The following is a 57,671-nucleotide window of genomic DNA, read 5'->3' as shown; positions in this document are numbered from 1 at the left end:
CGTCGCGCTCTTTACCTTCGACCACGCGCGCCACGATATGAGCGTTACGGTTGAGGTGCTGACGAATCTTTTCCAGCAAATCTGCATCTTCGGCGATACGTTCCATGATGATAGCGCGTGCGCCATCCAGAGCCGCTTTGCTGTCTTCGATGCCGTGTTGCGCAGCAAGATATTTGCCTGCTTCCAGCTCCGGATCGGTGTGCGGATGATGCCACAAGGTATCCGCCAGAGGCTCCAGACCGGCTTCAATCGCGATCTGGCCTTTGGTGCGGCGCTTCGGTTTATACGGCAGATACAAGTCTTCGAGACGGGTTTTGCTGTCGGCATCAATAATCGCCTGCTCCAGTTCCGCAGTGAGTTTACCCTGGTCCTGAATCGATTTGAGGATGGTTTGACGGCGGTCGTCCATTTCACGCAGGTAGGACAAGCGGCTGTCCAGGGTGCGCAGTTGAGTGTCATCCAGCCCGCCGGTGGCTTCTTTACGGTAGCGGGCGATGAATGGCACTGTGTTGCCGTCGTCAATCAGTTTGACGGCGGCGATGACTTGCTCTGAGCGAACGTTCAGCTCTTGGGCAATCGAATGACAGATAGCTAAGCTCATGGTTGGTATCACTTGTTACAACAGACTTCTTGATGTGGGGACAAGATAGTCTATTTTAAACGTTTACCGGCGTTGTCAGAGCAGATTCAGCGACAGAAGTGCTACGTTGTGCACAAATGCAGTGGCGATAGGCCCCATAGGTCATCCAGGAGTAGCCCAGTAATTCCAGACCTTCCTGCAGCGCGCTTTTCAGCACATAGTCATAGTCATCGCCCATGATGTGTTCCCACAACAGGTGACCACTGCCAAATACACGGCTGAACACCAGCAGCAGCAGAACGCCACCGACCATAAAGACATACTCACGTGAACGGGTATAGTCTGCCATCGGTGCCAGTACGGAATCTTTATAACGGGTCATCGCCATGCCGATACAGGTCGCGGCGGTGATCGCGGCCGGGATCTGCCAGAAGCCGTGCCAGATGTAGTCCAGGAACTGATCGAGTTCGCGGATCAGAATGCAGGCAAAAAAACCGCTGACCAGCAGGTAAAAACCGCGTGACGACGGGGTGGTTTTCGCGGCGCGGGCAAACATCAGCATGGAGAGTAATACGAAACCCTCTTGAGCTAGTTCGGTCACTGAGATTTCGCCGACATCGTTTTTAAGCACGGCCAGATCGAGATAGAGTGCCAGAGGAGCGACAAGCAACAGAGCGATGATGGCGATAAGCTCTTTGCTGGCGTTGAAAATTTGCTGTTTTGCATCAGGTGCGGACATAATGGTTTTGACTCCGAAAAGGTAACTCAGAATCGCGTAATTCTATTAAAACAGTGTTTTTTAATCTAATAAAACAACCTAAAATGTTCTGTTTTTATCTTTTTATAAATTTGTAAGATTTTGATTATTAATTATTTTGTGGATTAAATGAAAACGAAACTTATTACTCGTGAAGGGTTTAATAAACTCAAAAAAGAGCATGATTTTCTCTGGAATGAACGGCGTCCTGAGGTCACCAAAATTGTGACATGGGCCGCAAGCTTGGGTGATCGCTCTGAAAACGCTGATTACACTTTCAACAAACGACTGCTGCGCCAGATCGATCGCCGCGTGCGCTTCCTGCGTAAATTGCTGCCGGAACTGACCATAGTTGACTACTCGCCGCAGCAGGATGGCAAGGTGTTTTTTGGTGCCTGGGTGGAGATTGAAAACGAAGCCGGTGAGATGAAAAAGTTTCGAATCGTCGGTCCGGAAGAAATTTATGGTGATGAGGTCAAAAATTACATATCAATTGACTCGCCAATGGCGCGTGCGCTGCTGAAAAAAGAGGTGGATGATGAATTTGTCGTCAGGACGCCAAGTGGCGATAAAGTCTGGTTCATCAATAGCATTGAGTATAAAATAGATGCATAGAAACTAGTTTATTATCATTTTTGCTCTGTTTTGTGAAAAGCTGGCATAGTTTCAGTTATCCGTATGTTTTATGATAAAAGTCTGACGCGAGGTCAACCCGGGCGGAAACCTGTCGACACTGATTAGGAAAAGTATGCAGCGAAAAACCAGACCCACCTTACAAGACATTGCTGACCAGGTGGGGATTACCAAAATGACGGTGTCGCGTTATTTGCGTGACCCGGGCTCGGTAGCCCAGAAAACCCAGCAAAAAATCGCCGCTGTAATTGAAGAGCTGGGTTATATTCAGAATCGGGTACCGGCGATTTTGTCTAAATCCTCCAGCCGTGCTATCGGTATTATTCTGCCCTCGTTGTCGAATCAGGTGTTCGCTCATTTAGTGCAGGGGATTGAGTCTGTGACCAAGCCGGCCGGCTATGACACCCTGATAGCCCACACCGGTTACAGCTCGAAGGAAGAAGAAGAAAAAATTGCGGCGTTACTGTCGTATCGCGTCGATGGCCTGATCCTGACCGAAACCAACCATACGGAACGCACCCTGCAGATGCTGAGATCAGCCGCGGTGCCTGTGGTGGAAACCATGGAGATCCCGGCCTGCCCGATTGATATGGCCGTGGGGCTGGATCATGAGCAGACATCGTATGAGGTGGTGCAGGAGATGCTGGCGCGCGGGCGGAAAAATATTGTCTATCTCGGCGCCCGGCTGGATACCCGGACCCGGTTGCGGATGCAGGGCTACGAGCGTGCGATGCGTGATGCCGGTCTGGAGCCACAACAGATTTCAACCGGTGAACACTCCAGTTTCACCATAGGTGGAGTGTTGCTGGAAAAAGCGCTGGCGCAATGTCCGCAGCTCGATGCGATTTTCTGTACTAACGATGACGTGGCGATTGGGGCCATGATGTACTGCGCCCATAAAGGCATTGAAGTACCGAAACAGATTGCGGTGGTCGGCTACAATGCGTTGGATATCGGCCAGGCGATTATTCCTAAGCTGACCAGTGTGGAGACGCCGCGTTTTGCGATTGGCAAGAAAAGTGCAGAATTACTCTTAGCGGCGCTGGCCGGAGAGGAAGCGGAGCAGAAAGTCTACGATCTGGGCTACCGCCTGACGATCGGAGACAGTCTGTAATAGTACGGGCTGACCAGGTCAGCCCGTACAGGCCGGTTTTAACGCTGTTTACAGCGCTGGAAACAGAAAGGTTGCGCCCTGATCGGCAGCGGTGACCTGCTGGCGCGCCAGAGCAAACAGTTCGCGCCCCCAGTCGTGCTGATCGGCTTCACTGGCTGGAACTGTGGCGCTGCGCTGGCTGAGGTCAGCCAGACAGGTCAGTTCGCCATTTTGGGCATCCAGCCGCAAAATATCCCCGTCTTCTACCAGGCCAATCATGCCGCCCCGCAGAGCTTCCGGCGACATATGAATCGCGGCCGGGATCTTACCCGAGGCGCCGGACAGGCGGCCGTCGGTCACCAGGGCGACTTTGAAACCGGCTTTTTGCACGTTGCCGAGGATCGGCATCAGTTTGTGCAGCTCCGGCATCCCATTGGCTGCCGGGCCACTGTAGCGTACCACGACCACACAATCCTGATTCAGCTCACCGCGTTGATAGGCGGCTTCTACCGCATGCTGAGAGTTGAAGACTTTCGCTGGTGCTTCAATCAGATGATGCTCAGCTTTGACCGCGGAAATTTTAATGACACTCTGACCCAGATTGCCTTTCAGCACCTTAATACCACCGCTGGTCTGATAGCAGGTCTGCTTGGCGGCAATGACGGCCGGGTTGAGGGTGTCACCACATGGCTGCCATACCAGTTCACCGTCAGCGAGCTGCGGGCGTTGGAGCTGCAGGGAAAAATCACCGATAGCCGGGGTGACACTGCGGTGTAACAGAGCGCGTTCATCCAGGCGGGACAACAGCATAGGGACGCCGCCGGCCGCTTCGAACTCGTTGATATCGGCCGTGCCGTTCGGATAAACGTTGGTCAGCAGAGGTACCACGTCAGACAGGTCACTGATATCCTGCCAGGTCAGGATCAGACCGGCAGCCCGCGCCAGCGCGACCAGATGAATGGTGTGGTTACTGCTGCCGCCGGAGGCGAGCAGGGCAACCAGTCCGTTAACCAGGCTTTCTGCCGTGACCACTTCGCTCAGCGGCCGGTAAGCCGGAGTGCCCGGCGCCATGGCAGCGATCGCTTTGGCGGCATACTCAGTCAGCGCAGTGCGCAGCGGGCTGTCCGGATGCACAAAAGCCGAGCCCGGCAGCATCAGTCCCATCGCCTCAAACACCAGTTGGTTGGTGTTGGCGGTACCGTAGAAGGTACAGGTACCCGGTGAGTGGTAAGAATTACACTCCATTTGCAGCAGCGCATCGCGGCCGACTTCACCGGCGGCGTATTTCTGGCGCACATCGACTTTTTCTTCGTTGCTTATCCCGGTCGCCATTGGCCCGGCCGGGATAAATGCGGTCGGAAGGTGCGCATAAGCCAGCGCGCCCATCAGCTGGCCCGGGGCAATCTTGTCACAGATACCGAGCAGCAGGGTGCCGTCAAACATGTTATGGCTGAGCGACATCGCGGTCGCCTGAGCGATCAAGTCACGGGAAAACAGTGACATGTCCATACCCGGTTGCCCCTGAGTCACGCCGTCGCACATCGCAGGGACACCACCGGCAATCTGGGCAGTATGGCCAACCGGGGCCAGGGCGGCTTTGATTTGATCCGGATAATCTTTGTAGACCTGATGCGCACTGAGCATGTCATTGTAGGCGGTGATGATGGCCAGGTTGGCACGGGTCAGATCGAGAATGTTTGATTTCTCACTCTGACAGGAAGCCGCAATCGCATGAGCCAGATTGCCACATGACAGGCTGGCTTTGCCTTTGCCGCTGGCGTGCTGCTGGGCTGTTTTGGCCAGAAAGCGTGCCCGCAGCTCGGCACTGCGTGAGCGAATGTTGTCGGTCACCTGCTGAATATGCGGATGGGTCATGCCGTTGCCTCCTGCTGGTACAGCGCATGCACGGCGTGCTCAACCACGACATCGATATCGTCAGCAATCGAGATGTTCAGTACGTCGGTTTCACTGTTATCTGGGCGCTGCAGCGCCGCAAACTGGCTGTCAATCATATGAGTTTTCATAAAGTGACCTTGACGAGCCTGCATACGCTTGATGATCAGAGATTTATCACCATCAAGAAAAACAAAAGTGACGCTTTGATTGCCGTCACGAATCTGATCACGGTAACTTTTTTTCAGCGCAGAGCAGACGATGACACCGCGTTCGCTCTTGTTTTCCAGGCTGAATGCTGCATCGCGGATACGCTCAAGCCAAGGCGCGCGATCGTTATCATCCAGTGGTTCACCGCGGCGCATTTTTTCAATGTTGGCGCGGGGATGAAGGTCATCGCCATCAATGAATTTGGCGTTGAGACGTTGGGCAATCTTGGCACCGATGGTGCTTTTTCCGCAACCACTCACGCCCATAACGATAATACTGCTACCCGTCATACTGACTCCTTAATCGCGAGATCTGAGCGAGATCTCAATTTTAAAATCTGCCGTAAGAATTGACTTTATCTTAGTGGTGTTATCGGTAACATGTTACCCGTAACTTTTGAAATTGTGAACTAATACACAAACATCCAATCCTTGATAAAGGTGAACAAAATGGAACAATTAGCACAGAGCCCAGACCCTACCCAGCTGTTGCTTATCGCTGCCGCCGCTATTGCTGCACTGCTGGTTTTGATCATGAAATTGAAGGTGCACGCTTTTGCCTCGCTGACGTTGGTGAGTTTCGGTACTGCGCTGGCAACGGGTATGCCGAGCGATAAAGTCGTGCCGACTATGCTGTCTGGACTGGGCGGCACGTTAGCCTCAGTGGCCCTGTTAGTTGGCCTGGGTGCCATGATAGGTAAAATTCTTGAGGTGACCGGTGGCGCGAAAGTGCTGGCGGACACCCTGATTAGCCGCTTCGGCGAGCACCGTGCGCCAATGGCGCTTGGTGTGGCATCGCTGATGTTTGGTTTTCCAATCTTTTTCGATGCCGGTCTTATCGTGATGATGCCGATTTTGTTCAGCGTGGCTAAGCGTCTGGGCGGTTCGCCGATCAAATACGCGTTCCCGGTCGCGGGGGCGTTTGCTGTGATGCATGCGTTTGTACCGCCGCATCCGGGCCCGGTGGCCGCTTCCGATCTGCTGGGCGCAGATTTAGGTCTGCTGCTGCTGGTCGGTTTGCTGATTGCGATTCCGACCTGGTATTTCGGTGCTTATCTGTTCAGTATCTATGCCGGTAACAAGTATGTGATTTCCCTGCCGAAAGCGTTTATGAACACCGAAGTGATGTTCAAAGACAAGCAGGATCTGCCGAAGTTTTCTACCGTGCTGCTGATTCTGCTGCTGCCGGTGATTCTGATTTTCCTCGATACTGGTCTCAATACTCTGTCTGTTGCCGGTGTGGTCGATGGCCAGCAGCCAGTGGTGGAATTTCTGCGTATGCTGGGTAAAACCCCGATTGCACTGCTGATCACTCTGCTGGTGTGTCTGGCGGTATTTACCGGTAAGTACGGTAAGCATAAACTGGAAAAACTGTGTACTGATTCTCTGGCGCCGATCTGTGCGGTGATCCTGGTCACGGGTGCCGGCGGTATGTTTGGTGGTGTACTGCGCTCAAGCGGTATCGGCCAGGCACTGGCGGATGTGCTGGCGCATACCGGTATGCCGGTGATTGTGGCCGCGTTCGTGATTTCGACCTGTCTGCGCGTGGCGCAAGGCTCTGCAACCGTCGCACTGACCACTACCGCAGCACTGATGGCACCGATTGTCGCCCAGACCACCGGACTGACTGCCCTGGATCACTGTTTTATCGTGATTGCGATTGCCGGTGGTGCCACGGTATTGTCTCACTTTAATGACTCCGGTTTCTGGCTGGTTTCTCGTCTGCTTGAGATGGATGAGAAAACGACCCTGAAAACCTGGACTGTAATGGAAACGCTGCTGGGGACGATCGCTTTTGTTATCGCCGCGGGTCTGAGCGTAATTTTATAAGGCTGACTGATAATGACTCTTGAACAACAACTGCAACAAATCAAAATTGTTCCGGTAATTGCGATTAACCACGCCGACCAGGCTGTGCCTCTGGCTAAAGTGCTGGTTGAAAATGGCCTGCCGTGTGCTGAAGTCACCTTCCGTACTGACGCGGCACAGGAATCGATTCGTCTGATGCGAGAAGCTTATCCTGATCTGCTGATCGGGGCCGGTACCGTGCTGACTACTGAGCAGGTGGATCAGGCAATTGCAGCGGGCGCAGACTTTATTGTCAGCCCGGGCCTTAACCCGACCACAGTCAAATACTGTCAGCAACGCGGCATTGCGATTGTACCTGGCGTGAATAACCCGAGCCTGGTTGAGCAGGCGATGGAGCTGGGCCTGAAAACCGTGAAGTTCTTCCCGGCTGAACCGTCAGGCGGCACGGCGATGCTGAAAGCACTGAGCGCCGTGTATCCGGTGCAATTTATGCCAACCGGCGGCGTCAATCCTGGTAATGTGCAGGAATACCTGGCGATTAAAGCGGTAGTGGCGTGCGGCGGCACCTGGATGGTACCGAGCGATCTGATGGATAAGGGTGACTGGGACGCGATTGCTAAACTGGTGCGCGAACTGTAAGTTCTCGCCTGAGCCGGTCACTGTCATCCACATAAGCCAACCCTGCGGTTGGCTTTTTTTGTCTCTGCGTCAGGTCGCAGCTTAGAGATGAGGAGTGGGCTATGATAAAAGCAACATCACACAGCGCTGCCTGGTTGGTATGATGGCTTAGCCACCTTGGCTGACAGGGCTTAAGTTAGTAATAAACGTTAACAATTCTTTGAGCCCTATCATGCGCAACAGTGTTACATTTTACTCGCTTCTTTCGCTTTAAGAAGCAGACACTTATTCGTGGGACAGGACAGATGCAAGAAAATCATAAAATATTAGTCGTGGATGATGATGCCCGCTTGAGAGCCCTGCTCGAACGCTATCTCTCGGAGCAAGGGTTCCAGGTACGCAGCGTGGCCAATAGTGAGCAGATGGATCGCCTGCTGACCCGTGAAACCTTCCATTTAATGGTATTGGATCTGATGTTGCCGGGTGAAGATGGTTTGTCGATTTGCCGCCGTCTGCGTAATGCCAACAACATGATCCCTATCCTGATGCTGACCGCCAAAGGTGACGAGATCGACCGAATCGTCGGTCTGGAAGTCGGGGCCGATGATTATCTGCCTAAACCGTTTAATCCGCGTGAGCTGCTGGCCCGTATCAAAGCGGTGCTGCGCCGCCAGGTAACCGAAGCGCCCGGAGCGCCGAGTGCCGATGACAAGATTGTGGAGTTCGGTGAGTTTCGCCTTAACCTCGGCACGCGCGAAATGTTCCGCGGTCAGGAAGCGATGCCGTTGACCTCAGGTGAATTTGCCGTGCTGAAAGCGCTGGTGACTAATGCCCGTGAACCGCTGTCGCGCGACAAACTGATGAATATGGCCCGCGGTCGCGAGTATTCGGCCATGGAACGCTCCATCGATGTGCAGATTTCCCGTCTGCGTCGTATGCTGGAAGTCGATCCGAGCAAACCGCGCTACATTCAGACCGTATGGGGGCTGGGTTATGTGTTTGTGCCGGACGGTAAGGAAGCCAGTTAATCCGATCTCCGTTTCAGTGCCAGCCTGTCTGGCACTGATTGTCCTGCATTGAAAGGTATCCCATGCGCATTCGCAGTTCATTTAGCCAGACCATTGTGCTGTTTTTTACCCTGCTGGTCGCAAGCCAGGTCTACTCCTATTACGCCCTGTTTAACTATGCGCTGATGCCTAGTCTGCAGCAGTTCAATAAAATTCTCAGTCATGAAATCAGTCTGATGCTCGATGATTCGATGCACATGGATGAAAACGGTCTGGTCATGGACGCACCGTTGCGCCGCCGTGTGCTGGAACAGCTCGGGGTCAGTATCTATGCTGAAAACAGTCCGCAGGCCGAGCCGTATCATCACTCCGTCGCGATTGATTTGATGAGTGAAGAGATGAGTGAGCAGCTCGGTTCGCCGACCGAAGTGCGTATGGGCGCGGGAGAAGACAGTTATGTGCTGTGGATGAAGATCGATATGCTGCCTGGTCAGGTGCTGCGGATCCCGCTCTCAGAACTGCAGGAAGAAGATTTTGCGCCGCTGTTTCGTAACAGCATCATTATGGCGGTGCTGATTGTGCTGGGTGGCTGGCTGTTTATCCGTTTGCAGAACCGACCGCTGATTGCGCTCGAAAAAGCGGCCAAATCGGTCGGACGCGGGGCGATTCCACCGCCGCTGCAGGAAAAAGGGGCCAGTGAAATTCGTTCGGTAACCCGGGCCTTTAATCAGATGTCGAAAGGCATTCAGGCACTGGAGGAGGACCGGGCACTGCTGATGGCCGGTATCAGTCATGACCTGCGTACGCCGCTGACCCGGATTCGTCTTGCGACTGAAATGATGTCGCCGGAAGAGAGTTATCTGGCGGAAAGCATCATCAGTGACACCGAAGAGTGTAACGAGATCATCAGTCAGTTTATGGATTACCTGAAACCGGTCAATCGCGACAGTTTTGAAGCGGTCGATCTCAATGCGATTGCCAATGATGTCGCGACCTCGGAAGGCGGTTATGAGGTGCATATTGAAACTGACCTGCACCAGAGCATGGAAGATGCGGTCGGTAATCCGATTGCGATCAAGCGTGCGGTGAGTAATCTGGTGGTGAATGCGCTGCGTTACGGTAATGGCTGGGTTAAGGTCAGTACCGGTCTGACGGCCGATAAAAAAATGGCCTGGGTGTGTGTCGAAGACAACGGTCCGGGTATAGATTCATCCCAGGTCAATAAGCTATTTGAACCCTTTACCCGCGGCGATACGGCGCGCGGCAGTGAAGGTACCGGGCTGGGGCTGGCTATCGTGAAAAGGATTGTCAGCCAGCACGCCGGAGCGGTGGCGGTCAATAACCGCAGCGAGGGTGGCCTCAAGGCCCAGATCAGTTTCCCGACGCGCTGAGCGCCAGCTTAACTGCAAAGCCATAAAAGAGGCTCGCCATATGGCGAGCCTCTTTTATGAGTAACCCGTTACCGCAAGGGCGGTGAAGCGTATCCGCCAGGTTGTGCTGGCAGACTGGCGCGGATCAGTCGCTAACCTGCGCTGCGCTTTGTTCCGCTTGTTTATGGTCTGGCAGCAGCAGGTTGAGCAGGATGGCCGTGATACCGCCGGCGGCAACGCCTGATGAGAAAATACTCTTAATGAATTCCGGCATAAACTGCAGGATCTCCGGCTTTTGTGCGATGCCAAGGCCCATAGAAAAAGAGAGCGCCATAATGAGAATTGCGCGGCGGTCGAGATCAACGCGCGAGATGATACGTACGCCTGCCGCGGCAATAGTACCGAACATTACGATGGTCGCACCGCCCAGCACCGGCTCCGGGATCAGCTGGACAAAGCTGGCAACACCGGGGAACAGGCCCAGCAACACCAGCATCGCGGAAATAAAGTAACCCACGTAGCGGCTGGCGACACCAGTCAGCATGATAATACCGTTATTCTGGCTGAAGGTGGAGTTCGGGAAGCTGTTAAATACCGCCGCCAGTGCCGAGTTGATGCCGTCGGCCAGCACGCCGCCTTTAATCCGTTTCATGTAGACAGGACCTTTGACCGGTTCACCGGACACTTCCGAGGTGGCGGTAATATCACCAATCGCTTCGAGCGCAGTGATGAGGAAAATCAGTACCAGCGGGATAAACAGGGACCAGTCAAAGCTCAGGCCGTACTGCATCGGGATAGGCAGGGCAACCAACTGGGTAGCGCTCAGTTTGCTGGTATCCACCATGCCCATCAGGTAGGCCATGATGTAGCCGACCAGCATGGCAATTACGATTGATGCTACGCGCAAATACGGGTTACGCGCGCGGTTAAGCAGGACAATAATCGCCAGGACCGTGCCCGCCAGAGCGAGTTTGTCGAGGCTGCCGAAGGTGCCGTCGCCCAGCGCCGCATAGCCGCCACCCATCGAAACCAGGCCAACCTGAACCAGGGTCAGGCCAATCAGGGTGACCACAATGCCGGATACCAGCGGAGTAATAATACGCTGCGCGTATTCCAGCACCCGCGACAGCAGAATTTCGGCAAACGATGCCAGCAAAATGGTGCCGAAAATCGCCGCCATCATGGTCGGTACATCAGCACCGCCGGCTTTAAGTGCCAGACCGGCCCCGATAATTGGACCTAAAAAGTTAAAACTGGTGCCCTGAATGGACAGCAAGCCGGAACCAATCGGACCAAAGGTACGAATTTGGATAAAAGAGGATAAGCCGGACGCAAACAGCGACATGCTGATGATGGTGTTGGTCTGATCGGCAGGTACGCCGAGAGACTGGCAGATGATCAGTGATGGCGTGATCACGGCAACGAACATGGCCAGCAGGTGTTGCAGGGCGGCAAAAATCGTATGCGGTAAAGGTGGGCGATCATTGAGCTGATAAACCAGCTCGGATGGACGCGCAGCGTGTTGGGTTGTCATGGCAGTTTCCTAAATTGTAAATGCACTTTGTGTATGCGCTGAATGGGCACGTAAAGCGGAACACGGAACATCTCTGTGATTGCTGTTAATCAGGTCCGGTTCTGGAGTTCTACCCGCTACGCCAATGGCGGCCGAGCCGCTTGGCGCACCGGGTATAAAGGTAAACGTTTGCGTTTACTCGTTTTGGGCGGCGATTATAAAACGTTTGACCATGAAAGCAAACGATTGCTGTAGGAGTGGGAAGAGCCGTTGTTCTCGCTCAAACGGCGCCTGTTCGGCGCTGTTTATGCTTTGACTTATGCTTTGGCGTAGACGTCGCGCTCGCCGAGCCAGCGCTCAATAATCGCACTGGCGTGCTCGGGGTATTGGTCGTGAATGTGGCGCGCAATGCGCTGAACTTCAGGAATAAGGCTCTGATCGCGAACCAGATCGGCAATTTTGAAATCGGCCATGCCGGTCTGCTTGGTACCGAGCAGTTCACCCGGACCACGAATTTCCAGATCGCGCTGGGCAATGATAAAACCGTCATTACTTTCACGCAGCACGGCGAGGCGCTTTTGCGCGGTCTTGGAGAGCGGAGCGTGATAGAGCAGCACACAGTGGCTGGCGACAGAGCCGCGTCCAACCCGGCCGCGTAATTGGTGCAACTGAGCCAGGCCCAGCCGCTCCGGATTTTCAATGATCATCAGGCTGGAGTTCGGTACATCCACCCCGACTTCAATCACAGTGGTCGCAACCAGCAAATGGAGCTGGTTGTCTTTGAATGCCTGCATCACCGCCTGTTTCTCGGCCGGTTTCATCCGCCCGTGTACCAGGCCGATTTTGACGTCTGGCAGCTTGCGCTGCAGATCTTCGGCGGTATCCGCTGCAGCCTGGGCTTCCAGCACTTCCGACTCGTCAATCAGGGTACATACCCAGTAGGCCTGCTTGCCTTCGGTCAGGCAGGCATGGCGCACCCGTTCGATGATGTCATCGCGCTTGGTATCGGGAATGGCGACGGTCTGAATCGGCGTGCGGCCGGGTGGCAGCTCGTCGATAATCGAGGTTTCCAGGTCGGCGTAGGCGGTCATGGCCAGGGTACGCGGAATCGGGGTAGCCGTCATGATCAGCTGATGTGGATAGCTGCCCTGACGGGCACCTTTTTCGCGCAGTTCGAGACGCTGGTGGACGCCAAAACGGTGCTGCTCATCGATGATCACCAGAGCCAGATTATCGAACACCACGTGTTCCTGAAACAGGGCGTGAGTACCTACTACCATTTTGACTTCACCGCTGGCTATGCGCTCCAGCTCGGCCTGTTTGGTTTTACCTTTCAGTTTGCCCGCCAGCCAGCCGACTTTGATGCCCATACTTTCAAACCAGTTGGCAAAGTTGAGCGCGTGCTGCTCGGCCAGCAGCTCAGTCGGGGCCATCAGAGCGACCTGACAGCCGTGCTCAATCGCCCGCACCGCAGCCAGAGCCGCAACCAGGGTTTTGCCTGAGCCGACATCGCCCTGCACCAGGCGCATCATCGGGTGGGGTTTAGCCAGATCGGCTTCGATCTCGCTCACCACCCGGGCCTGGGCATTGGTCGGAGTAAACGGTAGCTGGGCGAGCAGCTGCTGTTTGAGCGTATCCGCTACTGGCAGCGGCAGGGCGCTATCTTGCTGGCCTTTACTGCGCACCGCCAGCATCGACAGGTTCTGCGCCAGCAGCTCTTCCATTACCAGGCGGATCTGGGCCGGATGGCGGCCTTCATCAAACAGGCTGAGGTCAATATCGGCCGGCGGACGGTGAATCGTATGCAGCGCTTCGGCTAACGTGGTTTGATGATCATACAGTCCGGCAGGCAGTAATTCCTGCACGGCGGCTTTGTCGAGCAGGGCCAGAGCCTGGTCGGTCAGATTACGCAACGTGAGCTGGCGCAGGCCGTCAGTCGCCGGGTAGACCGGGGTCAGATTGGGTTCGCTATCTGGGTTTTGTGCCGGGGCAAAGAATTTGTAATCGGGGTGGATAATTTCTAACCCGCCATTGCCACGCTTAATTTCCCCGTAAGCATGCACTAACTTACCTTCGGCGAAATTGTTTTTCATCCCGGCAGTGAAGTTGAAAAAACGCAGCGTCAGTGAGCCGTTGCCGTCGCTGATTTTGACCGTCAGCATTTTACGCCGCCCGAACAGGGTATCGACCGCCATCACTTTGCCCTGTACCGCAGCCCACAAGCCAGGGTGCAGTTTAACGATGGGATAGACCCGGGTACGGTCTTCATAGCGCAGCGGCAGATGGAACAGCAGATCCTGGACACTGCTCAGCCCGATTTTTTCCAGTTTTTCGGCCACTTTAGCGCCCACTCCGGAGAGTGAGTTTAACGGAATTGCGGAAAGAAGCTGCGACATAAATTCAACCAGATACTCATTGACGAGTTAACTATTCAACCATTGGACTGTCTATTTGTACAGGGGCAATTAGTGAACAGCGCGCAATTACGCGCTCTGCATCGCCTTCCACCAGTCTTGGTCTGCAACGATTTGCCCTTCATCATCCAGTTGCGGGTAGGCCAGACCTTTACGCTTGGCCACTTTAGCCAGCACTGGGTGACCACGTTCGAACAGGATGCGCTGAATCGTTTCATCCGGTAATGGGCTGGCATCGCGCTGATACATGCCGGCGTCCTGACGCTGGCGCTGTGCTTCATACAGGATCAGCGCACCGGCCACCGATACATTGAGTGACTGCACCATGCCGACCATAGGGATGACGATATCCTGATCCGCTAATGCCAGGGCCTGCTTGGAAATACCGACTTTTTCACTGCCGAGGATGATAGCGGTTGGCTTGGTGTAATCGATACTGCGAAAATCGACCGCCTGATCCGACAGATGAGTGACCAGCACTTGCATGCCCTGTGCTTTAAGATGTTGAATGGCTTCCAGCGTAGTGTCGTGAGTTTCCACTTCGACCCAGTTACGTGCACCGGCCGAGGTGTGGCCGAGAGTACGCATCTGCTCATTGGGCCACACCGCATGGATTTTATGCAGGCCGACCGCGTCTGCGGTGCGGATCACGGCGGAGACATTGTTCGGTTTGTGGACTTCTTCCAGGCAGACCGTCAAATCGGTCTGGCGTGCTTTCAGTACTTGCTGAATGCGGGAGTAACGCTCTGAGTTCATGTTCGGATTCTTCAGTTAATAGTATGGCCGTTTCCTCCGGGCGGGCCATATGAATAAAAATGCCCCTGATAGGTTGGCCTATCAAGGGCATGATTTCCCTTGCTGCAAGCACTGCGCAGACGCGCGGCATTATCAGGCAGCGGGAGTTAGTGTTTTCTGCGGCGTACCTTGAGGGTGTACGGCATAGTGCGGATCTTACGCATGATGCCAGCCAGATGAACACGGTCTTTGGTGGTCAGCAACACAGTCACTGTATAGAGGCGGCCATCGCGTTCTTCGGTCGACAGACCATGAATGTTCGAGCCGGTCTTCGAGATCACATTGGTCAGTTCTGCCAGAGCGCCCTGACGGTTCTGCATGTCGACTTTCAGTTCGGCAATGAACTCCTGATCGTAGTCTCGGGTCCATTCCACCGCCATGTACTTGTCCGGTTCACGCTGGTAACCACGCACGTTCGGACAGGTTTCACGGTGCACAACCAGACCACGACCCGGGGAGACATGGGCAATGATTGAATCGTCCGGGATCGGATGACAACAGTTGGCAAAGGTCAGCAGAATGCCATCCGCACCGCGGATTGGCAGTTTCTTCTTCGGCTTACCGTCATTGCTGCTGGTCGCGGTCAGAGCTTCTGCATCGCCAAGTAAACGACGTGCAATGACTATGCTCATCAGCTCACCCAGACCAATTGCAGCCAGCAGATCGTTCTCGCTGGCGATCTTGAGATCGCTCAGCACCTGAGTGAGGCTTTCCTGGCCGATGTCGCTCAGTGACGGGCCACCCAGCGCATGGTTGAGCAGACGACGACCGAGTGAAATCGACTCTTCACGGCGCATGGTTTTCAGTACCTGACGAATCTTGGTGCGTGCACGTGAGGTCACGACATAGTTGAGCCAGGCTGCATTCGGACGCGCGCCCGGTGCACTGATGATCTCAACCGTCTGGCCGTTCTTGAGAGATTTACTCAGCGGGTAAGGCGTGCGATCGACGCGGGCGCCGACACAGGTGTTACCCACATCGGTATGGACGGCATAGGCAAAATCGACCGCGGTCGCGCCGACGGGTAATTCGACAATGCGGCCTTTCGGTGTGAAGACGTAAATCTCGTCTGGGAACAGATCCGATTTCACGTTTTCAATGAATTCAAAGGAGTTACCGGCACTTTGCTGCAGCTCAAGCAGGCTTTGCATCCAGCGCTGCGCTTTAATTTGTGCCGTGGTTCCGCCACGTTCGCCGTTGGCTTTGTAAGACCAGTGTGCCGCCACACCTTTGTCCGCCATCTGGTCCATGTCTTCGGTACGGATCTGCACCTCGACCGGCACGCCGTGCGGGCCGACCATAGAGGTGTGGATCGACTGATAGCCGTTGGCTTTAGGTACTGCGATGTAATCTTTCATCCGCCCCGGACGTGGCTTGTACAGGCCGTGTACCTGACCGAGCACGCGATAACAGGTATCGGCGCTATCGACAATCACGCGGAAGGCGTAAATATCCATGATGGTATGAAAACGCTGTTCTTTGGTTTTCATCTTGTTGTAGATGGAGAACAGGTTTTTCTCGCGCCCGAGCACACGTGCCGGCAGTCCGACTTCCTGCAGACGATCTTCGATTTCGTTGTGGATGCGCTGAATCATCTCTTTACGGTTACCGCGCGCCGCTTTAACCACCTCTTTTAACACGCGGTAGCGGTTAGGATATAAGGCTTCAAAGCCGAGTTCTTCGAGCTCGGTTTTGATGTTGTGAATACCGAGACGGTGGGCGAGCGGGGCGTAAATTTCCAGCGTTTCGCGCGCGATACGACGTTTCTTATCCGGACGCAGGGCACCTAAGGTGCGCATGTTGTGGGTACGGTCAGAGAGCTTGATCAGAATAACGCGGATGTCCTGCACCATGGCGAGAACCATTTTGCGGAAGTTTTCGGCCTGAGCCTCTTTGCGATCGCGGAATTTGAGTTTATCCAGTTTGGATACGCCATCAACCAGTTCTGCGACTGCCTGACCAAACTGCTGCTCCAAATCTTCTTTGGTGACATCACAGTCTTCGATGACATCATGCAGGAGAGCGGCTTGCAGAGTTTCCAGATCCAGGCGCATTTCGGCCAGGATGCGGGCTACGGCAACGGGATGGATAATGTAAGGTTCACCGCTGGAGCGGGTTTGCCCTTCATGGGCATCTCTTGCCACGACATAAGATTGGCGCAGAGCCTCAATTTGAGGCTCTGAGAGATATTCCTGGGCAACATCTTTGAGGCTATCGAATAGATACAAATTTCAGGCCCGAGTGTTGATTAATTCCTGAGGCAGAATTAACGGTTGTGCACGATGCTGCTTACCGCTGCCAATTCTGCCGCTTCTTGCTCTTGCTGCTCTTGGCGTTCACGCGCGTCTAGCACATCTTTAGTGATAAGACCTTCTTCGATTTCGCGCAGAGCGATAACCGTTGGCTTATCGTTCTCTTCCGGCACCAGAGAGTCTTTACCGCCAGTTTGCATTTGACGAGCGCGGCGAGCCGCAATCAGAACCAAGTCGAAACGGTTACCAACTTTTTCAACAGCGTCTTGAACAGTTACGCGTGCCATGAGAACTCCAAATAGTTAACTAAAATGTTGAATGACGAGAAAGTATACAACCTAACGCTGTGAGATACTAGCGACAGGCTGGCAAATTCATTAATCCTTATCTGCGGCGCAACCACCGCAGATTAAGGCGAGGCGGGATTACTCCGCCAGAAGCTCAGACAGCATAGCGCTATATTTAGCAGCTTGTTTATCCTGCTTCAATCTTTCCGCACGGATGATGGCTTTAAAGTCAATCAGCGCGACATCGAAATCATCGTTGATGATGACATAGTCGTACTCGCCGTAGTGGGAGATTTCCGACCGGGCTTCGCTCATGCGCTTGGCAATCACCGCTTCGCTGTCCTGGCCGCGAGCGTTGAGACGGCGCTCCAGCTCTTCTTTGGACGGCGGCAGAATAAAGATACTTTTGCTGTGGGGCATCTGGGTACGGATCTGACGTGCACCCTGCCAGTCGATGTCAAGGAACACATCGATACCTTTATTCAGGGTCTCTTCAATCCATACCCGTGAGGTACCGTAATAGTTACCGAACACTTCGGCATACTCTAGAAATTCGCCTTTGCCGATCAGCTCTTCAAAGTGCTCTTTCTGTACGAAGTGGTAATGTACGCCATCTTGTTCACCCGGGCGCATGCCGCGTGTGGTGTGCGAGACCGAGACTTTCATCGCATAGGTCGGGTTACGTTCCAACAATGCTGAGATCAAGCTCGATTTTCCTGCGCCACTCGGTGCAGAAACAATATAGAGAGTACCTTTGCCCATTAGTTCGGTTCCACTTTGGTTGGGATCGTGTGCTCAACCTGGCGGTTGGGCAGCCTGAAAGCAGTTCTGACCGCGTTCATCTCATTGAGAGGCTGAATTTAGGTCAGAAAAATGGAGGCGAAGATTAGCACGATCTTCAGGATCTTCTCAAGCAAAAGGTCATCTGCGCTGATCCATGCCGAGTTGGTTGCGGACGCTGCCGACTCGGCGCGCGGCGGCGATATTGATCATCCGCCAGCCTCTTGCGGCACAAGCGGATTGCGGTATAATCGCCGCCCCGTCGCGATTGGCTGATTTTTCGCCGTCCGATACGATAATTTATCAGGAAACAGCGTTTTCCATTTGGGTTCCCTCGCCCCCAAACCAAACCAAAAAGGTACAATATGAGTCCGTTTTCGTCGGCGCAACAGCGCAAAGCCCTGACCGTTCTGGTCCTGTTTCATTTGATCATTATTGCGTCCAGTAACTATCTGGTCCAGATCCCGTTTACCCTGTTTGGTTTTCATACCACCTGGGGCGCGTTTACCTTTCCGTTTATTTTTCTCGCCACAGACCTGACCGTGCGGATTTATGGTCCGGCGCTGGCAAGGCGTATCATCTTTCTGGTCATGGTGCCATCGCTGGCGGTGTCCTACCTGTTATCGGTGATTTTTTATCAGGGTCAGTTTCAGGGCCTGGCGCCACTGGGTGAATTTAACCTGTTTGTGGCCCGGATTGCGATGGCCAGCTTTATGGCCTATCTGTTCGGCCAGATGCTGGATGTGCAGGTGTTTAACCGCCTGCGTCAGATGAAGCAGTGGTGGGTCGCGCCGACAGCCTCTACCTTGTTCGGTAATGCGCTCGATACGCTGGCATTTTTCGCGATTGCGTTTTATCACAGTCCGGATCCGTTTATGGCCGAACACTGGAGTGAAATTGCCCTGGTTGATTACAGCTTTAAGCTGATCATCAGTCTGGGCCTGTTTGTGCCGATGTACGGTGTGCTGCTCAACTACCTGGTCGCGAAGCTGACCAGGTTGAATGAGCCGCAAACGTCGGCGCTGCAGCAGTGCTCGTAATCGAAGCGGTTGGCAAGTAAACAGGTTGCAAATAAAGCGGCGAGTCATAATTCGTCCTCAATGTGTAAACACATTTCAGGACGAGACAATACAAATGAAAAAGCCCGGGTCAGTTCAGACCCGGGCTTTTTGTTCACGGCTATTTTTTTGCTTTGCTTTGCTTTGCTTTGCTTTGCTGAGCTTAGCTCAGCTTAGTGCGAGTGTGCCTCGCCAGCACCTTTAGGGAAGCGGATCGATTCCACCATGTCCTGTACTTCGGTCGGTACTTCTGCGGTGAATTTATTCACCACAATCGAGACCACAAAGTTCAGACACATACCCAGAGTACCGATACCTTCAGGACTGATACCGAAGAACCAGTTGTCCGGAGTGCTGGCTGCCGGGTTAATGAACTTGAAGTAGATGATGTACGCCGCCGTAAAGGCAATACCCGCTACCATACCCGCAATCGCGCCCTCTTTGTTCATCTTCTTATAGAAGATGCCGAGGATAATGGCCGGGAAGAAGGAAGCCGCTGCCAGACCGAAGGCGAAGGCCACCACCTGAGCCACAAAGCCCGGAGGGTTGATGCCGAGATAACCGGCGGCAACAATCGCCACGACCGCCGCGCCACGCGCGGCCAGCAGTTCCTGTTTGTCGGTCATATTCGGTTTGAAGCCTTTTTTCAGCAAGTCATGGGAAATTGAGGTTGAGATCACCAGCAGCAGACCCGCTGCGGTTGACAGTGCAGCCGCCAGGCCACCCGCTGCCAGCAGACCCACAACCCAGTTTGGCAGTTTCGCCAGCTCAGGAGAGGCCAGTACGATAATATCTTGGTTGATGTTCATCTCGTTGCGCTCGTCACCGGAGTAGAACATTTTGCCATCGCCGTTTTTATCTTCCCAACTGACCAGGCCTGTGCTTTCCCAGTTCTTATACCAGCTTGGAGCCTGCGCAGCGGCAACCCCCTGCATATCCGGACCGTTAATGGTGTCGATCATGTTGACGCGGGCAAACGCCGCGACCGCAGGTGCTGTGGTGTACAGCAGCGAGATAAACAGCAGTGCCCAACCGGCAGAGATACGCGCGTCACGTACTTTTGGTACGGTAAAGAAGCGGATGATAACGTGTGGCAGACCTGCAGTACCGACCATCAGTGCCGCACAGATAAAGAACACGTCGACCATACTCTTATTGCCTTCGGTATACGCGGTAAAGCCGAGTTCCTGGGTCAGGCCGTCCAGTTTATCGAGCAGATAAACGTCTGAGTCGACGGAGGTTGAACCCATACCAATTTGTGGCAGCGGGTTACCTGTCATCATGATAGAGGTAAAGATAGCCGGAACCAGGAAGGCGAAAATGAGGACACAGAACTGTGCCACCTGGGTGTAAGTGATACCTTTCATGCCGCCAAGTACAGCGTAAAAGAACACGATGGCCATACCAATCACGATACCGATGTTGATGTCGACTTCCAAAAAGCGCGAGAACACCACGCCCACACCACGCATCTGACCCGCCACGTAAGTGAATGAGACGAAGATGGCACAGAACACCGCAACCATACGCGCGGTTTTGGAGTAGTAACGTTCGCCGATGAAATCCGGTACCGTAAACTGGCCGAATTTACGCAGATAAGGAGCCAGGCAGAGTGCCAGCAGCACGTAACCACCGGTCCACCCCATCAGATAAACCGCACCATCGTAACCGATGAACGAGATGATACCCGCCATAGAAATAAACGATGCTGCCGACATCCAGTCCGCCGCGGTCGCCATACCGTTCGCTACCGGGTGAACACCGCCGCCCGCCACATAAAACTCGCTGGTTGATCCGGCGCGGGCCCAAATCGCGATACCGATATACAGGGCGAATGACAGGCCAACCAATAAAAACGTCCAAGTTTGAATATCCATGTGCGAAACCTCTTAGTCTTCCTGTACGTTATACTTCTTGTCTAACGCGTTCATGCGTGCGACATAGATGAAAATCAGTGCGACAAAGGTGTAGATCGAACCTTGTTGAGCAAACCAGAATCCCAGTTTGAAGCCGCCAAGATGGATTGTGTTGAGTGCATCGACGAATAAAACGCCGGCACCGTAAGAAACAATGAACCAGATCGCCAGCAGCGATCCCATTATTCTCAAGTTTTCCTTCCAGTAGGCTTGAGCGTGTTCTGTGGATTCGAACGACATAGCCTTCTCCTTCCGTAGCTGTCTGAGTAGATGTGATGTTAATGTAATGTTACGGTTTTTAATGTAGCAGCGAAAAGGCAAGGGATCTGTGCAACTTTAGTCGTGACTCATACCACGGCTTATGGTGTTAAATGAGGGGATTAGCTCAGTAGCACTGGGATGGTGCATTGTTAATGTTGTGTTAAATTAGCCAAAGGTCTAATTCGGCATAAAATGAGATTAGTGGTTAGACCAGTTTGTATGAGGTGCCGGTGTGGCAGCGTGCTTGCCGCCGATCAGGCCGCGAGGTATTTGTTTACACAAACTTTTCGTCACAAGCGGCGGTTTTCGTGCACAATAGATAAGCCGTGACCGAGCGGTGCGTTGTTAGGTTTCAGTAAGCAGAGGGAGTGACAGTGGACGCAATTACCATCAACAGTTTTTTTTTGGTCGGTGCACTGCTGATCGCGCTCAGTGTGTTGCTGAGTCCGGTCTCATCCAAACTGGGCATTCCCATTCTGCTGGTGTTTCTCGCCGTGGGCATGCTGGCCGGTGAAGACGGTGTCGGTGGTATTCTGTTTGATAATTATCCGGTCGCGTATCTGGTCAGTAACCTGGCCCTGGCGGTGATCCTGCTCGATGGCGGGATGCGTACCCGGGTGGCCAGTTTCCGGGTCGCTTTCTGGCCCTCGGTCTCCCTGGCGACCATCGGGGTGGCCATCACTACCGCACTGACCGGGTTGATGGCAACCTGGTTGTTTGACCTTGATTTAATGCAGGGCATTCTGGTCGGCGCGATTGTTGGCTCGACGGATGCAGCGGCGGTATTTTCTCTGCTTAAAGGGCGCAGCCTCAATGAACGGGTCGGCTCGACACTGGAAATTGAGTCCGGTACTAACGACCCGATGGCGGTCTTTCTGACGGTTACCATGATTGCGGTGCTCTCCAGCAGCGGCAGTGAACTCAGTATCGGCTTCCTCGCGCTGAGTTTTATTCAGCAATTTGGTATCGGTGCGGCGCTGGGGTTGATTGGCGGCTGGTTGCTGTGGAAGCTGATTAACCGCAATCAGCTGCCGGAAGGCCTGTACTCGATTTTAACCGTCAGCGGCGGTCTGATCATTTTTGCGTTGTCGAATGCGCTCGGCGGCAGCGGTATTTTGTCGATTTATCTGGTCGGTCTGCTGATAGGTAACCGTCCGACCCGTAGTCGCCATTCGATTCTTAACGTGCTCGATGGCATGACCTGGCTGGCCCAAATCAGCATGTTCCTAGTGCTTGGCCTGCTGGTGACGCCGTCCAATCTGGTCACGATTGCCTTGCCGGGGCTGGCACTGGCATTTGGTATGATTCTGTTTGCGCGTCCGATTTCGGTCTGGATTGGTTTACTGCCGTTTCGCAGTTTTACCGCCCGGGAAAAATGGTTCATTTCCTGGGTCGGCCTGCGCGGCGCGGTGCCTATCATTCTGGCGGTCTTCCCGATGATGGCGGGCCTGCCCGGAGCTCAGCTCTATTTTAACCTGGCATTCTTCGTGGTGATGGTCTCGCTGATAGTGCAGGGCGGCACGCTGACCAAAGCGATGGCACTGGCCAAAGTGGAGTTGCCACCCAAACCTGAGCCGATTTCGCGCACTGGCGTTGAAGTGTTCCCGACCAGTGAATGGGAGCTTCTGATCTATACCCTGAAAGAGGACAAATGGTGTATCGGCGAACCGCTGCGTAATCTGTTTATGCCTGAAGGGACGCGGATTGCCGCCGTATTTCGCGATAAACAGCTGTTCCATCCGTCCGGGAGTACCCAGTTGCAGGAAGGGGACACCCTGTGTGTGCTGGCGCAGGATAAAGATCTGGAAGCGCTCAGCCGTCTGTTCAGTGAAGCGCCGCACAAAGAGTCGCTGGCGCGTTTCTTCGGTGACTTCTTCCTGGACATCGAGGCAAGACTGTCGGATGTCGCCATGCTGTACGGTCTGGATCTGGGTGAGGGGATTGAAGGCAAAACATTGCGCGATCTCGTTGGTGAGCACCTTGGTGCCACCCCGGTACTCGGTGACCATTTTGAATGGCAGGGGCTGTACTGGGTCGTGGCCGATGTGGTGGACTGGAAAGTAACGAAAGTGGGCTTACGTCTGCCGCCGGATGATGAGGAAACGAAGCCGGGGGAGTAAGATTACGCGTTCAACTCGTTGAGCAAAATCACCGCCTGAGTGCGGTTTTTCACTCCGAGTTTACGGAAGATGGCCGTCATATGCGCTTTGATGGTCGCTTCCGAGACATTGAGTTCATAGGCGATCTGCTTATTGAGCAGGCCATCGGACAGCATGCCCAGTACCTTGTACTGCTGCGGTGTCAGAGTGGCAATCTTTTCTGCTAAGTCATTGTAGCTGCTGCTGTCGGTCACCAGACCTTGCGGAAAATAGGGTTCTCCGCCCAGTACCTGGTTAATGGCACTGATCAGCGTGCGCATATCACTCGATTTAGGAATAAAACCAAACGCGCCGTGCGATTTGGCCTGCGAGACCACAGGCGCATCTTCACTGGCTGAGACCACCACGATCGGCAATTCCGGATATGCTGCGCGCAGGTGGATAAGCCCGGACATCCCGTTTGCGCCCGGCATTTTCAGATCCAACAGCAGCAAATCCGGTTCCGGCTCTTTTTCCAGCAGCGTCAGCAGCGCATCATGAGAATCCGCTTCCAGCAGGTTGGCCCCGCTGACCGCCATATGAACCGACTGGAACAGGGCATTACGAAATAACGGATGATCATCGGCGATGATGATGGTGTAGGTAGAGTCCATGAGTGTGCGCACTTTTAACAAATAAGTTGAATAAATTATTGTCTGCTTTGAAAATATGGACAATCTTCACACGCTAAAAGTCTGAACTATATCCCTATTTTGGGGCAGACTATTGCAACAGAAAAGCGCCGGACGTCGAGTCGTACGTCCGGCGCTGCTTTACGCTCGCCAGTCAGAGACCATCAGTTGGTGAGCGGCGCTTCAAACACAGCGACTGACCAGGCCGGTACCGACAACTTGCCCGCGCTGATGCTGGCGCCAAAACCCAGTGAGGCGCTGCCGGCTTGTTGCTGGATGCTGTGCAGCTGGTAGCCACTGGCGTCCACGCCGGCAAAATCCGTCACTGCATCCGGTGACGCGTTCAGTACCACGATCAGGCCCTGGCGTCCGGCATCGATATTGGCATCGTACAGCGCGCCACTGTTATCGAGCTTCATCACGATAAGGCCGGGGATCTGTGCACTGCCGGTATTGTGGAATGTCACCCGGCGCAGGATTTCACTGCCCTTACCCAGCGTCAGTAGTCCCGAAGACGCGCGTAATTGCGTCAGCTCGGTGAAGTACTGCTTCATGGCACTGATTTGTGCGCTGCCCGGTTTGGCCGCCGCACCGGCACCGTTGATCACTTGCTGGATGACAGTCCAGTTGTCACCGTCTTTATCGGCGCGCGGCAGACCGACATCCCAGTTATTGCCTTGCATACTGAAATCAACCCGGTTGAACCAGTCGCCGGAATCGTACGAGTCGCGTTGCATCGACTTGGAACGCAGCAGTTCACTGCCCATGTGAATAAACGGTACACCCTGGCCAAGCATGGCTGAAGAGAGGCTGACAGCCTGCATTCGTACCCGGGTGTCAGCAGACGCGGCGTAGTCGATTTTGTATTGGTTGTTGTCCCATAAGGTCTGGTTGTCGTGTTTGGAGACATAGTTCTGAATCTCCCACGCATCTTCGGCATAACCGGCGGCCTGGCCGTTATAGTCCAGTTCGGCCCCTGTGATCGGGTGATCCTGGCTGTCAGTAAAGGTGAATGCTTTCAGGTTACCCGCCATGCCAAGCCGGACCAAATCGGCAAGATGTAGTGCAGTGGCTAAATTATCGCTCGCGGCCAGCTCATTCGGTTGTACGTAGATACCGTTACCAAAACCCTGATTGGCGCGCAGCGCTTGCTGGCTGTCGAATGGGCCACCACCACGCACGGCATCACGCAGGCGATCAGAGAATGAGCCGATACCTGTGCCGCCCAGATGAGCCTGGCTGGCCTGGACAAACATGCGGTCATCGGCCACTTCACCAAAGTTCCAGCCTTCACCATAGAAGTAGACATCCGGATTAATCGTCTGGGCGGCTTGCAGCGTATGCTGGATTTGCGTCAGCGGATGATGGCCCATCAAATCCCAGCGGAAAGCGTCAATTTTGTAGTCGCGCACCCAGGTAGTGATCGAGTCATCAATCAGTTTGGCAAACATGCGGTTTTCCGGTGCGGTGTTGGAACAGCAGGTCGAGTTTTCTACCTGGCCCGAGAACTCATTCAGGCGCTGATAATACCAGGGCACGATCCGGTCGAGCACCGATTTGGAGGACACGCCCGCTTCATTGGTATGGTTATACACCACATCCATCACCACATTCAGGCCGATATCCTGTTTGATCGCCATGATCATCGCGCGGAATTCGCGGATGCGGGCCAGTCCGTCGGGAGCGCTGGAATATGAGCCTTCCGGTACGGTGTAGTGGTAAGGATCGTAGCCCCAGTTAAAACTGTCGACATCTCGCACCAGGGCATTGAGGCGCTGCACGGCCTGCGTCTGCTTGTCATCGCTTTGCAAAGCGCTGAACACCTCGGCCAGGGTGTCATTACTGCTACAGTAAGCGCCCAATTCGCTGTCGGCGCTGACACTTGACTGCAGTTGGCACAGCTTACTGAATGGCTGGTCGATATCGGCCACTTGATCCGGGTCTTCGTTAATGGTGGCAATATCGAAGACCGGCAGCAGATGCAGATGGGTGATCCCCGCATCCGCCAGCGCTTTGAGGTGGCTCACGGAGACGGAATCACTCTGGGTAAATGCGCTGAACTTGCCGCGATACTGGGCTGGCATGCTGGTATCTGAAGAGGAAAAATCACGCACGTGCACTTCATACAACACAAATTGGGCCGGATTACTTTGTGAGTGAGGAGCCATGAGCGTTGTCCAGTCGCTGGGGGTAACATCGGCACTGTCTAAGTTAACCACCTGACTGTATTGCGAGTTGAGCGCCAGGCTGTGTGAGTAGGGGTCGGTCACCTCGTACTCCTCGACCTGATCGGTCACCGGATGGTAGACCTTGACCCGGTAACGATAGAAATCACCATGGCCCAGACTGGTATCGTTAATAAACCAGCTGCCTGAGGCCCCATCCCAGTTCATCGCCAGCGTCGCCTGCAACTGCTTATCGGCGTTATAGGCCATCAGTTCTATCGACTGCGCAGTTGGTGCCCAGAGGCGGAAACTGGTGCTATTGCCGTTGACGACAGCACCGTACTCAAGCTGACTGGCGGCATCGGCATAGAGTGCATCCAGGGCACTGGCCGGCTGCACTTCGGTTGCGGCTATCACACCACTGCTGTCGCTGGCTACCAGCCATAGCTGGCCTTTAAGCAGGGTTTTCAGATCGAGCGAGGCATCAGCAAAGTCAAAGTGAAAGGCGTGAAACTCGCCGGCCAGGTGGGGTTTGCTGCTCTGCCAGCCGTCACTGGCAGTTTGAGCAGAGCGGACCACGGCATCAAAATCACGCACCGTTTTACTGTTGCCGTCAAAGCTCATACTGGCGTCTGCTGAGTAATACAAGGCCACGGAGGTTGCCTCAGCCGATGCGACCAGCAAGGTATTCGCGTCGGCAAAAATGGCACTGGCGCCGCTCAATTCGACCTGGGTCTGAGGTAACCGGGCGAGAGGCTGATAATAAACTTTGTCGGTACCCTTAAACACAAATCCGATCGGACCTATCGCGCCCTGCTGAGCAAAATCGAAACTCAGATTGGCCGTCTGGTAATCGCCGTTGCTATGACTGTTGGGGATGATATTGATGCAGTTGTTGTTGCTGTTGGTGGGCAAATCCCAATAGGCTCCATAGGTCGGGCTGAAGCCGGTGGGAGCCAAACCCGGCCAGGTCGTATTAGTGTCAGCATAGCTGGTGCATTCACCTTCATTCCAGACATGCAGGGTAAAGCTATCGCTGTCGCCGTCTTCACTGTGCAGATAAATGCGGGTGGTATCGGCGGGCAGGTCATTCAGCGGGATTAACTCCGGATAGACAGCCGCGACATTTTGCTGAGTATAAACCTGGTTGTCGGTGCCGAGTTGGGTCAGATCGATTTTGGCATCATATTCGCCGAGGACTTTATTGCCGTCCACGCGCGGAATGAAGTTGACACACTGGGTGGCATCCTGATTGACAGGGAGCTGCCAGTACGCACCGAATTGACTGTCGATACCATCAGGGGCTAAGCCCTGAGCCCAGTCTGATGCCATGCCGGTATCGCCGGCAAAGGCATTGCAGTTGTCATCGTTCCAGACATACAGGCTGGCGTTCTGGTAGGCGTTACTGTCGGTACTGAACGTCGTCACCGTATCACTGGCTTTATAATACACGGTGACCGTCTGGGTAGGGCTCTTTGCTTGTGGGTCAGACGAAGAATTACAGCCGGCCAGAACTCCGGCGGCGATAACCGGCAGCATCGCCTGCCAGATTACCGAATGAGGCAGAGTAGGTTTGTTCACGTGGTTGACTCCTGATTATTATGATTTATCCGGCCCATACCGGGATTTATTCAGTCGTCATGCTAGATGCTGGCGGGGTCTACAAAGTGTGAGTCAGTTTGGCAAAGATAATTTGGTGCCAGAAAAAATCGCAACCTGGAGCAAAAATCACGAAGTGTGGGATGAGTTGTAGTGAGTTTAAGCACATATTGAAGGTTGAGAGGCAGGGATGAGTGCCGGAGGGTGAGCTGCCCGGCGCACACTATGCGCGGGTTCAGTATCGCAACAGCGGTGCAGTCTGGTTGTATTAGCGCCATAAGCCGCAACAGCCACCAGATATTTCAGCCGCTTAGTTTGCCGGCTAAAATATCTGGCTGCAGAGACGACCGCTTAGATCTTGGTTACAGCTTATGCTGCTGCAGATGGGTGAGGAACTCTGCTGCGGGAAGGAAGCCGGTGATACGGGCTGAGTCGAGTGGCTGCCCCTGCGCATCCCAGAACGCGATGGTTGGCAGGCCGAGTACCTGCAACTGACGCAGCAGTTCGATATCCTGTGGCTGGTTGCGGGTCACATCCGCTTGCAACAGCACGAAGTTACTCAGTTTCTGCTCGACATCTGGCTGGTGGAAGGTGTACTTCTCGAACTCTTTACACGCCACACACCAGTCAGCGTAGAAGTCGAGCATGACTGCTTTACCTTGCGCGCGTGCTGTCGCTAGTTGCTGATTGAGATCGGAGACATCGGCTATGCGGGTGAACTCAATCTGTGGCGTGTTTTGCAGCTGGGCAGTGCCGGGCATAAACCAGTGGTTCAGGGCTGGCTGAGCTGAGGCCAGCAAGCCAAGAATGGCAATGATGCCGAGCAGGCTCTGTTTCCAGCCGGCAAACGGCAGGCTGTTTTTGACATGGTACAGCCAGCCGAAAGCGGCCAGTCCCAGTGCTGACCATAAAATAGTGGACCAGCTCTCCGGCAGCAGACGCTCCAGCAGGAAAACCGGAGCGGCGAGCAGAATGAAACCAAACAGGGTTTTGACTCGATCCATCCAGGCGCCGCCTCTTGGCAGCAGGCGGTTACCGAACATCGCGACCAGAATCAGCGGGATCCCCATGCCGAGCGCCAGCGCGTACAAAGCAATCCCGCCAGTCAGCAAATCGCCACTTTGGGCCACGTACAACAAGGCTCCGGAAAGCGGCGCGGTGGTGCAGGGTGAGCAAACCAGACCGGATATCGCCCCCATGGCAAACACGCCAGCCAGGCTGCCACCTTGTTGCTGATTACTCAGGTCAGCCAGCCAGGTCTGAACTTTGCCGGGTAATTGGATGGTGTAGAGCCCGAACATCGACAGCGCCAGCACGACAAATAACAGACTCAGGCCGATTAATACATACGGATGCTGCAGCGCGGCCTGAAACTGTAAACCCGCCTGGGCGACGACCAAACCGAGCAGGGTATAAGTCAGTGCCATTCCTTGCACATAGACCAGGCTGAGCAACAGGGTGCGGCGTTGTGACAACGGCTTACCACCCAGAACGATACTGGTCAGGATCGGATACATCGGCAGCACACACGGGGTGAACGCGAGACCGATGCCGAGCAGTAAAAACAGCAGCGGTGTCCACCATGCCGCGGCCAGTTGCGAGGCCAGTGAGTCCTGAGGTGAGGTCGGCAACGATGTTGGCGGCGTCAGTGCTGCTGCTTTCACCTCCGGGGGCTTGGTCGATGCTGGCGTGCTGCTGTCTGTAAAATGGTTAACCTCGATCACCCGGGTCTCAGGTGGGTAACAGAAGCCAGCCTTGGCGCAGCCCTGATACTGTATGGTCAGTTGTGCTCCGGTCTGATACTGGCTGAGCGGAATATTAACCGACAGCGGGGTGGTATAGATGGTGACGTCGCCGAAAAATTCATCATGATAAGGCTCACCCGGCGGTAATTCGACCTGACCGGTCTGCACATCTTGACCCTGCAGCGTGATGCGATCCTGATACAGGTAATAGCCCGTTTTTACCTGCCAATCGAGGTAGATTTGATTGCCTTGCTGAAAGTAACTGAAGGCAAACGCTTCATCCACCGTGACAAAACGGCTGTTGCTGTTGCCCAGTGTTAAAGGGTTGCTGTTACCAAATGCGGCAAAAGCGGGTGCATTGAGTGCGCCGCACAGCAGTAGAATTAGGGAAAAAATTAGTCGCATCATTAGGATATTCTGAATAAGTGAACGCCCATACTATACCTGAACTATCGTTGAGTTCGGCGGATTGTGTCAAATTTCATCAAGCCGCCGACATATTGGTATCTCTGCAGGCCTTTGCAGCGAGCCTCGTCTGAGGAAAACAAAGTGGCGGACCGGATTGAGCCGAACCGGATTTAATTCGCTTAATCATTCAGACCGGTATAGAGCCGGTTTGGTTTCGTCGCCAAGCGAATTTATCGCAAGCGGTCCAGCGGGCGGTGTGAGCAGATAACGGGGCGGCCGCTGACCAATGGTCACAGTAGTGCCGCGCGGGGGAAAAATCAGGCCCCGAGGGGCCTGATGGGGCAAACAGCTTATTCGTAGCGTTTGGCTTTGTACTGCGGGTGCATCAGGTTCTGGACCGAGAAAATATCATCCAGTTCTTCTTCGGTCAGCAAACCACGTTCCAGTACCACTTCACGCACACTTTTACCGGTCTCTGCACAGATCTTACCGACAATGTCACCTTCATGGTGGCCAATGTACGGGTTCAGATAGGTAACGATACCGATAGAGTTAAACACGTAACCTTCACAGATCTCTTTGTTCACTGTAATGCCGTCAATACATTTATCACGCAGATTCACACAAGCGTTAGACAGCAGTGAAATCGACTCAAACATCGCCTGAGCAATGACAGGTTCCATCACGTTGAGCTGCAGTTGACCGCCTTCTGCTGCGAACGAGACGGTGTTGTCGTTACCCAGTACTTTAAAACAAACCTGGTTAACCACTTCCGGTACCACAGGGTTTACCTTGGCTGGCATGATGGATGAGCCCGCTTGCAGTTCAGGCAGATTAAGTTCGTTCAGGCCGGCGCGCGGGCCTGAAGACAGCAAACGCAGGTCGTTACAGATTTTCGACAGTTTCACCGCCAGACGCTTGAGGGCGCCATGGGTCATTACATAAGCGCCACAGTCTGAGGTTGCTTCAATCAGGTCTTCTGCCGGCACCACTTCCAGGCCAGTCACTTGTGCCAGGTGTTTCACCGCAGCCGCCTGATAACCCGGCGCGGTATTCAGGCCAGTACCGATGGCTGTCGCACCCAGGTTGACCTCGAGCAGCAGTTTTGAGGTGTATTGCAGGGCACGGATTTCTTCGTTCAGCGTCACCGACCAGGCATGGAATTCCTGGCCTACAGTCATAGGCACCGCGTCCTGCAACTGGGTACGGCCCATCTTGAGGATGGTTTTGAATTCCTGGCTCTTAAGCTCGAACGCGCCTTTCAGGTATTCAATTGCATCAATTAACTTCAGCACGCTGTTGTAAACCGCGATCCGGAAACCGGTCGGGTAAGCGCAGTTGGTCGACTGGCTCTTGTTGACGTGATCGTTCGGGTTGATGAACTGGTACTGACCTTTCTCTTTACCCATCAGTTCCAGAGCGACGTTAGCGATCACTTCGTTGGTGTTCATGTTGACCGAAGTACCGGCCCCCCCCTGGAATACATCTGACGGGAACTGGTCCATGCACTTACCGGTCTCAAGAATCAGATCACAAGCCTGGATAATGTAATTGGCAACATCTTTCGGTACGACGCTCAGTTCTTTGTTAGCCAGAGCCGCCGCTTTTTTGGTCATCACCATGCCACGCACAAACTCAGGCACATCAGAAATCGTGACATTTGAGATGTTAAAGTTTTCGATCGCACGCAGGGTGTGGATGCCGTAATAAGCGTCGGCAGGAACGTGACGCTGGCCGAGTAAATCTTCTTCAATTCGTGTGGCTGGGGAAGGGGAAGATGTCATTTGGGCTGCAGAGGTTTGAGCCATAACAGGATCCTTAAGATAATTATTCTGATTAGATTGCAACTAGTTAGCCACTTCTGCCTTAAGAATCCGTTCATCAGAGTTTTTGGCTGCAAAATCGATCCTGACTTTAGTGGCACATCATACTCAAGTCATAAAGAAAAAACAGGAAGTTGATCACTTTTTGTTGCGTTAAAGATCACGATTGTTGAGGTTCGACCACCGTCAGATTTTCAAAGCCATGCAACGAGACACAGTTTTTGCCTTTGCGCTTGGAGCGGTACATGGCTTTGTCGGCATTGGTTGCGGTCTGAATGGCATCCTTGGTGACTTCCGCCACTCCGACGCTGATGGTGACCTGATATTGCGGCCAGTTGGCGATAGCACTGCACACGCGTTGCATCAGTTTACCGGCCTGATGGATATCGGTGTGCTGGATAATGACCGCGAACTCATCACCGCCGATGCGGGCGATAAAATCAGTATCACGCAGCAGGGCTTGCAACTGCTGGGCGACATGTAAAATAACCACATCGCCGACCGCATGGCCCAGTGTATCATTGATGTCTTTGAACGAGTCGATGTCGATCACGGCCAGGCAGGCTGGCGGCTCGTCCGGATAACGCTGATGCAGGCGGGTGTGGTAGTTGAGCATATTTTCGAACTTTTTCTTGTTCCACAAAGCCGTTGCCGAATCGCGTTCGCTGCGTTCTTTGAGCTCAATGATGGCATTATGATGGTCTGAGATGTCGGTAAATGAATAGACATAATACTGCACTTTTTTCAGCTTGCTGCTCAGGGCACGCACGTCGGTTTTACACACCACTTCATCACCGTGCGGGTTTTGCAGGGTATATTGTCCTTCCCAGTGGCCCTGGTTAATCAGATCAGCCTGCATTTCACGCTGTTTGAGGCGTGAAGGTAAGAAGTTGAGCACACTGCGCCCTTGCAATGCGAACGGCTCCATTCCCACCATGTCACAAAAGCGCTTGCTGACGCGTAAAATGCGGTGCTCACGATTGGTGAACACAATGGCCACGCCGTTTTCAATCACGAACTGGGCATAGGTTTTATCCATTTTAATGCTTTTGTGCGCAATCCAGAACATGGCCAGAATCACCGAAACAATACCAAGCAGCAGCCAGATGACGATGGCATCCTTGAGTATCCCGGCGTTGCGTGGGGCGAACATCGCACTCAACATATCAGGCGTGTAATGAGTGAGCAGCATCAGTCCGCCGACCGAAGAAAATAGCTGATTATCAAAGCGCTGATAGATGAACAGCCCCTCTTTAGTGGTAAGGCTGCCTTTGGTGTTGTTATTGGCTTGCATGGCCTGCCAGACCTCAGGGTGCTCGTTGGGCAGGTTAAGTGATGCGCGGCTTTGGATTAAGTCACCAAACAGCCTGTTTTCATCGCTGCTGACGATGAAGTAACCCTGGCGATCGACAAAGTCGACACTGAGGTTCTGATTGTTGGCCGTGATCTGTTTGATGACCGCCATCACATCGAGGTTGGCGATAAAGTAGCCTAAGCGCTGCTGGTCTGTGTCAAGCGGATACAGGAGACGAAAGCCTGGCTTATAGGGGATGAGGGGCAGGCCGTGTTCATATTCGAGATCAATACCAAAGTAGCCCTGCTCTCCGACGGCCAGCTGGCGGGCGTAAATAAAATAATCGCGATGACCTTTCTCCTGCAGTTGTTCTTGTGGCACCACAAAAGCCTGAGTCATTTGCCGGGTGTAATCGACGCGGATAACTTCTTTACCTGCAAGATCAAGAAAACGCAGCTGATAAAACAGGCCGGAATTAAAGGACGTTAATGACCACTGGCTTTCGAGATAACGGCGCAACCGAGGATCGCGATCACGGGCGTAGTCGGCCAGCAGTGGTGAGTGACTGAGTTGATAGAAGCTTTTTTGAATTTGAGAATGAGTGCGGCTGGCCTTCGCATCCACAAACGAAAGAAATTGCAAGCCCTGAGCTTCAAGCTGGTTGAGCAGGAACTGATGAGCCTTATTGGATAAATGGTAATAAAAGCCGAGTGGGAGCAGCGTTAAACCCAGCCACAGAATTACCGTTTTTTTTAGTGTATTGGTAACCCGTTTCATTATGCCACTTGTTGAATTTTATCTGTGTATTCAAGGTAGTCGACTTTCGGATGGCTTTCCAACCACAATTACTTTTATAGCAATAACTTACGCCTATCTAGTTGAATTGTTTACAATAGATTTTTTCCTCTTGGGCAATAATTTTTTATATTATGGCTGTGAGCTGATTGCTTGAACAAGATTGCCCTTAACGCTAATGTTGAAGCCAACAAAGGAGGGACAGTGTTTCCGATATTATTGATGATGTTTATTGCGGTGCCGGTGATCGAAATCGGCCTGTTTATTCAGGTGGGCGGTATGCTGGGCTTATGGCCGACGCTGGCTCTGGTGTTGATCACTGCATTTGTTGGCGCTTCACTGGTACGCAGTCAGGGGCTGTCGACTCTGCTGACGGTGCAGCAGCGTATGCAGCGTGGTGAAATACCGGCTCAGCAGATCGTTGAGGGGGTCATGCTGGCGGTGGCTGGTGTGCTGTTGCTGACGCCTGGTTTTATGACCGATACCATGGGGATGCTGATACTGCTGCCACGCCCGCGGGCGATGCTGGCTAAGTATTTGATGACCAAAGTGGTGGTGACCAATATGTCGGCCGGGGGATTTCAGTCCGGTCCGTATGAGCGAGGCCCGGATCAACACGGTCAGGGTGGCCAGACCTTTGATGGCGAGTATGAGCGTAAAGACGACTCAGATCACGACAAGCTGGATCGTCATTAGGGCATTTGGCCTGCCATAACCCCAAAGCTAAAAAAGCTCTCGCTTGCGGGAGCTTTTGCTTTATTCAGCCCGGTGTTTCTCCAAGGGATCCCCGGGTTTTGCCTGGTTAAGACGGGAAGCCGGGGGCTCAAATCGCGCCGGCAAAGTCCATCTGACGCCAGGCTTCGAATGCGATGATAGCCACGGCATTGGATAGATTGAGGCTGCGTGCTTCTGGCATCATAGGAATGCGGATCCGCTGCTCAGGAGGTAGAGCCGCAATCAGATCGGCCGGTAGTCCGCGAGTTTCCGGTCCGAACAGCAGCACATCACCGTCCTGGTAGCGGGCATCGACATGATGACCGGTCGTTTTAGTGGTGCAGGCAAAAATGCGATATTCACCACGCTCAGCCAGGTAATCGAGAAAGGCCTGATAATCTTTGTGGCGGGTGACCCGTGCCAAATCATGGTAATCCAGTCCGGCCCGGCGAACCTTCTTCTCCTCCAGATCGAAGCCCAGCGGTTCAATCAGATGCAGGTTGGCACCGCAGTTGGCACACAGTCGAATAATGTTACCCGTGTTGGGCGCAATTTCAGGTTCATACAGGGCGATGTCTAACATGGCTTTTGCGTTCCTTAGTGATTGAACGCCGCAGTATATACCCAGAGAAGTGGATATACCCAGAGAAGTGGTCGATTCGGATAAGGAAAAACGGCAGCAGCTGGGGAGGGGCTGCCACCGGTCGGATTATCAGGCGGCCAGAGCTCTGGCAACGGCGTAGTTTTCTGCGACGGCCTGCCAGTTCACTACATTCCACCAGGCGGTGATGTAGTCAGGTCGACGGTTCTGATAGCTGATGTAGTAAGCATGTTCCCATACATCCAGCGCCAGAATCGGTTCTCCGCGCACATTGGCAATGTCCATCAGCGGGTTGTCCTGATTGCTGGTTGAGCTGATCACCAGCTCACCATCACGCACCACCAGCCAGACAAAACCTGAGCCGAAGGTGTTGACGGCTGCGTCGGAAAACTGTTGCTGGAATTGGCTGAAACTGCCGAACGTGCGTTCGATGGCATCGGCCAGTTCGCCTTCAGGCTGACCGCCGCCTTGTGGCGTCATGCAGTTCCAGTACAGGATGTGATTGTAATAGCCACCGCCGTTGTTACGAATCGCTGCAGGCAGGGTCGAAATACGTGCAAACAACTCATCGAGCGGGGTTTGCTCATACTCAGTACCTTTAATCGCGGTCATAAACTTATCGTAGTAAGTGCGGTGGTGCTTGCTGTAGTGCACTTGCATGGTTTGCGCATCGATGTAGGGTTCCAGGGCATCGTAGGCGTATGGCAGTTCAGGGAATGTATGCGACATAGTTGATCCTCCGTTCAATCAATACAGATAATATTGATAACCATTCTCATTATCAACTGCGTCTTTTGTGTGGTTTTTGTGCAGCCGGAAGCGCGGGCGCTCTCCCGGCTCGGTCAGTCCTGCAGCGGCAGGGTAAAGGTGACTTTCAAACCGCCCAGCTCGCTGCGGCTGGCGGCAATCTTACCACTGTGCTGGCGAATGGCGCTTTCGGTGATGGCCAGGCCCAGCCCGGTTCCCCCACTGTGGCGATCGCGCGCGGTCGAGACACGGTAAAACGGACGGAAGATCTCTTCCAGTTCACTGTCCGGCACGCCTTCACCGTTATCTTCCACGCTGACCGTCACCTGCTGCGCTGAAACCGAGAAGTGGACAGCTATTTTGTCGTGGCCGTAGTGAATCGCATTGCGTACTATGTTCTCCAGCGCGCTCATCAGCAGCGGCGGATTGCCGGAGATATGGCGGTTCGGGATCTCTTCCATGGTCAGAGTTTTGTTCATCTGCTCGGCCTCAAACTGGGCATCGCTGAGCAGTTCTTCCCACAGGCTGCTCAGTGGCTGCACTTCGCGGCTCATCTGGCTGTTGGTCTGCATACGTGATAATTCCAGCAGTTCACTAATCATCTGCTCCAGACGCTGGGCTTCGGTATCGATACGCTCCAGTTCTGGGCTGGACCCCTGTTTACGGGTTGCCAGTGCATTCGCCATTCTCAGTCTGGTGAGCGGAGAACGCAGCTCGTGCGAGATGTCGGACAGCAAACGCTGCTGACCGGAAATCATCTGATTGACCGCTTCCACCATCTGGTTGAAGCTGCGTCCGGCCTGGCGAAACTCAGTGGTGCCTTTTTCCAGGCTGGCATCCACTTCAAATTCACCACGCGCGACACGTTGTGCGGCCTGAGCGAGGCGCTGTGCCGGCTGGCTCAGTGCCCAGGCCAGCCACAGCAGCAGCGGTGTGCTGACCAGCATCACGGCCAGTAACAGCTGCAGCGGGCGATCGAACAGGCGCAGCAGAAATGGTGGCGGCTGATCCCAGCGCAGGCCGACATACAGCAGTAAATTCTGTCCTGCCAGGCTGATCGGTGCCGGTCCGGCAACCATGTAGCGGCCATACAAACGCTGTTGTGGTTTATCCACGGATTCGATACTGGTAGTAAAGTTACGTAGTGCTTTCAGTTTGAAATCCGGATGTTTACGCGTGGTGAGGATATTGCCTTCCTGATCGGTAATAAAAAAGCGCGGTCCTTTCTCATGCGGTTCGTCGGCGCGGTTCTCCAGTACCTTGATGATGCGGGCCAGGTTTTTATCGCCGCTAAAGCGCGCTTCGATCACCTCTTTTTGTTCCAGCATGCGTTGGTAAGCATCGGCCGGCATATCGCGTGATTTGCGCGGATCAAGATGGGGCAGCGACAACACAGCAATCACCACCAACATCATGGTAAACCAGAAGATGGCAAAAATACGGCCGTACAGGTTGTTGAACTTGGGCAAGCGCATCAATCCTCCAGCACCATCAGATAGCCGCGTCCGCGCAGAGTTTTAATCCGCGGTTTGCCATCGCAGCGCTCGGGCAGTTTTTTGCGCAGGTTCGAGACATGCATGTCGATGGCACGGTCAAACGCGGCCAGATGTTTGCCGAGCACATCCAGGCTGAGCGACTCTTTAGTCAGAGTTTCGCCCGGATTCTGAACAAAATGGGTCAGCAGGGCAAATTCGGTACTGGTCAGATCGAGCAGCTCACCCTGGCAATAAGCTTCCTGTTTGCCGGGGTAGAGTTGCAGATCCTGACACTCAATCACATCGGAGGTTTTGGCCGGCTGATGCGGATTGGTACGGCGCAAAATAGCGCGGATGCGAGCCAGCAGCTCCCGGTCACTGAATGGTTTGGGCAGGTAGTCGTCTGCGCCGAGCTCAAGGCCAATTACCCGATCAATTTCTTCACCCTTGGCGGTCAGCATCAGTACTGGCGTTTGCCAGTTTTCACGTAGCTTTTTCAGGGTTTCCATTCCGTTCATTTTCGGCATCATGACATCAAGCAGGACCAGATCGGTCTGCTCACTCACCGCCTGTAATCCCGCTTCGCCATCGTTGGCCTCGGATACCTCAAACCCTTCATAGCTCAGGACCTCTTTTAACAGGCTGGTGAGCTCGGTGTCGTCATCAATAAGAAGAATGTGCGCCATAACTGCCTCGTAAAACCGCGTTGATGAATGTAGTTTACTGCGAAATAGTGCGCTGAATCAGCGCCGATTGCACTCTTTACGTAGATTTACGCACTCTAAACGTCACTTTACCTGGCAGTTTGTATTCTAACCTCAAGCGTTGCGAAAGCAGCCTGTAAGCAAATGTCAAACCTGAGAGGATACGAGGATGAAAAACGTAAAAAAATGGATGCTTGCCGCATTGATTTTACCAGCCACACTAGGCGCCACCAGCGTATTGGCTGCGGGTGGAGATAAAGCACCGCATCAGCGTGACTGTGGCCCCGGCGCTGAACGGGCTCTGTTTAAGCAACTGAACCTGAGCGATGCGCAACAAGAGCAACTGCGCAGTCTGCGCGAGCAAGGCCGTGCTGAGATGAAAAAGCAGCCGCGTTCAGGCATGAAAGAAGAGATGCAGGCGCTGCATCAGCAAGAGCGCGCATTAATGCTGGCGCCAAATTTTGATAAAGCTGCGGCGACTGCACTGGCCAAACAGATGGCGGAAAAACAAGTCGAGCACCGGGTGCGTATGATGGAGAAGCGTCATCAGATGCTTAATGTCCTGACTGCGGAACAGAAAAGCCAGTTTGAGTCACTGCAACAAGAGCGCATGACGCAGTGCTGGAAAGAGGGGCCGCGTGGTGGACATCCAGGCGCGAAAGGTGAGCATGGTTATCGAGGTGACAAAGGCCAGCAAGGTAAACAGCCAGCCTCAGAAGCGGCGCAATAATCACACTGAAAGAAACCACAGGCAGCTTCGGCTGCCTGTTTTCGTTGTGGCTTACAGCCCATTCCTGCGGCCAGAGGGTGATGATCTTTTACTCACATTCAAGCACGATGTGGGTATAATTAAGCCATTGTTTTGATTTGGTAACCTAATATGAAACAGGAATACGCCCGACTTGTCACCACCGCGGCGTGGACGGCCACTGCGGTCGCGACACTGCTGCTTATTTGTAAAATTGCCGCCTGGTGGGTGACCGGTTCGGTCAGCCTGCTGGCTTCTCTGATTGATTCGCTGCTCGACATCGCGGCGTCAGTGGTCAACCTGGTGGTGGTGCGCTATTCGTTGCAGCCCGCTGACCGGGAGCACACCTTCGGGCACGGGAAAGCTGAATCACTGGCCGCCCTGGCTCAGGCAATGTTTATTTCCGGTTCAGCCTGTTTTCTGATTCTGAACGGGATCGACCGCTTTTTCCGCCCGCATGAACTGCAGTCTCCGGAATACGGTATTTATGTCAGTGCGTTTGCCATGCTTGTCACGGCCGCCCTGGTGATGTTTCAGCGGGCGGTGGTGGCCAAAACCGGCAGCCAGGCGATTGCGGCTGATTCACTGCATTACCAGTCCGATTTACTGATGAATGCGGCGATCATGGTTGCGCTGGGGCTGAGCTGGTTTGGGATCAAGCAGGCCGATGCGCTATTTGCAGTCGGCATCGGCATCTACATTTTATACAGCGCTTACCGGATGGCTTACCACGCGGTACATACTCTGCTTGATCATAAACTCCCGGATGAAGAACTGGTTCAGATCCGCACTATTTCATTATCGGTGGAAGGGGTGATGGGGGTGCATCAGCTGCGTACCCGTATGTCCGGACCTGTAAGATTTATCCAGTTGCATCTGGAACTCGATGACAATATTCCTCTGATTGAAGCGCACCGTATTTCCGATATTGTTGAAGCGAAGCTGCGTAAGGCATTTCCGGGCGCCGATGTGCTGATTCACCAGGACCCTTACTCCGTGGTATTCGGAGTGGAAAGGAAGCAAAAATTTCAGGGCTGGTAAGGCAAATACCAGCGATCTTGACTATCTTTTCTCAGTTCATGAAAGAAACCGGATCCTGATGTGAATCAACAACCGGAATGGCTAAAACTGTAATACTCTTACATAAGTAAAAAAGTTACAGAAAATCGCGCAATAACTGTAGTATTCCTATTTAGGAAATGTAACATAACGCACAGATAACAATGCTTTTGCCGCCTGAATGTCGTTAGCGGGCGGTATAGAAAAATTATATTAAGTTCCCAAAAATCGAGGGTGAGCATGATTAAGAAGATCGGTATTTTGACAAGTGGCGGCGACGCCCCGGGCATGAATGCTGCAATTCGCGGCGTGGTTCGTACTGCCTTGGGCGCAGGCCTGGAAGTGTATGGTATCTACGACGGCTATCAGGGCCTGTACGAAGATCGCATCAAGCAGCTGGATCGCTCCAGCGTATCTGATGTCATCAACCGCGGTGGTACCTTCCTGGGCTCGGCACGTTTTCCACAGTTTCGTGAAGTCGAAGTGCGTGAAAAAGCGATCGAAAACCTGAAAAAACACGGCATTGATGCACTGGTTGTGATCGGTGGTGACGGTTCGTACATGGGTGCGAAGAAACTGACTGAAATGGGTTACCCATGTATCGGTCTGCCAGGCACTATCGATAATGATATCGCAGGCACGGATTACACCATTGGTTACCTGACTGCACTCAACACAGTGATCGATTCGATTGACCGTTTGCGTGACACTTCATCGTCACACCAGCGGATCTCTATCGTGGAGATCATGGGTCGTCATTGTGGTGACCTGACCCTGATGTCAGCAGTGGCGGGTGGTTGTGAGTACATCATCACACCGGAAACCGGCCTGGACATGGAGCAGTTGATCTCTAACATCCAGGATGGCATCAAGAAAGGCAAGAAACACGCGATTATCGCACTGACTGAGCTGATGATGGACGCCAACCAACTGGCGCAAGAGATTGAGAAAGCGACTGGCCGCGAAACCCGCGCTACGATTCTTGGTCACATTCAGCGCGGCGGTAAACCAACAGCGTTTGACCGTGTACTGGCATCGCGCATGGGTAACTACGCGGTGCACCTGCTGATGGAAGGCTACGGCGGCCGCTGTGTCGGTATCCAGAAAGAGCAGCTGGTTCACCACGACATCATCGACGCGATTGAAAACATGAAGCGTCCGGTGCGTACCGACCTGTACAAAGTCGCTGAAGAGCTGTTCTAAGTCGGCTGCTGAGTGTCACAACTGAAAAAGACCGCTGCGGCGGTCTTTTTTGTTATGGCCGCTATCCTTATCAGCGATAGCGGCCATTCACACTGCGCGCTTACAGAATCGCTTCACGCACTTCCGGATCTTTACGCTCCAGATAGTGGATCGACTTGATGCGGCGAATGGTACGACAGCGGCCACGAATAAGCAGAGTCTCGGTGGTGGCAATATTACCCTGGCGGGTAATGCCTTCCAGCAGATCACCTTTAGTAATACCGGTGGCGGAGAAAATCACATTGTCACTGCGCGCCATATCTTCCAGCTTGAGGATCACTTCAGCCTCAACGCCCATTTCCCGGCAACGCTCCAGCTCTTTAGCGCCCCAGATACGGTTGTCGTCACTGTCGCCTTTGACTTTATGGCGTGGCAGCAGACGGCCTTGCATATCACCGTCCAGCGCGCGGATAACCGCAGCCGACACCACACCTTCCGGCGCGCCGCCGATGCAATACATCACGTCCACTTCGCTGTCAGGCATACAGGTCAGAATGGAGGCTGCCACATCGCCATCCGGCACCGCAAAAACGCGTACGCCGAGGTTTTGCATCTCAGCGATAATGTTATCGTGACGTGGTTTGGCCAGGGTGATGACCGTCAGGTTGCTGAGCGGTTTATGCAGCGCCGCGGCGATATTCTCCAGGTTTTCCTGCAATGGTTTGTCGAGGTCAATACAGCCTTTCGCGCCCGGACCCACCACCAGTTTCTCCATGTACATATCCGGCGCCTTGAGGAAGCTGCCACGTTCACCGGCAGCCAGCACTGCCAGCGCATTGGACTGGCCCATTGCCGTCATACGGGTGCCTTCAATCGGGTCGACGGCGATATCGACTTCATCGCCGCCCAAACCGACGTGTTCACCAATGTACAGCATCGGCGCTTCATCGATTTCGCCTTCACCGATGACGATTTCACCACGGATGTCGGTTTTATTTAATAAGGTCCGCATCACTTCTACTGCGGCACCGTCAGCGGCGTTTTTATTGCCACGGCCGAGCCATTTGTAGCCTGCCAGGGCTGCGCCTTCCGTCACCCGTGAAAAAGCCATTGCTAAATCGCGTTTCATGCTCACTCCAAACCTGAAAAATCGTTATCCTCTCGCGTCCTGCGCTGCCATCATGCAGTGTTGACCGCATGTGAGCGTGCCGTATGCGGCGGCATGTCAGCCAGAGGGGGAAAGTTGCGCGAAGTTTAGCATATTCGGCGTGCAAGGTTCGGGTTTTGATTTGTGCACGGTTTAGCCTGGATCAAAATCGGCGTCAATAAGACGATTTCTGCGGCTGGATGTTTGTTAACCGCTGGTAAAGTTAACGCCAGGTCAATTTACGCTGTTTTTTTAAGCGAATGGCGCAAAATATCGAATATAGTGAGTGTTTCTCTGCGCTTGGCTGAGTAGAATGGAAAGATAACTGAAGTGACTGTCACCTCGACCGAATCAAGAAAAAGGTAAGTACCATGTCTTTTGAAGTGCTAGAACAATTAGAAGCGAAAATTCAAACTGCGGTTGATACAATCGCCCTGCTGCAAATGGAAGTTGAAGAACTGAAAGAAGAAAAACAGAAGCTGAGCACTGAAGCTTCTGAGCTGAAAGCCGAGCGTGAAGCGCTGGAGCAGCGTGCGCAGCAAGTTCAACAGGAACACGCAGCATGGCAAGAGCGTATCCGCAGCCTGCTGGGTAAAATGGACGACGTTGAATAACGACGACCTGAAGAATCAAAAAAACGCCGACCAGATGGTCGGCGTTTTTGCAGGTTGGGTTTGCCTGCGGTCCGACAGGCCAATCACCGATTATTTTTGCCTGTTCGGACGTACACCCAGGGTATGACACAGGGCGTAGGTCATCTCGGCACGGTTTAGCGTATAGAAGTGGAAATCTTTCACGCCTTCACGCGACAGGATACGAATCATGTCGATCGCCTGGCTGGCCCCCACCAACTGACGGGTCACCGGATCATCATCCAGGCCGTCAAACTGTTTTGCCATCCAGCTCGGGACTTTGACGTTGTTCTGCGCGGCGAAGCGCTGCGCCTGGTTGAAGTTAGACACCGGCAGGATACCCGGAACGATTTCTACATCGATACCGGCCGATACGCAGCGGTCACGAAAACGCAGGTAGCTTTCGACATCAAAGAAGAACTGGGTGATGGCACGGTTAGCACCGGCATCGACTTTGCGTTTCAGGTTAAGCAGGTCAGATTGCGCGCTCTTGGCTTCCGGGTGAACTTCCGGGAAAGCGGCCACTGACAGATCAAAGTCGTGGCGGGATTTAAGCAATGCGACCAGATCAGACGCGTACATATCTGGTTTGCCGCCGCCTTTAGGAATGTCACCACGCAGGGCGACGATATTCTGGATGCCGTTGTTCCAGTAGTCGTCAGCAATTTGAATCAGCTCTTCACGTGACGCATCAATACAGGTCAGGTGGGGGGCCGCGACCAGACCGGTCTGGTCTTTGATCGCTTTAATGATGGAGTGGGTACGGTCACGTTCACCGGAGTTCGCGCCGTAAGTCACCGAAACAAATTTCGGTTGCAGGGTTTTCAGACGGTGAACCGAATTCCACAGCGTCTCTTCCATTTGCGGTGTGCTCGGCGGGAAAAACTCAAATGAAACGTTGATGTCTGAAATATCAGCGATGTTCTGATTCAGAGCATCGATATGACTGGCGTGCGTGTATCCCATTTTCCTCTCCTTGTGGCATACGGCGGCCACAACGCGAACACTAAATTGAAATTGACGTTTAGACGTCTATATGGCTACAGAATGTCTTGAATACATTTTAATGTCAACATTGTAAATATGAACTTTTTTCATGTTGAACGTGAGCTTATTTCAACAATAATGTCAGCAATTGCACATCATTGACGTGTCTGACGGTGATATTCGACGTTTATCCTGTCGATGGATGTTTCTCTAGAATAATAGTAAAAAAGCTCGCCAAACAGGCGAGCTTTGTACGTTTGTTATCAGTCGTCGTTTTTAGCCGCCGCTATCTTTAGCTGCCGTCGTTTGTAGCATAGTGTTGATTACAGCTGGCCCGCCAAACGGTTGAGATCGGATTGGATCGCTCCGGCGGTGACTTCGCGTCCGGCCCCCGGGCCACGAATCACCAGCGGATTATCGCGGTACCATTTACTCTCGATGGCGAAGATGTTGTCACACGGCAGCAGGTTGGCGAGCGGATGCTCTTTATCCAGCGCTTCGACTCCGACCGTGGCTTTGCCGTCTTTTTCCAGACGCGCAACGTAACGCAGCACCTTGTCCTGCTTCTGGGCGCGGGCCAGACGCTCGGCCAGACGCTCGTTGAGCAACTGGCTGCGATCCAGGAAATCATCCAGCGACAAATCCTGCAGTTCGGCCGGCACCAGTGACTCGACTTTGACGCTGTCCGGTTCGATGTCCAGGCCAGATTCGCGCGCCAGAATCACCAGTTTGCGCATCACGTCTGAGCCGTCTAGGTCATGACGTGGGTCCGGTTCAGTCAGGCCTTGCTGCCAGGCCAGATCAACCAGTTCGCTGAACGGCACATTGCCGTCATACTGCTGGAACAACCAGGACAGAGTGCCGGAGAAAATGCCCGACAGGGCGGTGATTTCGTCGCCGCTCTCACGCAGGTCACGGACCGTGTGGTTAATCGGCAGGCCGGCACCTACTGTGGCGTTGTATAGCCAGTGACGGCTGATCTTGGCGAAGGCATCTTTAACCTGGTAGTAGTAATCTCCTGCAGCCGAGCCTGCCACTTTGTTGGCAGAGATCAGGTGCATGCCCTGTTCGGCGATTTGCGGATACAGGCTGGCAACGTCGGCGCTGGCGGTGACATCGAGCACAATCACTTCATCAAAGCCCTGGATGGCGCCCAACTGTTTAAGCCAGGTATGGCCGTCATTAGGCTGCGCTTCATCGGCGTAGCTGCTCAGTACTGAGGCTGCATCAATACCCTGCGGTTTAAACAGATACGCCTGGCTGTCGATCACGGCCACCAGCTCGAAGTGCATGCCGTAGCGTTTTTCCAGATCGTCTTTTTGTTCAGCGAACAGTTTCAGCCAGCTTGAGCCGATGTTGCCCTTGCCGCACAGCGCCAGTCCGACCCGTTTCTGGGCCTGGAACAACTGGGTATGCAGACCGGTCACCAGAGGATTCACATCACACTGACGCAGTACCGCAACCAGGCTCAGCTCGGATTCGGCTTCGCTGATAAATTCGACCGGCGCATTTTTCAGCTGCTGGAAAAAGCCGTAGCTGTGCTGGGCATTTTTGGTGACACCTGCGCCGACAGCGCCGACCAGAGCGAAGCCTTCCTTGAGGCGAATCTCGGCTTCAATCGCCACATCCTGCAGCAAGGAAAGCGCGCCGGAAGCGATCTCTGTGGTGTAAGCCAGACGCAGGCAGTGCTGATCGGCCTGCAGCTCAAACGCCAGCGGCTCGAGCTGAGCGCGTTTGAGTTTTTCCAGCACTTCGGCCTGAGCACGGGCAAAGTCGTGACCCTGGCCAAAGGCCAGTTCCAGCAGCAGCACTTCATCGAGTGACGTGATGATTTTGGCGCCGCGACCAGAGGCCAGCACACGTTCAATCCGGGTCGACCCCGACTCAGGCTGGTAGCTGCAACGCAGCTGCAGCTCCATCGCGCTCTGTGCGACGGGTTGTAAGGTGCGGCTGTGCAGCACAGGAGCGGCCAGACGGGCCAGTTCATTGGCTTCATCCAGGCGCAGCAGTGGCAACAGACAGGCCTCCGACACCAGACGCGGGTCAGCGCTGTACACGCCGGCCACATCACTCCAGATGGTGACGCGTTCGGCATCGGCCAGGGCACCGATCACGGTGGCTGAGTAGTCAGAACCGTTGCGGCCGAGCAATACGGTTTCGCCTTGCTCGTTGCGGGCCATAAAGCCGGTGATGATCACCCGGTGATGAGCATGCTGGGCCAGGACTGCTTTCAGTAACGGGTAAGAGCGGGCGCGATCGACTTCCGGCTGAGTGCCGGTTTCGGCGCGCAGAAACGCACGTGCGTCCTGAGCCACTGCCGGCAATTTTTGCTGGTTAAGCAGCGCTGCCAGCAGGCGGGCAGACCAGAGTTCGCCGTGGCCGAGAACCGCGGCTTGCTGCGCTTTGCTCAGTGGTGCGGTCAGTTCTCCCAGTGCGACGAACTCGCCGCTCAGCTCGGTCAGCAGATGGTCTGCGACTTCGCCTTCCAGCAAACCTTCAATCAACTGGACCTGGAACTGGCGCAGGGCCTGCAGCGCTTCGTGCGCGGCGCGGCCATCTTTGTTGAGCGCTTCAAGAAATTCAATCAGGCGGTTGGTGGTTTTACCGGCGGCAGACACCACCACCAGATCGTCGGCCTGAGAGTAGTCACGCAGAATGTGCGCGACCCGTTGATAACATTCCGGATCCGCAAGGCTGCTACCACCAAATTTATGCAGCTGACGTGAAACCGACATTAAAAGGCCTCCTTGGCTTTGGTGAAGGCCTGGTCGAGGTCGGCAATCAGATCGCTCGCATCTTCCAGACCCACCGACAGGCGCAGCAACTGCTGAGAGACGCCGGCTTCGGCCAGCGCTTCTTCGCCCATCGCGCGGTGAGTCATGCTGGCCGGATGACATACCAGGCTTTCCACGCCGCCCAGCGATTCGGCCAGTGAGAACAGCTGCAGTTCACCGACAAAATATTTCAGCTGCTCGAATGAACCGCCGAATTCAAAGCTCAGCATGGAACCAAAGCCAAGCTGCTGTTTCTTGGCGATGTCATGACCCGGATGATTTGGCAGGCTAGGGTGGTAAATCACTTTGACCAGCTCCTGGTTTTGCAGGTAAGCGAGGATTTGCTGCGAGCTCTCTTCATGCACGCGCATACGGGCCCCCAGGGTGCGCAGGCCACGCAAAGTCATGTAGCTGTCAAACGGCGTGCCGGTGGCGCCGATGCAGTTACCCCACCATGCCAGCTCGGTGGCGTGTTCGGCGTCTTTACTGATGATCACACCGCCAATCACATCCGAGTGACCATTGAGGTATTTAGTGGTCGAGTGCACCACGAAGTCGGCACCAAGCAGCAGAGGCTTTTGGTACACAGGGGTCAAAAAGGTATTGTCGACCGCTACCAGAGCACCGACCGCTTGCGCCTGCTGACAGATTTTCTCAATATCCACCACTCGTACCAGCGGGTTAGACGGCGTTTCCAGCAGCACCAGCTTTGGCTTCTGGGCAAAAGCTGCGGCCATTGCCGCGTCGTCAGACTGGTCAACAAACAGCACTTTGAAATCGCCTTTCTTGGCGCGGGTGTTGAACAGACGGTAAGTACCGCCATAGCAGTCATGTGGTGCGATAATGATTTCGCCCGGCGACAGGAATGCCGAGACCCACAGGTTCAGTGCTGATGTGCCGCAGTTGGTGACCACGGCATCCGCACCGGATTCCAGTTCAGACAGGGCTTGTTCTAGCAGGCCACGGTTCGGGTTGCCGGAGCGGGTGTAGTCGTATTTTGGCACTTCACCAAATGCAGGAAAGCCATAGTTGGTTGAGAGATAAATGGGTGGAACAACGGCGTGGTACTGGGTGTCAGATTCAATACCGGTGCGAACCGCGATGGTGGCTGGCTTGCGATTGGTCATGAGCGTTTCCTTTCCTGTCTGGTGTTTCCTGAATGGTTGATTCCCTGAGCTCTGTCACCGAGCGAATCGGGCTACAGAGCGGGCAATGGTAAGCATTGGCATAGCTGCTATTGGGATTTCAAACAATTCCGGGCGATGTGTAAATCCAATTCCGGGGTGAGCGGTGAAGCAAATGTTCACTCCGGTGAATAACATCACACTTTACTGCTCAAAAAAGAAGACGTCAACACTTCTAGACGTCTATATGTCTTTGCTTATGGCAGTAAATCCCGCTAAAATTGAGGTCTTTGAAAAACTCAACTCGAATTCAAATTTACGAAGGTGCGCAATGGCAGACTGGAACGGCGAATATATTAGCCCGTACGCGGAACATGGGAAGAAGAACGAGCAGGTCAAAAAGATCACTGTCTCGATTCCGCTTAAGGTACTTAAAGTGCTGACGGATGAACGCACTCGTCGACAGATCAATAATTTACGTCATGCCACTAACAGTGAACTGCTGTGTGAAGCGTTTCTGCATGCTTATACCGGTCAGCCGCTGCCAACCGACGAAGACCTGCGTAAAGACCGTCCGGATGATATTCCGACCGAGGCCAAAGCGCTGATGACGGCGATGGGTATCGAGTTTGAGGCATACGACGACTAAGTCGCTGTGCACCGCATCAGCATAAAAAACCCTGGTTACTGACCAGGGTTTTTGCATTGTTAGCGCTCAGATCATTGTTAAGCATCAGGGCATTGTTAACCCGCAAGGATCAACGCTTCCGTCACCGGAGTGTTTATCCGGCATGCTGCTTACTAATCTTGCATATAGTTATGCGGCATCTCGATCCGTGCGACACCAGAGTCAACCGCAGCTTGTGCGACTGCCTTAGCCACGCGGGGCAGCAGGCGTGGATCCATGGGCTTAGGAATAATGTACTGATGACCGTAGGTCAGGCTGTCACTGCCTGCGGCTTGTAGTACGGCTGCCGGCACCTCTTCTTTCGCCAGTTGACGAATCGCTTCGACCGCCGCCAGTTTCATCTCATCATTGATTTCGCTGGCACGTACATCCAGCGCGCCGCGGAAGATGAACGGGAAACACAGCACGTTGTTGACCTGGTTCGGGTAGTCACTGCGTCCGGTGCCCATGATCAGGTCGTCACGCACCGCGTGAGCCAGCTCAGGTTTGATTTCCGGATCCGGATTAGAGCAGGCGAACACCACAGGCTTGTCAGCCATCAGCTTCAGCGCGTCGGCGGACAGCAGGTTCGGGCCTGATACACCCAGGAACAGATCCGCGCCGGCAATCACATCTTCCAGTGTGCGTTTGTCGGTGTTGTTGGCAAACAGTTGCTTGTACTGGTTCAGATCGTCACGACGGGTGTGGATGACACCTTTACGGTCGAGCATGTAAATCTTCTCACGCATCGCACCGCATTTGATCAGCAGTTCCATACACGCTACCGCTGCGGCACCCGCACCCAGACAGACAATCACACACTCAGACAGTTCTTTGCCTTGCAGTTCAATCGCGTTCAGCATGCCTGCTGCGGTCACGATCGCCGTGCCGTGCTGGTCATCGTGGAACACTGGCACGTCACAACGTTCAATCAGGCGACGCTCGATCTCAAAACAGTCCGGCGCTTTGATGTCTTCCAGGTTGATACCGCCAAAGGTGTCAGCGATGTTAGCGACGGTGTCGATAAACTCATCGATGGTGCGGTGTTTCACTTCAATATCAATGGAGTCGAGGCCGGCAAAACGTTTGAACAGCAGCGCTTTACCTTCCATGACCGGTTTAGAGGCCATTGGCCCCAGGTTACCCAGGCCAAGGATTGCGGTGCCGTTTGAGATCACCGCCACTGTGTTGCCTTTGGCGGTGTATTTGTAAACGTTATCGACATTCTGAGCGATTTCACGTACCGGCTCTGCCACGCCCGGGCTGTAAGCTAACGCCAGATCAGTGGCTGAGTCAGCCGGTTTGGTGATCGAGACCGCGATTTTACCCGGGGTCGGCTGCGCGTGGTAATCCAGAGCACGTTGGCGGAAGGCTTCTTCCGCACTTAATTGTTGACGATTGTCGTCGGACATAGGGGATGTTCTCTTATTATTTTTGGAAAAGGGGCGCACATTTTAGTTGATGCCTGAAATAGTGACTAGGCAGGGGTGCTGTATAATCGTACAAAATGCGTGAGTTTTTGGCTGATAAGACCAGCTGTTTTGTGATCAGGGTAGACTTTAGTCGTAGAGCGGGGGGACGGGCAGATGGCAGGCATCAAAAAAGGACGCCGTAGCGTCCTTTTTGAAATCTTCGCGTAAAGTAAAAATTACTTCTTGCTTGACAGTGCGCCGAAACGCTTGTTGAAGCGATCAACACGGCCGCCAGTGTCAACAACACGTTGCTTACCAGTGTAGAATGGGTGGCACTTGTCACATACGTCCAGGTGCATTTCTTCTTTACCTAGAGTAGATTTGAAAACGAAAGTGTTGCCGCAAGAGCAGCTTGCATTTACTTCTTTGTATTCTGGGTGGATACCAGCTTTCATGGGATAACCTCAAAAATTGGGCCGTGTCGCCATCCGAGTCTGAGCCGGACACCACACGTAACGTTAATAATACGATTGCCATGGTCACAGCAGACTGCTGAGGACCATTAAGGCGCGATATAGTAATGAATCTGCTAGCCCGGATCAACCGATTTCGGCGTTATTTTAGCCAGCCATAGCAAACAGCCGCTCAGAGCATGACGGGTTGGCGGTGCCAACGGCCAGACCCGATGCCCGAACTGCTGCCGGCGTGCCGCATACGGCCTTTTGCCCGCCATGTGCGGGTCGAATTTATGCCCGTCTTCCAGTAGACTGTGGCGTCCTTAACTGACTTAATTGCTGACGGATTGTTATGCGCCCAACTATTGCTCGCGTTGCCCTGCCGGTGCCGCTTGATAAGCAATTTGATTACCTGATTCCCGGCCACCTGTTTCCGATTATCGGCGGCCGCGTTTCTGTGCCGTTCGGGCGCCAGACTCTGGTCGGCATTGTGACTGCACTGGTGCAGGAGTCCGAGTTTCCGCGTGAGCAGCTCAAAGCGCTCAAGGCCGTGCTCGATACCCAACCAGTCTGGCCGGATAAACTGTATCACCTGCTGCAGTGGTGCAGTCAGTTTTATCAGCATCCACTTGGCGAGACCCTGGCTAATGCTCTGCCGGGAGCGCTGCGTAAAGGTAAAGCGGCTGATTTTGCCAGCAGTAAAGAGTGGCTCATTACTGCCGCCGGGCGCGATCAGCTGATGCAGGGCTTTGGCCGTGCGATTAAACAGGCCAAGGTGATGAATCTGGTCGCTTCTGGCCCGGTCCCTCATCAGGTGATGCTGGATGAGGAAGTGTCGAGTACGACACTCAACACCCTGCAGAACAAAGGCTGGATTGAAGTCAGTGAACAGCGTCCGCAGTTCCGGCCCTGGCCGGCAGAGCCGGAAGCCGCGGTCGATAAGCCCAAGTTGAACTCTGAGCAGGCCATCGCAATTGCAACGGTCAACCATCAGCCGGCATTCGGCTGTTATCTGCTGCAGGGCGTAACAGGCTCGGGTAAAACTGAAGTCTACCTTAATCTTATCAAGCCGGTGCTGGCACAAGGCCGCCAGGCGCTGGTGCTGGTGCCGGAAATTGGCCTGACGCCGCAAACCATTAACCGTTTTCGTAAACGGTTTAATGTGCCGGTTGAGGTGATTCACTCCGGTCTCAATGAAACCGAACGTCTCAATGCCTGGCTGGCCGCGCGCGACAAAGTAGCCGGTATCGTGATTGGTACCCGTTCCGCGCTGCTGACCCCGTTTGCCGATCTCGGCATCATCATTGTCGACGAAGAGCATGACTCTTCGTATAAACAGCAGGACAGCCTGCGCTACCACGCACGCGATGTGGCGGTGATGCGTGCCAATCTGGAGCAGATCCCGATTGTGCTCGGCAGTGCCACCCCGGCGCTGGAAACGCTGCATAATGCCCTGAGCGGCAAATACCATCATCTGCATCTGACCCAGCGTGCCGGAACGGCGCGCCCGACCACCAACCGGGTGCTGGATGTCAAAGGCCTGTATCTGGAAAGCGGTTTGTCCGCGCCGTTGATTGCGGAAATGCGCCGCCATTTATCGCAGGGCAATCAGGTGCTGCTGTTCCTCAACCGGCGTGGCTTTTCTCCGGCGCTGATGTGTCACGAATGTGGCTGGATCGCCGATTGTCAGCGGTGTGATGCTTATTATACCTACCATCAGTACAGTAACGAGATTCGCTGCCACCACTGCGGCTCACAGCGTCCGGTGATCCACCAGTGTCAGGGGTGTGGCTCGACGCATTTGGTCACGGTCGGGGTCGGCACCGAGCAGCTCGAGGCGCAACTGGGGGAACTGTTTCCGGACTACAAGACGATTCGGATTGACCGTGACAGTACCCGGCGCAAAGGCAGTCTGGAATCAGCGCTGCAAGCGATCCGCAATAACGAATATCAGATTTTGATCGGCACCCAGATGCTGGCCAAAGGCCACCATTTCCCCGATGTAACTCTGGTGGCGCTGCTGGATGTGGATGGCTCATTATACAGCAGTGATTTTCGCGCCTCTGAACGTCTGGCTCAGTTGTTTATCCAGGTGGCGGGCCGGGCCGGGCGGGCGAGTAAGCCGGGCGAAGTGGTGCTGCAGACCCACCATCCAGAGCATACCTTGTTGCAGGCGCTGCTCAACAAGGATTACCACCATTTTGCTGAAACCGCACTGGCGGAGCGCAAGCTGGCCCAACTGCCGCCGTATACCTTTCTGACCCTGTTTCGCGCCGAAGGCAACCAGTCGCAGCAGGTAGAAGATTTTCTGCGTCAGGTACGCCAGACGCTGGAAGCTCACCCGCTCAGTGAACAGGGCTGTCTGGTGCTGGGGCCGACGCCGGCACCGCTCGCCAAACGGGCCGGAAAATTTCGCTGGCAGTTGCTGTTGCAGGCGCCCAGCCGTTCGGTGATGCAGAAGCTGTTAGCCAGCGCACGCCCGGCGATTCAGATGTTGCCGCTGGCCACTAAAGTGCGCTGGACGCTGGACATTGAACCGCAGGATTTGAGCTGAGCAGCCCCATCCGGCTTGCTGGTAAAATTGTCAAAAAAATGAAATCCTTCTTATCGTGATAAATATCACACTTGTGATGCAAAAATTGTTAATCAGACCGTAACTTTCCCATCGGAAAGGAATACACTAAATGCCATAATCGCGCAGTGAATCGTTTTCGCTGGCCTAAATGTGGCGAACCTTAAGCGAACGTGCAGCAGGTAAGCGTGAATCCAAGCAATGTTAGCAGCCAAACCGGATGCCCGGCGGCGCTCTATAACGATAATCAGTGTCTCAGACACGATGAATTTTTATTAAGAACCGAGAAAAGAGGACAGTACCCCCTATGGCGACAATGAAGGATGTTGCCCAGCTTGCAGGCGTATCAACGGCGACCGTATCGCGTGCTCTGATGAATCCCGAGAAAGTCTCATCCTCGACCCGTAAACGGGTTGAAGAGGCGGTGTTAGAAGCTGGTTATTCCCCTAACTCTCTCGCGCGCAATCTGCGTCGCAATGAGTCCAAAACGATTGTGGCCATTGTGCCGGATATCTGTGACCCGTATTACACCGAGATCATCCGCGGCATTGAAGATGCGGCGATGGAACACGGTTATCTGGTGCTGCTGGGTGACAGCGGTCAGCAGAAAAAACGTGAAAGCTCATTTGTGAACCTGGTGTTCACCAAGCAGGCGGACGGTATGTTGCTGCTCGGGACCGACCTGCCGTTTGATGTCAGTAAGCCGGAACAGAAAAACCTGCCGCCGATGGTGATGGCGTGTGAGTTTGCCCCGGAACTGGAGCTGCCCACGGTACATATTGATAACCTGACCTCGGCGTTTGAAGCGGTGAACTATCTGACCCAGATGGGCCACAAACGGGTGGCGCAAATTGCCGGCCCGGATACGGCCGTTCTGTGCCAGTTCCGCCAGCAAGGTTACCAGCAGGCGCTGCGCCGCTCCGGGATTACCCGCAATCCAGACTACAGTGTGAGCGGTGATTTCTCATTTGAATCGGGTGCTCAGGCGGTGCGTCAGCTGCTGGCGTTGTCCGAGCCGCCGACGGCGATTTTCTGCCACAACGATACCATGGCGATTGGAGCGATTCAGGAAGCCAAACGTCTGGGTACGCGAGTGCCGCAGGATCTTTCGGTGGTCGGTTTCGATGACATTCAGTTTGCCCAGTACTGCGATCCACCGCTGACTACCATTTCTCAGCCGCGTTATGAGATTGGCCGCCAGGCAATGCTGATGATGCTGGAATTGCTGCGCGGCAACGATGTTCAGGCCGGTTCACGTTTACTGGAAACCCAGTTGGTGGTACGCGACAGCGCGGCTCCGCCATGTGCAATCTAGTGCTTTAACCACGAGTAATCTCTCAGTGTGAGCGGCGTATTTTGACACGCCGCTTCCATTTCTGCTCTGTTATCCGGCAGGAAACTGCATTAACATGAAGACAAAATTGTCAACTTTTGAAATAGTTTGTGGCTAATAAAGATTATGTAAGACGTGGTCGTAGTCCGAAAAAGCCGACCCGGAAAACAACTCCCACTCCCCGACGCAGAAAACCCTGGCGCAGTGGCTTGCTGGCTCTCGTGCTGGCGGGCGGCTTTGGCTATGGTTTGTATCAGCTCAGTCAGGATCCCGAGCCACCAGCACCGCAAGTGGTGGAAACCAAGCCACAGCCGGTCAGTAAACCGCAGCCGGCCAACAGCCTGCCGCCGCCGCCAACCGAACAGTGGGATTACGTGGAATCGCTGCCTAATCGTCAGATTGAGGTCAAAGCCAAAGAGCTGCAGGTGTCGGACATTCCTTACATCATGCAGTGCGGGGCCTATAAAACCATGCACCAGGCTGAAACCCGCAAGCTGGATATCGCCTTTCAGGGGCTGAGCAGTAAGATCCGCAACAAGGAAGGCAGCAGCTGGTTCCGGGTGGTTCTCGGCCCTTACAAGTTCAAGCGCGACGCTGAGCGTGACAAGCATAAGCTGCAGCGTGCCAAGATTGAGCCTTGTGCTATCTGGAAAGAGCAGCAGTAAACTTGATATCAGTAACGCCCGGAGTTTCTCCGGGCGTTTTGCGTTGTGGCGCTGATTCTTTCCCTTGAATTTTGATTTTCCAGCCTCATATAACCACTATCTTGATAGTGAAAACCACAAAGGGGTTCCTAGTGACTACCATCGTATCTGTACGTCGTAATAACAAAGTTGTCATCGCAGGTGACGGACAAGTCTCGCTTGGCAATACCGTGATGAAAGGCAACGCGCGCAAAGTTCGTCGTTTGTACAACAACAAAGTATTGGCCGGATTCGCGGGTGGTACGGCGGACGCATTCACGCTATTTGAGCGTTTCGAAAGTAAATTGCAAATGCACCAGGGACACCTGACCAAAGCCGCGGTTGAACTGGCTAAAGACTGGCGCAGTGACCGTGCGTTACGCCGCCTGGAAGCGATTCTGGCGGTGGCAGATGAAACCGCATCGCTGATCATTACCGGTAATGGTGATGTGCTGCAGCCGGAGCATGACCTGATTGCGATTGGTTCCGGCGGTAACTATGCCCAGGCGGCGGCGATTGCCCTACTGGAAAATACCGAGCTGGATGCGCGCGAGATTGCGGAAAAAGCCCTGAAGATTGCCGGTGACATCTGTGTGTTCACCAACCACCATCATACGATTGAAGAGCTGGAGATCCCTGCGGGACTGCTGCCAGCGACCAGCGATCAGTAAGCGCTGCCAGCCACCGAATTGAAGGAAAGCATTATGTCTGAAATGACTCCTCGTGAGATTGTCCATGAACTGAACCGTCACATCATCGGACAGGATAAAGCGAAACGAGCGGTTGCGATTGCACTGCGTAACCGCTGGCGCCGTATGCAGCTCGAAGAGAGCCTGCGCGTTGAAGTGACGCCGAAAAATATTCTGATGATCGGTCCGACCGGTGTGGGTAAAACTGAAATTGCCCGTCGTCTGGCCAAACTGGCTAACGCGCCCTTCATCAAAGTTGAAGCGACCAAATTCACTGAAGTGGGTTACGTCGGCAAAGAAGTTGAAACCATCATCCGCGATCTGACGGATGTGGCGGTAAAACTGACCCATCAGCAGGCGATGGAGAAAGTGAAATTCCGCGCCGAAGAGCTGGCGGAAGAGCGTATTCTGGATGCCTTGCTGCCACCGGCGCGCGATGCGTGGGGCCAGGCCGAGCACAACGATGAGTCTTCCAATACCCGCCAGGTTTTCCGCAAGAAACTGCGAGAAAATAAACTGGATGACAAAGAGATTGAGATCGAAGTCGCTGCGCCGCAGATGGGCGTAGAGATCATGGCGCCTCCGGGCATGGAAGAGATGACCAACCAACTGCAGGGTCTGTTCCAGAATCTGGGTGGCGACACCAAGAAAAAGCGTAAGCTGAAAATCAAAGAAGCGCTCAAAGCACTGACTGAAGAAGAAGCGGCTAAGCTGGTTAATCAGGAAGAGCTGAAAGAACAGGCGATTTACAATGTTGAAAATAATGGCATTGTGTTTATCGACGAGATTGACAAAATCTGTAAACGCGGCGAGAGCTCAGGTCCGGATGTGTCCCGTGAAGGGGTGCAGCGTGATCTGCTGCCGTTGATTGAAGGCAGCACGGTATCCACCAAGCATGGCATGGTGCGTACCGACCACATCCTGTTTATTGCTTCCGGCGCGTTCCAGGTGGCGAAGCCATCGGATCTGATCCCTGAGCTGCAGGGCCGTCTGCCGATTCGGGTTGAGCTGGAAGCGCTGTCGAGCAATGACTTTAAACGCATCCTGACCGAACCCAAAGCTTCACTGACCGAACAGTACATTGCGCTGATGAAAACCGAAGATGTCAATGTCGACTTTACCGAAGACGGCATCAAGCAGATTGCAGAGGCGGCGTGGCAGGTCAACGAGACAACGGAGAATATCGGTGCCCGTCGTCTGCATACTGTGATGGAGCGTCTGATGGATGAAATCTCGTTTGACGCCACGGAAAAAGCCGGCGACAGCCTGACTATTGACGGTGCTTATGTCAGAGCTCGTCTGGGTGAGCTGGTGGAAGACGAAGACCTGAGCCGTTTCATCCTGTAATCGGCCCGGTTTTACTCTGACCGTATAAAATTGTGCATTTTTCTGAGCCCACCTTGATCTGGTGGGCTTTTTTGTGTTGTCAGGTTGGGCGTATACTGAACGTATGTTGATCAATCTCTCATCACTATGAATAATTCATTACGTATCTGGTTTGACGCCGCTCGCCCTAAAACGCTGCCGTTGGCACTGGTGTCGATTTTTACCGGCAGTGCTCTGGCTTTCTCATCCGGCCGTTTTACTCCGGCGATTGCGGTGCTGGCGCTGTTAACCGCGACGCTGCTGCAGATCTTGTCTAATCTTGCTAATGACTACGGTGATGCCGTCAAAGGCACCGATAATGAAAAACGGCTCGGTCCGATGCGGGCCATCCAGTCTGGTGAGGTATCACTGGCCGATATGAAGCAGGCGATCATCATTAATGTGGTGCTGACCATTGTTGCCGGTCTGGGACTGGTGCTGTATGCCCTCGACAGTCTGCAAAGCATTCTGGTCTTTATTGGTCTTGGCGTACTGGCGATGGCGGCGGCGATTGCGTATACCGTGGGTAATAAGCCCTATGGCTATGTTGGCCTGGGTGATTTGTCGGTGTTTATCTTTTTTGGTCTGCTCGGCGTATCCGGCACTTATTTTCTGCACACCGGCTCGATTGACTGGAGCCTGTTTCTGCCCTCGTTAGGTTGCGGTCTGCTGGCGGTCGCGGTGCTCAATGTCAATAATATGCGTGACATCGAGAATGATGCTGAATGCGGTAAGCGGACCGTGGCAGTACGTCTGG

47 protein-coding genes (2 of these 47 running past the window's edge) are annotated in these 57,671 nt (G+C 53.9%); 20 read left to right on the top strand and 27 right to left on the bottom strand.

What is annotated here, in order from left to right; genetic code table 11:
* A protein-coding gene (locus tag E6C74_RS11950; protein WP_136485434.1) for a Tex family protein crosses the window boundary here: on the bottom strand, positions 1–601 show its 5' portion. Its footprint begins 1,706 nt before the window's first position; only the first 601 of its 2,307 coding nucleotides appear in the window; the start codon lies at positions 599–601; the stop codon falls past the left edge of the window.
* 55 nt (positions 602–656) lie between these two features.
* Complete coding sequence (locus tag E6C74_RS11945) at positions 657–1,319, bottom strand: hypothetical protein (protein WP_136485432.1); 663 nt, start codon at positions 1,317–1,319, stop codon at positions 657–659.
* Between the two features lie 147 nt (positions 1,320–1,466).
* Between E6C74_RS11945 and greB the strand changes: the two genes are divergently transcribed.
* A complete protein-coding gene (gene greB / locus E6C74_RS11940) occupies positions 1,467–1,952 on the top strand; it encodes a transcription elongation factor GreB (RefSeq protein WP_136485430.1) in 486 nt (161 codons plus the stop codon).
* Between the two features lie 133 nt (positions 1,953–2,085).
* Positions 2,086–3,084, top strand: a complete 999-nt coding sequence (locus E6C74_RS11935; protein ID WP_136485428.1) for a LacI family DNA-binding transcriptional regulator — start codon at positions 2,086–2,088, stop codon at positions 3,082–3,084.
* Between the two features lie 48 nt (positions 3,085–3,132).
* Here E6C74_RS11935 and edd read toward each other — a convergent pair whose 3' ends face one another.
* Both edd and E6C74_RS11925 read right to left on the bottom strand, forming a co-directional pair.
* Positions 3,133–4,938, bottom strand: coding sequence for a phosphogluconate dehydratase (edd, locus tag E6C74_RS11930; RefSeq protein ID WP_136485426.1), 1,806 nt, complete (start codon positions 4,936–4,938; stop codon positions 3,133–3,135).
* Positions 4,935–5,456: a gluconokinase gene (locus E6C74_RS11925; protein ID WP_136485424.1), complete on the bottom strand. Its 522-nt coding sequence runs from the start codon at positions 5,454–5,456 to the stop codon at positions 4,935–4,937. The genes edd and E6C74_RS11925 overlap by 4 nt, the downstream gene beginning before the upstream one ends.
* A gap of 159 nt (positions 5,457–5,615) precedes the next feature.
* On the opposite strand from E6C74_RS11925, the gene E6C74_RS11920 reads away from it, so the two are divergent.
* The 4 genes from E6C74_RS11920 to envZ all read left to right on the top strand — a co-directional run bounded on the left by E6C74_RS11920 (position 5,616) and on the right by envZ (position 9,990).
* On the top strand, positions 5,616–6,995 hold the full coding sequence (locus E6C74_RS11920; protein WP_136485422.1) for a GntP family permease: 1,380 nt from the start codon (positions 5,616–5,618) through the stop codon (positions 6,993–6,995).
* A 12-nt stretch (positions 6,996–7,007) separates the two neighbouring features.
* A complete protein-coding gene (locus tag E6C74_RS11915; RefSeq protein ID WP_136485420.1) occupies positions 7,008–7,613 on the top strand; it encodes a bifunctional 4-hydroxy-2-oxoglutarate aldolase/2-dehydro-3-deoxy-phosphogluconate aldolase in 606 nt (201 codons plus the stop codon).
* A gap of 284 nt (positions 7,614–7,897) precedes the next feature.
* Positions 7,898–8,620, top strand: coding sequence for a two-component system response regulator OmpR (gene ompR, locus E6C74_RS11910; RefSeq protein WP_136485418.1), 723 nt, complete (start codon positions 7,898–7,900; stop codon positions 8,618–8,620).
* Between the two features lie 62 nt (positions 8,621–8,682).
* The gene (gene envZ / locus E6C74_RS11905; protein WP_136485416.1) at positions 8,683–9,990 is read left to right on the top strand and encodes a two-component system sensor histidine kinase EnvZ; all 1,308 of its coding nucleotides are present in this window, start codon (positions 8,683–8,685) and stop codon (positions 9,988–9,990) included.
* Between the two features lie 124 nt (positions 9,991–10,114).
* Here the strand turns inward: envZ and E6C74_RS11900 are convergent, their stop codons facing one another.
* The 6 genes from E6C74_RS11900 to gmk all read right to left on the bottom strand — a co-directional run bounded on the left by E6C74_RS11900 (position 10,115) and on the right by gmk (position 17,992).
* The gene (locus E6C74_RS11900) at positions 10,115–11,503 is read right to left on the bottom strand and encodes a uracil-xanthine permease family protein (protein ID WP_136485414.1); all 1,389 of its coding nucleotides are present in this window, start codon (positions 11,501–11,503) and stop codon (positions 10,115–10,117) included.
* 296 nt (positions 11,504–11,799) lie between these two features.
* Positions 11,800–13,878 (bottom strand): ATP-dependent DNA helicase RecG, encoded by a 2,079-nt coding sequence (gene recG, locus E6C74_RS11895; protein ID WP_136485412.1) that lies wholly within the window; start codon positions 13,876–13,878, stop codon positions 11,800–11,802.
* A gap of 87 nt (positions 13,879–13,965) precedes the next feature.
* Positions 13,966–14,652 (bottom strand): tRNA (guanosine(18)-2'-O)-methyltransferase TrmH, encoded by a 687-nt coding sequence (gene trmH / locus E6C74_RS11890; RefSeq protein WP_136485410.1) that lies wholly within the window; start codon positions 14,650–14,652, stop codon positions 13,966–13,968.
* Positions 14,653–14,798: 146 nt separating this feature from the next.
* Positions 14,799–16,919, bottom strand: a complete 2,121-nt coding sequence (gene spoT, locus E6C74_RS11885) for a bifunctional GTP diphosphokinase/guanosine-3',5'-bis pyrophosphate 3'-pyrophosphohydrolase (RefSeq protein WP_136485408.1) — start codon at positions 16,917–16,919, stop codon at positions 14,799–14,801.
* A 38-nt stretch (positions 16,920–16,957) separates the two neighbouring features.
* Positions 16,958–17,230, bottom strand: coding sequence for a DNA-directed RNA polymerase subunit omega (gene rpoZ / locus E6C74_RS11880; RefSeq protein WP_004728487.1), 273 nt, complete (start codon positions 17,228–17,230; stop codon positions 16,958–16,960).
* 138 nt (positions 17,231–17,368) lie between these two features.
* Complete coding sequence (gmk, locus tag E6C74_RS11875) at positions 17,369–17,992, bottom strand: guanylate kinase (RefSeq protein WP_136485406.1); 624 nt, start codon at positions 17,990–17,992, stop codon at positions 17,369–17,371.
* 383 nt (positions 17,993–18,375) lie between these two features.
* On the opposite strand from gmk, the gene E6C74_RS11870 reads away from it, so the two are divergent.
* Positions 18,376–19,050, top strand: a complete 675-nt coding sequence (locus E6C74_RS11870) for a 7-cyano-7-deazaguanine/7-aminomethyl-7-deazaguanine transporter (protein ID WP_136485404.1) — start codon at positions 18,376–18,378, stop codon at positions 19,048–19,050.
* A 191-nt stretch (positions 19,051–19,241) separates the two neighbouring features.
* Here the strand turns inward: E6C74_RS11870 and E6C74_RS11865 are convergent, their stop codons facing one another.
* Both E6C74_RS11865 and E6C74_RS11860 read right to left on the bottom strand, forming a co-directional pair.
* On the bottom strand, positions 19,242–20,945 hold the full coding sequence (locus E6C74_RS11865) for a sodium:solute symporter family protein (protein ID WP_136485401.1): 1,704 nt from the start codon (positions 20,943–20,945) through the stop codon (positions 19,242–19,244).
* A 12-nt stretch (positions 20,946–20,957) separates the two neighbouring features.
* A complete protein-coding gene (locus E6C74_RS11860) occupies positions 20,958–21,224 on the bottom strand; it encodes a DUF4212 domain-containing protein (RefSeq protein ID WP_136485399.1) in 267 nt (88 codons plus the stop codon).
* 395 nt (positions 21,225–21,619) lie between these two features.
* Here E6C74_RS11860 and E6C74_RS11855 point away from each other — a divergent pair, with 395 nt between their 5' ends.
* A complete protein-coding gene (locus tag E6C74_RS11855) occupies positions 21,620–23,365 on the top strand; it encodes a potassium/proton antiporter (protein WP_136485397.1) in 1,746 nt (581 codons plus the stop codon).
* 2 nt (positions 23,366–23,367) lie between these two features.
* On the opposite strand, the gene E6C74_RS11850 is transcribed toward E6C74_RS11855, so the two are convergent.
* From E6C74_RS11850 to E6C74_RS11830, 5 genes are all read right to left on the bottom strand, one after another.
* Positions 23,368–23,997 carry a response regulator transcription factor gene (locus tag E6C74_RS11850; RefSeq protein ID WP_136485395.1) on the bottom strand — a complete coding sequence of 210 codons (630 nt, stop codon included), beginning with the start codon at positions 23,995–23,997 and terminating at the stop codon, positions 23,368–23,370.
* A 182-nt stretch (positions 23,998–24,179) separates the two neighbouring features.
* The gene (pulA, locus tag E6C74_RS11845) at positions 24,180–27,761 is read right to left on the bottom strand and encodes a pullulanase-type alpha-1,6-glucosidase (protein WP_136485393.1); all 3,582 of its coding nucleotides are present in this window, start codon (positions 27,759–27,761) and stop codon (positions 24,180–24,182) included.
* A gap of 380 nt (positions 27,762–28,141) precedes the next feature.
* Positions 28,142–29,932: a protein-disulfide reductase DsbD gene (locus E6C74_RS11840; protein WP_136485391.1), complete on the bottom strand. Its 1,791-nt coding sequence runs from the start codon at positions 29,930–29,932 to the stop codon at positions 28,142–28,144.
* A 350-nt stretch (positions 29,933–30,282) separates the two neighbouring features.
* Positions 30,283–31,716 carry an aspartate ammonia-lyase gene (gene aspA / locus E6C74_RS11835; RefSeq protein ID WP_136485515.1) on the bottom strand — a complete coding sequence of 478 codons (1,434 nt, stop codon included), beginning with the start codon at positions 31,714–31,716 and terminating at the stop codon, positions 30,283–30,285.
* Positions 31,717–31,915: 199 nt separating this feature from the next.
* Positions 31,916–33,826 carry a sensor domain-containing diguanylate cyclase gene (locus E6C74_RS11830; RefSeq protein ID WP_136485388.1) on the bottom strand — a complete coding sequence of 637 codons (1,911 nt, stop codon included), beginning with the start codon at positions 33,824–33,826 and terminating at the stop codon, positions 31,916–31,918.
* Between the two features lie 222 nt (positions 33,827–34,048).
* Here E6C74_RS11830 and E6C74_RS11825 point away from each other — a divergent pair, with 222 nt between their 5' ends.
* The gene (locus tag E6C74_RS11825) at positions 34,049–34,540 is read left to right on the top strand and encodes an FxsA family protein (RefSeq protein ID WP_136485385.1); all 492 of its coding nucleotides are present in this window, start codon (positions 34,049–34,051) and stop codon (positions 34,538–34,540) included.
* 127 nt (positions 34,541–34,667) lie between these two features.
* On the opposite strand, the gene trmL is transcribed toward E6C74_RS11825, so the two are convergent.
* From trmL to E6C74_RS11805, 4 genes are all read right to left on the bottom strand, one after another.
* Entirely contained in the window at positions 34,668–35,141 is a 474-nt protein-coding gene (gene trmL, locus E6C74_RS11820) for a tRNA (uridine(34)/cytosine(34)/5-carboxymethylaminomethyluridine(34)-2'-O)-methyltransferase TrmL (protein WP_136485383.1), read from the bottom strand.
* 129 nt (positions 35,142–35,270) lie between these two features.
* Positions 35,271–35,888, bottom strand: coding sequence for a superoxide dismutase (locus E6C74_RS11815; protein WP_136485381.1), 618 nt, complete (start codon positions 35,886–35,888; stop codon positions 35,271–35,273).
* Positions 35,889–36,001: 113 nt separating this feature from the next.
* Entirely contained in the window at positions 36,002–37,381 is a 1,380-nt protein-coding gene (gene cpxA / locus E6C74_RS11810; RefSeq protein ID WP_136485379.1) for an envelope stress sensor histidine kinase CpxA, read from the bottom strand.
* Positions 37,381–38,067, bottom strand: coding sequence for a response regulator (locus E6C74_RS11805; protein WP_136485377.1), 687 nt, complete (start codon positions 38,065–38,067; stop codon positions 37,381–37,383). Before E6C74_RS11805 ends, cpxA begins: the two co-directional genes overlap by 1 nt.
* A 187-nt stretch (positions 38,068–38,254) precedes the next feature.
* On the opposite strand from E6C74_RS11805, the gene E6C74_RS11800 reads away from it, so the two are divergent.
* The 3 genes from E6C74_RS11800 to pfkA all read left to right on the top strand — a co-directional run bounded on the left by E6C74_RS11800 (position 38,255) and on the right by pfkA (position 41,095).
* On the top strand, positions 38,255–38,815 hold the full coding sequence (locus E6C74_RS11800) for a CpxP family protein (RefSeq protein WP_136485375.1): 561 nt from the start codon (positions 38,255–38,257) through the stop codon (positions 38,813–38,815).
* 150 nt (positions 38,816–38,965) lie between these two features.
* Positions 38,966–39,874: a CDF family cation-efflux transporter FieF gene (gene fieF / locus E6C74_RS11795; protein WP_136485373.1), complete on the top strand. Its 909-nt coding sequence runs from the start codon at positions 38,966–38,968 to the stop codon at positions 39,872–39,874.
* A 258-nt stretch (positions 39,875–40,132) separates the two neighbouring features.
* Positions 40,133–41,095: a 6-phosphofructokinase gene (gene pfkA / locus E6C74_RS11790; RefSeq protein ID WP_136485370.1), complete on the top strand. Its 963-nt coding sequence runs from the start codon at positions 40,133–40,135 to the stop codon at positions 41,093–41,095.
* Between the two features lie 100 nt (positions 41,096–41,195).
* Here pfkA and glpX read toward each other — a convergent pair whose 3' ends face one another.
* Positions 41,196–42,203, bottom strand: coding sequence for a class II fructose-bisphosphatase (glpX, locus tag E6C74_RS11785; RefSeq protein WP_136485368.1), 1,008 nt, complete (start codon positions 42,201–42,203; stop codon positions 41,196–41,198).
* A gap of 389 nt (positions 42,204–42,592) precedes the next feature.
* Between glpX and zapB the strand changes: the two genes are divergently transcribed.
* The gene (zapB, locus tag E6C74_RS11780; RefSeq protein WP_136485366.1) at positions 42,593–42,835 is read left to right on the top strand and encodes a cell division protein ZapB; all 243 of its coding nucleotides are present in this window, start codon (positions 42,593–42,595) and stop codon (positions 42,833–42,835) included.
* A 90-nt stretch (positions 42,836–42,925) separates the two neighbouring features.
* Here zapB and metF read toward each other — a convergent pair whose 3' ends face one another.
* The 3 genes from metF to E6C74_RS11765 form a co-directional block, all read right to left on the bottom strand.
* Entirely contained in the window at positions 42,926–43,819 is an 894-nt protein-coding gene (gene metF / locus E6C74_RS11775) for a methylenetetrahydrofolate reductase (protein WP_136485363.1), read from the bottom strand.
* 344 nt (positions 43,820–44,163) lie between these two features.
* Positions 44,164–46,575 carry a bifunctional aspartate kinase/homoserine dehydrogenase II gene (locus E6C74_RS11770; protein ID WP_136485361.1) on the bottom strand — a complete coding sequence of 804 codons (2,412 nt, stop codon included), beginning with the start codon at positions 46,573–46,575 and terminating at the stop codon, positions 44,164–44,166.
* Positions 46,575–47,741 carry an O-succinylhomoserine (thiol)-lyase gene (locus tag E6C74_RS11765; protein ID WP_136485358.1) on the bottom strand — a complete coding sequence of 389 codons (1,167 nt, stop codon included), beginning with the start codon at positions 47,739–47,741 and terminating at the stop codon, positions 46,575–46,577. Before E6C74_RS11765 ends, E6C74_RS11770 begins: the two co-directional genes overlap by 1 nt.
* 328 nt (positions 47,742–48,069) lie before the next feature.
* On the opposite strand from E6C74_RS11765, the gene metJ reads away from it, so the two are divergent.
* A complete protein-coding gene (gene metJ, locus E6C74_RS11760) occupies positions 48,070–48,387 on the top strand; it encodes a met regulon transcriptional regulator MetJ (protein WP_136485356.1) in 318 nt (105 codons plus the stop codon).
* A 152-nt stretch (positions 48,388–48,539) separates the two neighbouring features.
* Here the strand turns inward: metJ and E6C74_RS11755 are convergent, their stop codons facing one another.
* Positions 48,540–49,817 carry a malic enzyme-like NAD(P)-binding protein gene (locus E6C74_RS11755; RefSeq protein ID WP_136485354.1) on the bottom strand — a complete coding sequence of 426 codons (1,278 nt, stop codon included), beginning with the start codon at positions 49,815–49,817 and terminating at the stop codon, positions 48,540–48,542.
* A gap of 236 nt (positions 49,818–50,053) precedes the next feature.
* Positions 50,054–50,272, bottom strand: coding sequence for a 50S ribosomal protein L31 (gene rpmE / locus E6C74_RS11750; protein WP_136485352.1), 219 nt, complete (start codon positions 50,270–50,272; stop codon positions 50,054–50,056).
* Positions 50,273–50,624: 352 nt separating this feature from the next.
* On the opposite strand from rpmE, the gene priA reads away from it, so the two are divergent.
* The 6 genes from priA to E6C74_RS11720 form a co-directional block, all read left to right on the top strand.
* Positions 50,625–52,826, top strand: a complete 2,202-nt coding sequence (gene priA, locus E6C74_RS11745) for a primosomal protein N' (RefSeq protein WP_136485350.1) — start codon at positions 50,625–50,627, stop codon at positions 52,824–52,826.
* Between the two features lie 325 nt (positions 52,827–53,151).
* A complete protein-coding gene (gene cytR / locus E6C74_RS11740; protein WP_136485348.1) occupies positions 53,152–54,159 on the top strand; it encodes a DNA-binding transcriptional regulator CytR in 1,008 nt (335 codons plus the stop codon).
* Between the two features lie 128 nt (positions 54,160–54,287).
* Positions 54,288–54,842 (top strand): SPOR domain-containing protein, encoded by a 555-nt coding sequence (locus tag E6C74_RS11735; RefSeq protein WP_136485346.1) that lies wholly within the window; start codon positions 54,288–54,290, stop codon positions 54,840–54,842.
* Between the two features lie 131 nt (positions 54,843–54,973).
* Positions 54,974–55,531, top strand: a complete 558-nt coding sequence (hslV, locus tag E6C74_RS11730) for an ATP-dependent protease subunit HslV (RefSeq protein WP_136485344.1) — start codon at positions 54,974–54,976, stop codon at positions 55,529–55,531.
* 33 nt (positions 55,532–55,564) lie between these two features.
* Positions 55,565–56,896 (top strand): HslU--HslV peptidase ATPase subunit, encoded by a 1,332-nt coding sequence (gene hslU / locus E6C74_RS11725; RefSeq protein ID WP_136485341.1) that lies wholly within the window; start codon positions 55,565–55,567, stop codon positions 56,894–56,896.
* A 126-nt stretch (positions 56,897–57,022) separates the two neighbouring features.
* On the top strand, positions 57,023–57,671 hold the 5' portion of the coding sequence (locus E6C74_RS11720; RefSeq protein ID WP_136485339.1) for a 1,4-dihydroxy-2-naphthoate polyprenyltransferase. It continues 269 nt past the right edge of the window; 649 of the gene's 918 nt are visible here — the first part of the coding sequence; its start codon is at positions 57,023–57,025; the stop codon falls past the right edge of the window.

It is taken from the genome of Vibrio sp. H11 (genome assembly GCF_004804295.1).
In the GTDB taxonomy this organism is placed as follows: Bacteria; Pseudomonadota; Gammaproteobacteria; order Enterobacterales; family Vibrionaceae; genus Vibrio; species Vibrio ostreae.
The sequence above is the reverse complement of the archived record's forward strand: the minus strand, read 5'-3'. Positions and strand labels throughout refer to the sequence as shown.

What these genes read in the sequence shown, in the direction of transcription:
- E6C74_RS11945 (WP_136485432.1), bottom strand. Translation starts at nt 1,319, where the DNA reads ATGTCCGCACCTGATGCAAAACAGCAAATTTTCAACGCCAGCAAAGAG.
- greB (WP_136485430.1), top strand. Translation starts at nt 1,467, where the DNA reads ATGAAAACGAAACTTATTACTCGTGAAGGGTTTAATAAACTCAAAAAA.
- E6C74_RS11935 (WP_136485428.1), top strand. Translation starts at nt 2,086, where the DNA reads ATGCAGCGAAAAACCAGACCCACCTTACAAGACATTGCTGACCAGGTG.
- edd (WP_136485426.1), bottom strand. Translation starts at nt 4,938, where the DNA reads ATGACCCATCCGCATATTCAGCAGGTGACCGACAACATTCGCTCACGC.
- E6C74_RS11925 (WP_136485424.1), bottom strand. Translation starts at nt 5,456, where the DNA reads ATGACGGGTAGCAGTATTATCGTTATGGGCGTGAGTGGTTGCGGAAAA.
- E6C74_RS11920 (WP_136485422.1), top strand. Translation starts at nt 5,616, where the DNA reads ATGGAACAATTAGCACAGAGCCCAGACCCTACCCAGCTGTTGCTTATC.
- E6C74_RS11915 (WP_136485420.1), top strand. Translation starts at nt 7,008, where the DNA reads ATGACTCTTGAACAACAACTGCAACAAATCAAAATTGTTCCGGTAATT.
- ompR (WP_136485418.1), top strand. Translation starts at nt 7,898, where the DNA reads ATGCAAGAAAATCATAAAATATTAGTCGTGGATGATGATGCCCGCTTG.
- envZ (WP_136485416.1), top strand. Translation starts at nt 8,683, where the DNA reads ATGCGCATTCGCAGTTCATTTAGCCAGACCATTGTGCTGTTTTTTACC.
- E6C74_RS11900 (WP_136485414.1), bottom strand. Translation starts at nt 11,503, where the DNA reads ATGACAACCCAACACGCTGCGCGTCCATCCGAGCTGGTTTATCAGCTC.
- recG (WP_136485412.1), bottom strand. Translation starts at nt 13,878, where the DNA reads ATGTCGCAGCTTCTTTCCGCAATTCCGTTAAACTCACTCTCCGGAGTG.
- trmH (WP_136485410.1), bottom strand. Translation starts at nt 14,652, where the DNA reads ATGAACTCAGAGCGTTACTCCCGCATTCAGCAAGTACTGAAAGCACGC.
- rpoZ (WP_004728487.1), bottom strand. Translation starts at nt 17,230, where the DNA reads ATGGCACGCGTAACTGTTCAAGACGCTGTTGAAAAAGTTGGTAACCGT.
- gmk (WP_136485406.1), bottom strand. Translation starts at nt 17,992, where the DNA reads ATGGGCAAAGGTACTCTCTATATTGTTTCTGCACCGAGTGGCGCAGGA.
- E6C74_RS11870 (WP_136485404.1), top strand. Translation starts at nt 18,376, where the DNA reads ATGAGTCCGTTTTCGTCGGCGCAACAGCGCAAAGCCCTGACCGTTCTG.
- E6C74_RS11865 (WP_136485401.1), bottom strand. Translation starts at nt 20,945, where the DNA reads ATGGATATTCAAACTTGGACGTTTTTATTGGTTGGCCTGTCATTCGCC.
- E6C74_RS11860 (WP_136485399.1), bottom strand. Translation starts at nt 21,224, where the DNA reads ATGTCGTTCGAATCCACAGAACACGCTCAAGCCTACTGGAAGGAAAAC.
- E6C74_RS11850 (WP_136485395.1), bottom strand. Translation starts at nt 23,997, where the DNA reads ATGGACTCTACCTACACCATCATCATCGCCGATGATCATCCGTTATTT.
- E6C74_RS11840 (WP_136485391.1), bottom strand. Translation starts at nt 29,932, where the DNA reads ATGATGCGACTAATTTTTTCCCTAATTCTACTGCTGTGCGGCGCACTC.
- aspA (WP_136485515.1), bottom strand. Translation starts at nt 31,716, where the DNA reads ATGACATCTTCCCCTTCCCCAGCCACACGAATTGAAGAAGATTTACTC.
- E6C74_RS11830 (WP_136485388.1), bottom strand. Translation starts at nt 33,826, where the DNA reads ATGAAACGGGTTACCAATACACTAAAAAAAACGGTAATTCTGTGGCTG.
- trmL (WP_136485383.1), bottom strand. Translation starts at nt 35,141, where the DNA reads ATGTTAGACATCGCCCTGTATGAACCTGAAATTGCGCCCAACACGGGT.
- E6C74_RS11815 (WP_136485381.1), bottom strand. Translation starts at nt 35,888, where the DNA reads ATGTCGCATACATTCCCTGAACTGCCATACGCCTACGATGCCCTGGAA.
- cpxA (WP_136485379.1), bottom strand. Translation starts at nt 37,381, where the DNA reads ATGCGCTTGCCCAAGTTCAACAACCTGTACGGCCGTATTTTTGCCATC.
- E6C74_RS11805 (WP_136485377.1), bottom strand. Translation starts at nt 38,067, where the DNA reads ATGGCGCACATTCTTCTTATTGATGACGACACCGAGCTCACCAGCCTG.
- E6C74_RS11800 (WP_136485375.1), top strand. Translation starts at nt 38,255, where the DNA reads ATGAAAAACGTAAAAAAATGGATGCTTGCCGCATTGATTTTACCAGCC.
- fieF (WP_136485373.1), top strand. Translation starts at nt 38,966, where the DNA reads ATGAAACAGGAATACGCCCGACTTGTCACCACCGCGGCGTGGACGGCC.
- pfkA (WP_136485370.1), top strand. Translation starts at nt 40,133, where the DNA reads ATGATTAAGAAGATCGGTATTTTGACAAGTGGCGGCGACGCCCCGGGC.
- glpX (WP_136485368.1), bottom strand. Translation starts at nt 42,203, where the DNA reads ATGAAACGCGATTTAGCAATGGCTTTTTCACGGGTGACGGAAGGCGCA.
- zapB (WP_136485366.1), top strand. Translation starts at nt 42,593, where the DNA reads ATGTCTTTTGAAGTGCTAGAACAATTAGAAGCGAAAATTCAAACTGCG.
- metF (WP_136485363.1), bottom strand. Translation starts at nt 43,819, where the DNA reads ATGGGATACACGCACGCCAGTCATATCGATGCTCTGAATCAGAACATC.
- E6C74_RS11770 (WP_136485361.1), bottom strand. Translation starts at nt 46,575, where the DNA reads ATGTCGGTTTCACGTCAGCTGCATAAATTTGGTGGTAGCAGCCTTGCG.
- E6C74_RS11765 (WP_136485358.1), bottom strand. Translation starts at nt 47,741, where the DNA reads ATGACCAATCGCAAGCCAGCCACCATCGCGGTTCGCACCGGTATTGAA.
- metJ (WP_136485356.1), top strand. Translation starts at nt 48,070, where the DNA reads ATGGCAGACTGGAACGGCGAATATATTAGCCCGTACGCGGAACATGGG.
- E6C74_RS11755 (WP_136485354.1), bottom strand. Translation starts at nt 49,817, where the DNA reads ATGTCCGACGACAATCGTCAACAATTAAGTGCGGAAGAAGCCTTCCGC.
- rpmE (WP_136485352.1), bottom strand. Translation starts at nt 50,272, where the DNA reads ATGAAAGCTGGTATCCACCCAGAATACAAAGAAGTAAATGCAAGCTGC.
- priA (WP_136485350.1), top strand. Translation starts at nt 50,625, where the DNA reads ATGCGCCCAACTATTGCTCGCGTTGCCCTGCCGGTGCCGCTTGATAAG.
- cytR (WP_136485348.1), top strand. Translation starts at nt 53,152, where the DNA reads ATGGCGACAATGAAGGATGTTGCCCAGCTTGCAGGCGTATCAACGGCG.
- hslU (WP_136485341.1), top strand. Translation starts at nt 55,565, where the DNA reads ATGTCTGAAATGACTCCTCGTGAGATTGTCCATGAACTGAACCGTCAC.